Annotated in this window: 47 protein-coding genes (1 of these 47 running past the window's edge); 20 read left to right on the forward strand and 27 right to left on the reverse strand. The window is 63.4% G+C overall.

Translation table 11 applies throughout. The annotated features are described in order from the left end of the window. On the forward strand, positions 1 to 178 hold a 178-nt coding region (locus MKD38_RS23355; protein WP_305882533.1), incomplete at its 5' end, for an amino acid permease C-terminal domain-containing protein. A 74-nt stretch (positions 179 to 252) separates the two neighbouring features. On the opposite strand, the gene MKD38_RS23360 is transcribed toward MKD38_RS23355, so the two are convergent. Continuing rightward, positions 253 to 654 carry a cupin domain-containing protein gene (locus tag MKD38_RS23360; RefSeq protein WP_252680505.1) on the reverse strand — a complete coding sequence of 134 codons (402 nt, stop codon included), beginning with the start codon at positions 652 to 654 and terminating at the stop codon, positions 253 to 255. A gap of 275 nt (positions 655 to 929) precedes the next feature. Here MKD38_RS23360 and MKD38_RS23365 point away from each other — a divergent pair, with 275 nt between their 5' ends. Both MKD38_RS23365 and MKD38_RS23370 read left to right on the forward strand, forming a co-directional pair. Continuing rightward, the gene (locus tag MKD38_RS23365; RefSeq protein WP_252680507.1) at positions 930 to 1,415 is read left to right on the forward strand and encodes a DUF6130 family protein; all 486 of its coding nucleotides are present in this window, start codon (positions 930 to 932) and stop codon (positions 1,413 to 1,415) included. Between the two features lie 74 nt (positions 1,416 to 1,489). Next, positions 1,490 to 2,383 (forward strand): LysR family transcriptional regulator, encoded by an 894-nt coding sequence (locus MKD38_RS23370; RefSeq protein WP_252680509.1) that lies wholly within the window; start codon positions 1,490 to 1,492, stop codon positions 2,381 to 2,383. Between the two features lie 181 nt (positions 2,384 to 2,564). On the opposite strand, the gene MKD38_RS23375 is transcribed toward MKD38_RS23370, so the two are convergent. After that, positions 2,565 to 3,650, reverse strand: coding sequence for an alkene reductase (locus MKD38_RS23375; RefSeq protein ID WP_252680511.1), 1,086 nt, complete (start codon positions 3,648 to 3,650; stop codon positions 2,565 to 2,567). Between the two features lie 156 nt (positions 3,651 to 3,806). On the opposite strand from MKD38_RS23375, the gene MKD38_RS23380 reads away from it, so the two are divergent. Continuing rightward, entirely contained in the window at positions 3,807 to 4,388 is a 582-nt protein-coding gene (locus MKD38_RS23380; RefSeq protein ID WP_252680513.1) for a Rid family hydrolase, read from the forward strand. Positions 4,389 to 4,409: 21 nt separating this feature from the next. On the opposite strand, the gene MKD38_RS23385 is transcribed toward MKD38_RS23380, so the two are convergent. Genes MKD38_RS23385 through MKD38_RS23395 form a run of 3 tightly spaced genes read right to left on the reverse strand, consistent with a single transcriptional unit; the run spans position 4,410 to position 6,335 of the window. Continuing rightward, positions 4,410 to 5,396 (reverse strand): LysR family transcriptional regulator, encoded by a 987-nt coding sequence (locus MKD38_RS23385; RefSeq protein WP_252680515.1) that lies wholly within the window; start codon positions 5,394 to 5,396, stop codon positions 4,410 to 4,412. A gap of 56 nt (positions 5,397 to 5,452) precedes the next feature. Further along, positions 5,453 to 5,908, reverse strand: a complete 456-nt coding sequence (locus MKD38_RS23390; RefSeq protein ID WP_062799049.1) for a carboxymuconolactone decarboxylase family protein — start codon at positions 5,906 to 5,908, stop codon at positions 5,453 to 5,455. Between the two features lie 10 nt (positions 5,909 to 5,918). Then, complete coding sequence (locus tag MKD38_RS23395; RefSeq protein ID WP_252680517.1) at positions 5,919 to 6,335, reverse strand: cupin domain-containing protein; 417 nt, start codon at positions 6,333 to 6,335, stop codon at positions 5,919 to 5,921. A gap of 87 nt (positions 6,336 to 6,422) precedes the next feature. On the opposite strand from MKD38_RS23395, the gene pdxR reads away from it, so the two are divergent. Continuing rightward, the gene (pdxR, locus tag MKD38_RS23400) at positions 6,423 to 7,838 is read left to right on the forward strand and encodes a MocR-like pyridoxine biosynthesis transcription factor PdxR (protein ID WP_252680519.1); all 1,416 of its coding nucleotides are present in this window, start codon (positions 6,423 to 6,425) and stop codon (positions 7,836 to 7,838) included. Between the two features lie 46 nt (positions 7,839 to 7,884). Here the strand turns inward: pdxR and MKD38_RS23405 are convergent, their stop codons facing one another. From MKD38_RS23405 to MKD38_RS23420, 4 genes are all read right to left on the reverse strand, one after another. Further along, entirely contained in the window at positions 7,885 to 8,811 is a 927-nt protein-coding gene (locus MKD38_RS23405) for a 2-hydroxyacid dehydrogenase (RefSeq protein ID WP_252680521.1), read from the reverse strand. 9 nt (positions 8,812 to 8,820) lie between these two features. Further along, entirely contained in the window at positions 8,821 to 10,578 is a 1,758-nt protein-coding gene (locus tag MKD38_RS23410; RefSeq protein ID WP_252680523.1) for a dihydroxy-acid dehydratase, read from the reverse strand. 115 nt (positions 10,579 to 10,693) lie between these two features. Then, entirely contained in the window at positions 10,694 to 11,362 is a 669-nt protein-coding gene (locus MKD38_RS23415) for a haloacid dehalogenase type II (RefSeq protein WP_252680525.1), read from the reverse strand. 339 nt (positions 11,363 to 11,701) lie between these two features. Continuing rightward, a complete protein-coding gene (locus tag MKD38_RS23420; protein WP_252680527.1) occupies positions 11,702 to 12,694 on the reverse strand; it encodes a LysR family transcriptional regulator in 993 nt (330 codons plus the stop codon). 128 nt (positions 12,695 to 12,822) lie between these two features. Here MKD38_RS23420 and MKD38_RS23425 point away from each other — a divergent pair, with 128 nt between their 5' ends. Both MKD38_RS23425 and MKD38_RS23430 read left to right on the forward strand, forming a co-directional pair. After that, a complete protein-coding gene (locus MKD38_RS23425; protein WP_252680529.1) occupies positions 12,823 to 13,482 on the forward strand; it encodes an HAD family hydrolase in 660 nt (219 codons plus the stop codon). A gap of 37 nt (positions 13,483 to 13,519) precedes the next feature. Next, complete coding sequence (locus MKD38_RS23430; protein ID WP_252680531.1) at positions 13,520 to 14,815, forward strand: NAD(P)/FAD-dependent oxidoreductase; 1,296 nt, start codon at positions 13,520 to 13,522, stop codon at positions 14,813 to 14,815. Positions 14,816 to 15,078: 263 nt separating this feature from the next. On the opposite strand, the gene MKD38_RS23435 is transcribed toward MKD38_RS23430, so the two are convergent. The 3 genes from MKD38_RS23435 to MKD38_RS23445 form a co-directional block, all read right to left on the reverse strand. Then, entirely contained in the window at positions 15,079 to 16,404 is a 1,326-nt protein-coding gene (locus MKD38_RS23435; protein WP_252680533.1) for an NAD(P)/FAD-dependent oxidoreductase, read from the reverse strand. A gap of 104 nt (positions 16,405 to 16,508) precedes the next feature. Continuing rightward, the gene (locus MKD38_RS23440) at positions 16,509 to 17,972 is read right to left on the reverse strand and encodes an aldehyde dehydrogenase family protein (RefSeq protein WP_252680535.1); all 1,464 of its coding nucleotides are present in this window, start codon (positions 17,970 to 17,972) and stop codon (positions 16,509 to 16,511) included. Positions 17,973 to 18,388: 416 nt separating this feature from the next. After that, a complete protein-coding gene (locus tag MKD38_RS23445; protein WP_252680536.1) occupies positions 18,389 to 19,282 on the reverse strand; it encodes an HpcH/HpaI aldolase/citrate lyase family protein in 894 nt (297 codons plus the stop codon). A 232-nt stretch (positions 19,283 to 19,514) separates the two neighbouring features. Between MKD38_RS23445 and MKD38_RS23450 the strand changes: the two genes are divergently transcribed. Beyond that, entirely contained in the window at positions 19,515 to 19,943 is a 429-nt protein-coding gene (locus tag MKD38_RS23450) for an AraC family transcriptional regulator (protein ID WP_252680538.1), read from the forward strand. Here the strand turns inward: MKD38_RS23450 and MKD38_RS23455 are convergent. Beyond that, entirely contained in the window at positions 19,907 to 20,401 is a 495-nt protein-coding gene (locus MKD38_RS23455; RefSeq protein ID WP_111519868.1) for an Lrp/AsnC family transcriptional regulator, read from the reverse strand. The two genes, MKD38_RS23450 and MKD38_RS23455, sit on opposite strands and share 37 nt — an antisense overlap. A gap of 198 nt (positions 20,402 to 20,599) precedes the next feature. Continuing rightward, complete coding sequence (locus tag MKD38_RS23460; protein WP_371925735.1) at positions 20,600 to 21,568, reverse strand: GNAT family N-acetyltransferase; 969 nt, start codon at positions 21,566 to 21,568, stop codon at positions 20,600 to 20,602. Positions 21,569 to 22,049: 481 nt separating this feature from the next. Between MKD38_RS23460 and MKD38_RS23465 the strand changes: the two genes are divergently transcribed. From MKD38_RS23465 to gabT, 5 genes are all read left to right on the forward strand, one after another. Continuing rightward, positions 22,050 to 23,006: an ABC transporter permease gene (locus MKD38_RS23465; protein ID WP_252680540.1), complete on the forward strand. Its 957-nt coding sequence runs from the start codon at positions 22,050 to 22,052 to the stop codon at positions 23,004 to 23,006. Between the two features lie 30 nt (positions 23,007 to 23,036). Continuing rightward, complete coding sequence (locus tag MKD38_RS23470) at positions 23,037 to 23,921, forward strand: ABC transporter permease (protein ID WP_252680542.1); 885 nt, start codon at positions 23,037 to 23,039, stop codon at positions 23,919 to 23,921. Next, positions 23,921 to 25,573 carry an ABC transporter ATP-binding protein gene (locus MKD38_RS23475; protein ID WP_252680544.1) on the forward strand — a complete coding sequence of 551 codons (1,653 nt, stop codon included), beginning with the start codon at positions 23,921 to 23,923 and terminating at the stop codon, positions 25,571 to 25,573. Before MKD38_RS23470 ends, MKD38_RS23475 begins: the two co-directional genes overlap by 1 nt. 25 nt (positions 25,574 to 25,598) lie before the next feature. Continuing rightward, positions 25,599 to 27,077, forward strand: a complete 1,479-nt coding sequence (locus tag MKD38_RS23480; protein WP_252680545.1) for an NAD-dependent succinate-semialdehyde dehydrogenase — start codon at positions 25,599 to 25,601, stop codon at positions 27,075 to 27,077. A 352-nt stretch (positions 27,078 to 27,429) separates the two neighbouring features. Next, on the forward strand, positions 27,430 to 28,722 hold the full coding sequence (gene gabT / locus MKD38_RS23485; RefSeq protein ID WP_252680547.1) for a 4-aminobutyrate--2-oxoglutarate transaminase: 1,293 nt from the start codon (positions 27,430 to 27,432) through the stop codon (positions 28,720 to 28,722). A gap of 161 nt (positions 28,723 to 28,883) precedes the next feature. Here gabT and MKD38_RS23490 read toward each other — a convergent pair whose 3' ends face one another. Beyond that, the gene (locus tag MKD38_RS23490) at positions 28,884 to 30,503 is read right to left on the reverse strand and encodes an ABC transporter substrate-binding protein (RefSeq protein ID WP_252680690.1); all 1,620 of its coding nucleotides are present in this window, start codon (positions 30,501 to 30,503) and stop codon (positions 28,884 to 28,886) included. A gap of 646 nt (positions 30,504 to 31,149) precedes the next feature. Between MKD38_RS23490 and MKD38_RS23495 the strand changes: the two genes are divergently transcribed. Next, complete coding sequence (locus MKD38_RS23495; RefSeq protein ID WP_252680549.1) at positions 31,150 to 32,553, forward strand: aspartate aminotransferase family protein; 1,404 nt, start codon at positions 31,150 to 31,152, stop codon at positions 32,551 to 32,553. A gap of 247 nt (positions 32,554 to 32,800) precedes the next feature. On the opposite strand, the gene MKD38_RS23500 is transcribed toward MKD38_RS23495, so the two are convergent. Further along, positions 32,801 to 33,541, reverse strand: coding sequence for a cupin domain-containing protein (locus tag MKD38_RS23500; protein ID WP_252680551.1), 741 nt, complete (start codon positions 33,539 to 33,541; stop codon positions 32,801 to 32,803). Between the two features lie 551 nt (positions 33,542 to 34,092). Between MKD38_RS23500 and MKD38_RS23505 the strand changes: the two genes are divergently transcribed. Further along, complete coding sequence (locus tag MKD38_RS23505) at positions 34,093 to 34,950, forward strand: GNAT family N-acetyltransferase (protein ID WP_252680553.1); 858 nt, start codon at positions 34,093 to 34,095, stop codon at positions 34,948 to 34,950. 108 nt (positions 34,951 to 35,058) lie between these two features. On the opposite strand, the gene MKD38_RS23510 is transcribed toward MKD38_RS23505, so the two are convergent. From MKD38_RS23510 to MKD38_RS23550, 9 genes are all read right to left on the reverse strand, one after another. Continuing rightward, the gene (locus MKD38_RS23510) at positions 35,059 to 35,355 is read right to left on the reverse strand and encodes a hypothetical protein (RefSeq protein WP_252680555.1); all 297 of its coding nucleotides are present in this window, start codon (positions 35,353 to 35,355) and stop codon (positions 35,059 to 35,061) included. 127 nt (positions 35,356 to 35,482) lie between these two features. Next, entirely contained in the window at positions 35,483 to 37,465 is a 1,983-nt protein-coding gene (gene acs, locus MKD38_RS23515) for an acetate--CoA ligase (RefSeq protein WP_252680557.1), read from the reverse strand. Positions 37,466 to 37,643: 178 nt separating this feature from the next. Next, a complete protein-coding gene (locus MKD38_RS23520; protein ID WP_252680559.1) occupies positions 37,644 to 38,759 on the reverse strand; it encodes a porin in 1,116 nt (371 codons plus the stop codon). A gap of 256 nt (positions 38,760 to 39,015) precedes the next feature. Further along, positions 39,016 to 39,945 (reverse strand): 2-hydroxyacid dehydrogenase, encoded by a 930-nt coding sequence (locus tag MKD38_RS23525; protein WP_252680561.1) that lies wholly within the window; start codon positions 39,943 to 39,945, stop codon positions 39,016 to 39,018. 19 nt (positions 39,946 to 39,964) lie between these two features. Further along, positions 39,965 to 41,584: an ABC transporter substrate-binding protein gene (locus MKD38_RS23530; protein WP_252680563.1), complete on the reverse strand. Its 1,620-nt coding sequence runs from the start codon at positions 41,582 to 41,584 to the stop codon at positions 39,965 to 39,967. 70 nt (positions 41,585 to 41,654) lie between these two features. Continuing rightward, positions 41,655 to 42,944 carry an NAD(P)/FAD-dependent oxidoreductase gene (locus MKD38_RS23535; protein ID WP_252680565.1) on the reverse strand — a complete coding sequence of 430 codons (1,290 nt, stop codon included), beginning with the start codon at positions 42,942 to 42,944 and terminating at the stop codon, positions 41,655 to 41,657. A 31-nt stretch (positions 42,945 to 42,975) separates the two neighbouring features. Further along, positions 42,976 to 43,641, reverse strand: coding sequence for a haloacid dehalogenase type II (locus tag MKD38_RS23540; protein WP_111519853.1), 666 nt, complete (start codon positions 43,639 to 43,641; stop codon positions 42,976 to 42,978). A 313-nt stretch (positions 43,642 to 43,954) separates the two neighbouring features. Further along, the gene (locus MKD38_RS23545; protein WP_252680567.1) at positions 43,955 to 45,376 is read right to left on the reverse strand and encodes an aspartate ammonia-lyase; all 1,422 of its coding nucleotides are present in this window, start codon (positions 45,374 to 45,376) and stop codon (positions 43,955 to 43,957) included. A 41-nt stretch (positions 45,377 to 45,417) separates the two neighbouring features. Continuing rightward, positions 45,418 to 46,599 (reverse strand): amidohydrolase, encoded by a 1,182-nt coding sequence (locus tag MKD38_RS23550; protein WP_252680569.1) that lies wholly within the window; start codon positions 46,597 to 46,599, stop codon positions 45,418 to 45,420. A 105-nt stretch (positions 46,600 to 46,704) separates the two neighbouring features. Between MKD38_RS23550 and MKD38_RS23555 the strand changes: the two genes are divergently transcribed. The 5 genes from MKD38_RS23555 (at position 46,705) to MKD38_RS23575 (ending at position 52,503) form a co-directional block, all read left to right on the forward strand. Beyond that, positions 46,705 to 46,851, forward strand: a complete 147-nt coding sequence (locus MKD38_RS23555) for a hypothetical protein (RefSeq protein WP_181461250.1) — start codon at positions 46,705 to 46,707, stop codon at positions 46,849 to 46,851. Positions 46,852 to 46,980: 129 nt separating this feature from the next. Next, entirely contained in the window at positions 46,981 to 49,098 is a 2,118-nt protein-coding gene (locus MKD38_RS23560) for a TonB-dependent siderophore receptor (protein WP_252680571.1), read from the forward strand. Between the two features lie 211 nt (positions 49,099 to 49,309). Continuing rightward, positions 49,310 to 50,401: a tartrate dehydrogenase gene (locus MKD38_RS23565; RefSeq protein ID WP_252680573.1), complete on the forward strand. Its 1,092-nt coding sequence runs from the start codon at positions 49,310 to 49,312 to the stop codon at positions 50,399 to 50,401. An 80-nt stretch (positions 50,402 to 50,481) separates the two neighbouring features. Then, positions 50,482 to 51,474, forward strand: a complete 993-nt coding sequence (locus tag MKD38_RS23570) for an ornithine cyclodeaminase family protein (RefSeq protein WP_252680575.1) — start codon at positions 50,482 to 50,484, stop codon at positions 51,472 to 51,474. A gap of 39 nt (positions 51,475 to 51,513) precedes the next feature. Beyond that, entirely contained in the window at positions 51,514 to 52,503 is a 990-nt protein-coding gene (locus MKD38_RS23575) for a threonine/serine dehydratase family protein (RefSeq protein ID WP_252680577.1), read from the forward strand. A gap of 131 nt (positions 52,504 to 52,634) precedes the next feature. Here the strand turns inward: MKD38_RS23575 and MKD38_RS23580 are convergent, their stop codons facing one another. Together MKD38_RS23580 and MKD38_RS23585 are read right to left on the reverse strand one after the other, a co-directional pair. Beyond that, the gene (locus MKD38_RS23580; RefSeq protein WP_252680579.1) at positions 52,635 to 56,048 is read right to left on the reverse strand and encodes an adenylate/guanylate cyclase domain-containing protein; all 3,414 of its coding nucleotides are present in this window, start codon (positions 56,046 to 56,048) and stop codon (positions 52,635 to 52,637) included. Positions 56,049 to 56,134: 86 nt separating this feature from the next. Continuing rightward, a protein-coding gene (locus tag MKD38_RS23585) for an efflux RND transporter permease subunit (protein ID WP_252680581.1) crosses the window boundary here: on the reverse strand, positions 56,135 to 57,671 show its final stretch. 1,598 nt of this gene lie beyond the right edge of the window; the window shows 1,537 of its 3,135 coding nt (coding positions 1,599-3,135); its start codon lies beyond the right edge, outside the window; its stop codon occupies positions 56,135 to 56,137.

The raw sequence follows: 57,671 nt of genomic DNA on the forward strand, positions 1-57,671 counted from the left end.
CTTCCGCTGCCCGGGCGTGCCGGTGGTGCCGCTGCTGTCGATCGGCTTCTGCCTGTTCCTGATGGCCCACCTGCAGGCGCTGACCTGGGCCGCCTTCCTGGTGTGGCTGGCGCTGGGGCTGGTGATCTACTTCGCCTATGCGCGGCGCAATGCCGTGCTGCACAGCGCCGCCAGGTAGACGCCAATACGGAGGGTGAAACGACCCGTGGAACCACAAGTCCTCCACCCCCTCCCGGTCAGAGGCCGGGAACCCTATTTCGCAGGCACCACCAGCGGCGAACCCTTCGTGACGATATAGGTTGCCAATTCCGATGCCAGGCCGCTGCCAACATTCCGTGCTGAATGCGGCGTGCCTGCCGGGATGAACAGCGATTCCCCGGCCTTCAGCGTCACCGGCCGCTGATCGCCAAGCTGATACTCAAGGCTGCCCTGTAATACATGGGCAATCTCTTCACCCGGGTGCGCGTGCCTGGGCGCAAACGCGCCCGGTTCAAAATCCACGCGCACCTGAATGCCTTCCTTGCCCGCGACGCTGAGTTCATGGCTGACCAGGTCGGCCCGATGGATGCCCGGTGCTTGTGCGTGGGCGTTGTGGATCGTTGCGGCAAGGCAGGCGACGGTCATGGCGGCGGTTGCAAACTTCGCGAGATTCATTTGGGAGTGTCCTCCGTTCGGGTTGGGATATATGCAAGCAGCGGATATACGTTGCCTGAGCAGCATTGAACGATGCGGATGTATCCCGGCTGTAGCGAACCGCGGCACTTAATGTATTCGTTCGTATCAGCGGGTTGCGCCGCTACGTTGTCATACAAAACGCCCGACAGCCCGCCGCCGCGGCGTGTTCAGATGCAAGCCCTATCCTGAAATCGCACCTCACATCCGCCCGGATGTGCGTGTGGAGGCAACCCTCCGCATCAAAGGAAAACGCCGTGCACCCTATCCTCAAGTCCCTTTCAGCCGCTGGCATTGCAGCCGCATTCTGTGCGAGCGCCTCCGCGCAACCCGCACAAGACGCCAGCCGCCCGCCTGCCATCCTTCCCCTCGGCAGCGAGCCGGCACCGAAGCTGCTGCCCTACGCGGCGCTGCCCGAGCCGCTCGCGCGCGGCGTCGTCATCGTCCAGTTTCGCACCGAGAATTTCCGCGTCATGCCGGTATTCGGCAATGCCGCCGCCGGGATCTCGCCTCGCATCGGGCACCTGCACGTGACGGTTGACGATACTCCTGGCACCTGGGCCCATACGAGCGAGGATCCGATCATCGTGGTCGGGCTCACGCCGGGGCCACACAGGCTGCGCCTGGAGCTGGCCGATCCCGGCCACAAGATCCTCGCCACCGAGGTGGTCGCCATCACGGTGCCTGACGTGAAGGCCTCCGGATCGTCGCAGGCATCGCAGTCCGGATCCCACCGGCATTGAAGCACCCGCACAACGTTTTCATTTGCTGGACAAGGAAGGTAAGATTTGGCAACAAGCTCAACATTGGACCTACCGTGGATCTGGCGGCCCTGGCTGACTTCAATCTCGTTGCTGCGCAAGGAGGCTTCGGCAAGGCCAGCCGATACAGCGGCCGCCCCAAGGCGACGCTGTCCCGGCGCGTGATGGATCTGGAGGATAGCCTCGGTGTACGGCTGTTCGAGCGCGGCACCCGCTCGCTCAAGCTCACCGAGGCAGGCCGCGCGCTATACGAACGCACGCATCCGCTCGTGGCCGAAATCCTGGAAGCCGGGGACCTTGCCGCAACAGGCTTGTCGACTCCCAGAGGACGCCTGCGCATCAGCGCGCCGGTGCTGTTTTCCCACACCATGATCGGCAAGCTTGCCGCTGGCTTCGCCAGGGCCTACCCCGATGTGGTGCTGGAAATCAACGCCGAGGACCGGAATGTCGATTTGGTCGAAGAGAACTACGATGTGGCCATTCGGGTGAATCCACGGCCCAACGAAATGCTGGTGGGTCGCTGTTTTGCGCGTGACGAGATGCTGGTGGTCGCGCCCGCCTCCATGCCCGTTCCGCAGGGTCAGGACGGCGATGTCTTCGACGTGCCGGCCGTGGTGCTTGCCAGTGGCTTCGACAGCGGGCATTGGATCTTCACGCACGAAGGCCGCCAGATCACGCTCAATCCCCGGGAACGCCTGCGCATGTCCTCGCTTATTCCGGTTCGCGATGCGGTGCTGGCTGGTGCCGGTGTTGGCCTGCTACCGCGCTCGTTGCTGAGCTTACCTTGCGTAGACAGGGCAGCATTGAACATATGGGGTCCTGTCCCGGACCGCCCCATCGAGTTGTGGGTATTGCATTCATCCCGACGGCTCTCGAGTTCAAAAGTCAACGCCTTCATCGATTATCTGAGCAACGCGTTTCCTGAGCGCAAGCTGTTTGCGGCGGAATGATTCCGTCAATCCGTTGCCGCGACGGATCGAACCCGCCCTGTCACGTGGCCACGCGGATTGGCGAAGAAGAAAAAAGAGCCATCCCGCTGGATGGCTCAACGCTCCATAGGGAGCACCATTCTGGCGCCCGTATCCGGAACGGACGGGTCTCCGTTCTCTCTATCGACCAGATCGCCCGCGATCAGGCGACATTGGCCACAACGTTCGCCGTGGCCATCCTGGGATAGTCGGTGTAGCCCTCGGCCCCGCCGCCGTAGAACGTCACCTGGTCGGCCTCATTCATCGGTTCGCCGGCGCGAAGCCGGTCCACGGCATCAGGATTGGCAAGCGCCCATCGGCCAATCGGGGCCATGTCCGCCAGTCCTGCTTCAATATCTTTTCCGACGGAAGCGATCGGCCGGTTGATTCGATTGACAAGCAGTATTCCGCGCCACATGGCGCGAATGTCCTTCAGCAATGGCTCGTCACCGCCGTGCGCGAGATGCAGGTAGGCAAGGTCGAGCTTCGCCAGTTCGCCAACCAGATGGCGATATACGTCGCCATAATGCTCGCCCTCGTCGATGCCACCCAGGCGCGAGCCGGGCGACAGGCGGATGCCGGTACGATCGGCGCCGATCTCGGCCGATACCGCGGCCGCTACTTCCATCGCAAACCGGATCCGGTTCGGGATCGAACCGCCATAGTTGTCCATGCGCGTGTTGGCGTTGGGAGCGAGGAACTGCTGGATCAGGTAGCCGTTGGCGCCGTGGATTTCCACGCCGTCGGCTCCCGCAGCTACCGCCATTGCGGCAGCACGTCGAAAGTCGGAAACGGTGGCCAGCAACTCCATTTGCGTCAAGGCACGCGGCACCGGAACCGGCAGCATGCCCGAGGGAGTGTAGAGCTCGACGTTCGGCGCAATTGCCGATGGCGCAACGGCCTGCCGGCCGTGCGGTGTATTGGCCGGATGCGACATGCGGCCTGCATGCATAAGCTGGATGAACAGGTGGCCGCCTTTGGCGTGCACGGCATCGGCTACCTTGCGCCAGCCGGCAACATGCGCTTCGGTATGGATGCCAGGGGAATTGGGAAACCCTTGCCCGTCCTCCGATGGCTGCGTGCCCTCGGTAATCAGCAGTCCAAGCGAGGCCCGTTGCCCATAGTATTCGGCAGCCAGCGGTCCGGGCGTGCCATCGGCTAGCGCGCGACTCCGTGTAAGCGGAGACATCGCGAGTCGATGCTTCAGGGTCATGCGCCCTACGCGGACCGGATCCCAGATGGTGGTCATTGATTGCTCCAGAAGGATGAATGGAAGAGCGCCGGACGCTTGGTGTGAACGTTAGACCGTTCCGGATACGCGCGGTAGACCACAAAAACCAGACACCTCATCCCATATCTGGATCACTCATCCTTCGACAGCCGGATATCCGGCGCAGGAGATCGGATGGCATTTTTGCGCGTTGAAAACGCACAAATGCCGCGCATCGGATCGCCTCGCAATGCTAGTCTGGGTGCTGGATCGTCGCTCCCTGGCGGTCCTTCGCCCAAGGAGCAGATCATGGTTGGCAATGCGCGTTCCATCGACAAGAAGGCGACCTACTGGGGTGTCCCGTGGGAAGAGGCGTACGGCTATGCGCAGGCGGTGCAGGTGGGCAACGATATCTATGTTTCCGGCCAGCTCAGCCACGACAGCAGCGGCAACCTGGTGGCACCGGCATCCCTCGACGCAAGCGGCCGGCCGCGCGATTTTTCCATGATGGAAGCCCAGATGCGCGCCACCTACGAAAACCTGTCGGGCATTCTTGCGCGCTTCGGCGCCACACTCGACAACGTGGTCGAAGAAACGCTGTATGTGCTGGACGTGGATGCGGCATTCGCTGCCGCCGGCTCGGTGCGCAAGGAGGCGTACGGTACCGAACGGCCGCAGTGCGCAAGCAATCTGATCGGCGTTTCCAGACTGGCCATGGCACCGCAATTGATCGAGATCGCCTGCAAGGCAGTGCTGAGGCCGGCGACGGCAGCCTGACCGCGGTGGCGGGGCTTCGGTCTACGCGTCGCGGATAGGCTCCCGGCCCTCGATCAATGGCTTGCGCTGGGCGACAGCGGCCGCGCAGAAGCTCATGAATGCCTGGACGCGCCGGGACCTTCGGATATCCGGATGGGTGAGCAGCCAGAGTTCATCCCGCAGTTCGGGCACGACCGGGCCGACGCGCACCAGCCCGGGCATGATATCTCCCAGCATGCACGGCAGAAAGCCCAGGCCGAGCCCGGCTGCGATGGCCGCGCTGACCGCTGCGACGGAGTCGGAACGGTAGGAAATTTTGCCGGCGGCGACGCGACGCTCGACGTACTGCGATGCCTTGAGACCGGACAATTGGCCTGCATAAGACACCCACGCGCGATCGTAGAGGCCCTCGGCCGCGGGCATGTTGCGGCCGAACTGCGTCGCACAGCCGTACGGCGCCCACGCGATGGTCGCCAGCTTGCGACCGACCAGGCTTTCCGACGGGCGCCGGGTCGCCCTGAATGCAATATCGGATTCGTCGCGGGCAAGGTTCAAGGCGCCGTTGCCGACCAGCACCTCGACTGCCACCGCGGCATTGCGCGCCTTGAAGGCCGCGATGATGGGTGTGAGGAAGTACAGCAACAGAGAATCGCTGGTCGTGATCCGCAATGTCCCCAGCGGTCCGTGCAGGCCGCGCGAGACCCGTCTGGCGACGCTGACGACATCGAGCTCGACGCGCTCGCACAGCGCCCGCAACTCCAATCCTTCGGCCGTGAGCCTGTAGCCGGCACGCCGCCGGTCGAACAGCGTCACGCCCAGCGCCGCTTCGGCCTGCGCTACCCTGCGCGACACCGTGGAGACGTTGATGCCGAGCCTGGTGGCGGCGATGGCACGACTGCCGCTTTCGCTGAGCGCCTTGATGATGCGCAGGTCGTCCCAGGACAGGCGCCGGGCGGCGTCGCCCGACGCCTGCCCTGCGCGCTCGTGCGCGTCATGGCCCGGCACGTGATCTGGGGATGTCGATTGCACGTTGGTGGCTCCCGCGATGGCATCGAGATCCGCCCGCTGTTCGAGCCCCAGCCGCTTCAGGCTGCGGCAGCGAGGGCGGACTCGGGGGCACGGCGGAAGCTGATGGCGAGCCGATTATAGGCATTCATCAGCCCGATGGCCATGGTGAGGTCGGCGAGTTCCTTTTCGCTGAACACCGCCGCAGCCCGTTGGAAGTCTTCGTCGGGCACATGGGTGTCGGCGACGCGGGTGACGGATTCCGTCCACGCCAGCGCCGCCTGCTCGCGCTCGCTGAACAACGGCCCCGCTTCCTGCCAGGCCTGCACCAGCGCGAGCTTTGCCGGCGTGACGCCCTTCTTGATCAGGTCGCGGGTATGCATGTCGAGGCAATACGCACAGCCATTGATCTGGCTTACGCGCAGATAGACCAGTTCGACCAGCACGTCTTCCAGTCCTGATTGCATGACATAGCCGTATACGCCGCCAAATGCCTTGACGCCGCCCGCCGATACCTTGGTGTAGTCCAGTCTCATTTTCGAACTCCTAGTTGTCGTTGATCGTCAGTTCCTTGTCGGCCGTATCGACCACGAACACGGCCAGCAGCTTTGCCGGCCTGGTCTTGCTCGCATTGCGGCTCACCGGATGGCGGGAGCCCGGATTCTCGAAGAAGCTCTCACCCGCCTTGTAGACACGTTCCGGCTCGTCGTTCACCTTGCTGGCGATGCTGCCCGAAACGACGTAGGCATAGATGAAAGAGGACCTGGCATGGGTGTGCGGCGGCGAAGCACCGCCGGGCGGATAGACAACCTCGACAGCAATGAGCGACTTGCCCGGGATATTGGGAATCTCCCCCGAGAAATTGGGCTTCACCGTGTCGCCAGCGCCGTGCGCCGCTGCGACCCCCGCAAAGGCCATGCCCGTTGCCGCCAGCAGGGAGAGAAGAATGCGTTGCAGTTTCATGTTTGGCTCCTTGGAGGCTAGAATCATGCACCCCACCTGGTTCACAAAAAAGAACCAAAAACGCAATTTTTGAATGCACCAGAGGCGATGACCAGCATGCTGAACCTGAAGCTGGACCGGGCGTCCGGAACCTCACTGGCGGAACAGATACGGCTGGGTATCACCGGTGCGATCGAGAGCGGCGTACTGGTTCCAGGCGCCAGGTTGCCGTCGTGGATCGACCTCGCTGCCCAGCTTGGCGTGGCGCGAGGCACTGTCAAGACTGCCTACGAGCGGCTGACCGATGCGCAACTGGTGGTTTCATCGCGCGCCGGCGGCACCCGCGTTTCCGACCATGCCGCGACCGCAAGGCCCCACGCGGAACAGGCGCGTTCGGTCGAGACCGATCTGCGCTCGGCGCTGTACCAGCATTTCCTGCCGGGTCCCGCGGTGTTCCAGATGGGCGTGCCGGCATCGGACTGCTTCCCTGCCCCGTTGTTCGCACGGCTGCGATCGCGTGCGGCACGTGACGAGGTGGAGGCGCCGGCGACTTACCCGGATCCGCGCGGCGAACACGAACTCCGCAGAGAGATCGCGGCGCACCTGGCATTGTCCCGGGCCATGGAATGCCAGCCGTCGCAGGTCTTCATTACCGCCGGCTTTACCGGCGCGCTCGGTGTCACGCTGCGGGTAATCCAGGCCGAAGGCCGGCAAGCCTGGGTCGAGAACCCGGGATTTCTTCCCAGTCGCAGAGCCATGGCACTGTCCCGGCTCACGACCGTTCCCGTCCCGGTCGATGAAGACGGCATCGACGTCGGCTACGGCCAGGCGCATGCGCCGGATGCCGCGGTGGCGCTGGTCACGGCGGGTCAGCAGGCGCCGCTGGGCCCCACACTATCACTCGGTCGCCGCGTGCAACTCCTCGAATGGGCCAGTCGCACGGGTGCCTGGATCATCGAGGACGATTACCTTGGCGAACTCCAGCTCAGGCGCCGGGCGGCTCCCGCACTGGCATCGAAGGATCGGGCCGGACGGGTCATCCATATCGGGTCGTTCAGCAAGACGCTCAGTCCGACGCTGCGGCTCGGCTTCGTGGTCGTGCCGCCTGGCCTGGTATCGCGCTTCGAAGAAGTCGTTGCCTGCCTCGCTTCCGCGCCAGGGCCGGCGGTGCAAATGGCGACCGCCGAGTTTATGCGGGATGGGCATTATCTGCGGCACCTGCGCCGCATGAAGCGCATTTACGCAGCCCGCAGCGATGCGCTTCTGGCTGCGCTCAACGCCAGGGAATTCCAGGCCTATGCGGCAGGCCTCGCCGTAGTGGTGAGACTGCCGGACGGCGCCGACGACCAGAGGATCGCCCGGGAGGCCTATGCCTACGGGCTGGCGCCCGCACCGTTATCGGGCTGGTTCTGCTCTGCCTCCACGCAACGGTCTGGCCTGCTTCTTGGTGTCGCGACGGCAATTGAACACCAGGTTCCCGCTGCCTGCGACCGCTTGCAGCAACTGATCCGCAAATTCTCGTAGTTGACGGCCCCCGCATTCGTCCTGACCTATGCAAGGGCCGCTAACCTCAATAGCCGCGACAGCGGTCGATAACGTCAGCGAGCGGCTCACCCCGCTGATGTCGACGAACGTTCTCCAGCAGGATCGGCGCAGCCGATTCGGGCTGGGTCATGCTCGCCACATGGGGTGTCAGAAATACCCGCGGATGGGTCCAGAAAGGATGCTCCGCAGGCAGAGGCTCAGGCTCGGTCACGTCGAGAATCGCGCGCGATAGCCGACCCGAATCCAACGCCTCGAGCAGATCCGCATCGACCAGATGCGGACCGCGCCCGACATTGATCAGCGCCGCACCGGCAGGCAGCAGCGAAAACAGTTCGCGGTTCAGGATGCCCCTGGTGGCCGGGGTGAGCGGCAACAGGCAGATCAGCACGTCGCACCCCGCGAGAAAGGGTTGCAGCTGATCCGGGCCGGCGAAGCTCTCCACGCCCTCGATCTCACGCACGGAGCGGTTCCATCCGCGCAGGTTGAAGCCGTAGCTCGCCAGCCGCTCCAGCACGGCACACCCCAACGCGCCCATGCCCATCACGCCGATGGCGCGGGCCGAGGCAGGCGGTACCTCCAGCGGCTCCCAGATGCGCGCCGCCTTCGCCGCCATGTAGTCGAAGAAGTCGCGATGCAGCGCCAGAACGGCCAGGCTGACATATTCGACCATGCCGTTGATGATCCCCGGCTCGACCATCCTGACAATGGGAATGTGCTCGGGCAGTGCGGAAAAATCGACATGGTCGACACCGGCTCCGGAGGAGAAGAACACCTTCAGCCGAGGCAGCCTGGCGATGAACTCCGCCGGTGCCTGCCAGGCGATCAGGTATTCAACCTCGGCGAGGTCGCCGGCATCGGGCCAGACGCGAAAGTCGAGGTCGGGTGCGTGCTCGGCGAAGTAGCGCGCCCAGGCTGCAGCGCGAGCGGCATCTGATCGATAAAGAATACTCATACCAGGGTCCTACCAGCCTCCTACCCAGCCATCGAACAGCCCCTCGGGAAGGGTGTCCTCGTTGGCGCCACGGAGAAAATCGAAGTCGCAGCCCAGATGAGCCTGCTCGATGTGTTGGTTATATAGATTGCGGTAGCCACGCACGTGCCGGGACGGCGGCGCCTGCCATGCCTGGCGCCGACGTTCGAGTTCATCCGGTTCGACGCAGAGTTCCAGTCGCCGCGCGGCGACGTCGAGCTCGATGATGTCGCCGTCACGCACCAGAGCCAGCGGACCACCGATCGCAGCCTCGGGAGAAACATGCAGCACGGCGGCACCATAGGCGGTACCGCTCATTCGCGCATCGGAGATCCGGAGCATGTCGCGCACGCCGCGCTCCATCAGATGGCGCGGCAGGGGCAGCATGCCCCACTCCGGCATCGCCGCGCCCACGGGACCGGCATTGCGCAGAATGAGCACGCTGTTCTCGTCGATGCCGAGTTCAGGGTTATCGATCTGGTCGGCGATCGTCTGCACGTCTTCGAACACCACCGCCGGGCCGCGATGGCGGAACAGCTTGGGATTCGCCGCACAGGTCTTCATCACCGCACCGTCCGGCGCCAGGTTGCCTTTGACCACGACCATCGTCTCGCCAGGCTTGACCGGTTTGTCCAGCGGGCGGATCACATCGCTATCGAAGACTTCCGCCGTCTCGAGAATCGCGCCGACCGTGCGGCCGTCGACGGTGCGCGCATCGAGATGCAGCAAGGGCCCGAGGGTCTTGAGCAGCGCCGGTACGCCCCCCGCGGCCATCAGTCGCTCAGTCAGGTGCTCACCGGCGGGCTGGACGTTGGCGATCAGAGGCACGCGCCTGGCGATCTCGTCGAAGCGCTCCAGAGTCAGCGGTACGCCGACGCGGCCGGCGAGCGCCAGCAGGTGGATGATGACGTTGGTCGACCCACCCACCGCGCACAGCAGGGTAATGGCATTGTCAAAGGCTCTCGCATCGAGAACCTCGCTCGGGCGGGGGCTGCCATCGGCGGCCATGCGCACGCTACGACGCCCCACCTCGCGGGCGAGCTGATGCCGACGCCGGTCGACCGCCGGCACCAGGCTGCTACCGGGCAGCGACACACCGAGGGCCTCGCAGATGACCGCCATCGAAGAAGCGGTACCCATTTCTGCACAGTGCCCGGCCGTCCCCATCACGCTTCGCTCGAACGCGGCGAAATCGCCTTCCGAGAGTTCTCCTGCACGCAGTTGGTCGACCAGACGCCAGACACCGGTAGCGTTCGCCAGATTTCCGCCACTCGCCGAGCGGGGCGTGGCCGGGCCGCTGGCAAGGAATATGAACGGAACGCCGGCGCTGGCAGCCCCCATCAGCAGTGCCGGCTGCGTCTTGTCGCATCCGCCGAGCAGCACCACCGCATCGAAGGGATAGCCGCGAATGGTCTCCTCGGCTTCCATCGCCAGCAGGTTGCGAAACGGGAAGGAGGTCGGCTTGATGATGTTCTCGCTGATCGACATCAACGGCACCTCGAACGGGATACCGCCTGCCTCGAGAATCCCGACTCTTGCCTCTTCGGCAAGGGTGCGCAGATTGAGATTGCACGGGTTGATATCGGACCAGGTGTTGAGAATGCCCACGACGGGGCGCTCCATCAGGTCTTCGCGGCTCCAGCCGGCGGCCGACAAGGTCGAACGATGCACGAAGCCAGGCAGATCATTCTTGCGAAACCAGCGCGCGCTGCGTAGCGGCCGACCATTCTTTGATTCGTTATCGCTCATGCGATCACCTTGTGGACCACTGTTCGGGAAAATTCGATAAGGCAGAGTTACCGCATGCCGGGGATACGGCATAACGGCGCACCGCCTCTTGCCGAGGCGGTGCGACGAGTGCTGGTCAGAGGCCGACCAGACCGGCCAGGCCGCCGATATCGGCGATCTGGCGGTAGTTGTAGCAAGCGTTACCCGGCTGTTCATGACCGCGGGCGACGAAGGCCTTGTTCTTGATCTTCATGTCTTCGGCCGGCATCAGGTCGTAGCGGAAGCTCGAAGAAACGTGCAGCACGTCTTCCGGACCGCAACCGAGGTTGTCGAGCATGTATTCGAAGGCCTGCAGGCGCGGCTTGTAGGCCTGGGCCTGTTGGGCGGTGAATACCTTGTGGAAGGGCACGCCCAGCTTGTCGACGTTGGACATGATCTGCGCGTCCATCGCGTTAGAGAAGATCACCAGCGGGATCTTGTCGGCGATCTTCGCCAGGCCGGCCGTCACGTCGGGATGCGGGCCCCAGGTCGGCACGGCGTTGTAGTAAAGCCGTCCTTCGTCGCGATATTCCACGCCCCAGCGCTTGCACAGGCGGGAGATGGCGGTATCGAGGATCTCGTCATAAGGACGCCAGTCACCCATCACCTGATCCAGGCGATAAGCAGTGAAATCCGTGACGAACTGGTCCATCTGCTCAGGGGCAACGCGATCGGCGAACAGTTCGCGGGTCAGCGGACCCATCTGGAAGTTGGTCAGCGTGCCGTAGCAGTCGAAGGTGATGTATTTAGGGCGCATGAAGCTCATTTGGGCAGTCCTGAAAGTCCGTTGATAAATGCGGTGATACGTCGCAGCACCACGACTTCATTACAGCACGGTGAAAACAGCATATGACGTTGAAAGTTCGAGCCACTCGATACAAAAGACGATTCTTCGAGCCCCCCTTGGCAGACTCTGCGGAACGCCCTCCCAATAAGCTCGATCGCCCTGGCCCAGGCTGGCTGCGCCGCGATTTATCAGGAGGAGGCGGCGCGATCCCAACGTGAAAGCGCTCTTGCCAATGGACTCGCCAATGGACTCGTTGACGGTGCGCTGCCACGGGCTTCTCGCCTTTCATCCGAGCGGAGGGGCCGGGATTGTGCCGGCCTATTTCTGAGCGCTCCCCCTCAGCTTTGCTCGCCGACGTTCGGACTGATGCAGCCGCTTGAGAATGCCATCGAACGATTCAAGCTGCCGATGGATCTCCTCCGGCCCATTCTCGACCAGGAACGCGCGGAATGCCGACGCGACCGGCGGCAGGCGGACCGCCGGCAGGTGCGCCACATACCAGTCGCGCTCCACCGGATTTCCTGCCAGCGGCAACACGCCGATCAGTCCCGCTTCAAACTCCAGCGTGCAGGCATGCAGCGACAGGAACGCGATGCCAAGCCCTGCGGAGACCATGCGTTTGATTGCGGCATTGCTGGACAGCTCGGATCCATGCGGCAAGCGCAGTCCCGCCTCGCGGAACAAGCGCTCGACGGTATCGCGTGTGCCTGAGCCGCGTTCGCGGATCAGCAGGTTTTCCGCCAGCAGATCGTGCAACGTGTTGTGCCGCCGTAACATCAATGGGTGGTCGGGCGCGGCGATGAAGGCCATCGGATGCTTGGCAAAGGCCACCGCATTCGTCCTGAGCTCGGAAGGCGGGCGGCCGATGATGGCCAGATCGATCTCATGCATGCCCAGCATGCGCACGATCTCTTCGCGGTTGCCGACCCGCAGCACGATCTTCACATCCGGATTGCATTGGGTGAACGCCACCAGCATCTGCGGAAGCAAATACTCGGCGGTGGTGATCGCGCCGACGCGAAGCGTGCCGGCAATGCCGCCGCGCAAGGCAGCCACGTCCTCCACCGCATCGCGCCATAGCTTGAGAATCTGGCTGGCATAGCCCGCCATCACTTCCCCGGCGGGCGTCATCAGCAAGCCGCGGCCAGAACGCTGCACCAGCGGCGTGCCTGTGGCCTCTTCGAGCAGTCGCAATTGCAGCGATACCGTGGGCTGGGTCAGGTGCAGCTCCTCGGCGGCGCGGGATACGCCGCCAAGGCGCGCCACCGCGTCGATCGCATTGAGCTGTCGGAAGGTAGTGGTCTTATTCATATAAAAAAACCTATCGGTCGGCTTTGTTTATCAATTATTCAATATGAGTTTTCCCGCGTACAGTGCAAACGTCAAGACCTGATCCCCCTACCCTTTTCGCGTTCCGCCAAACCATCCAGGAGTCCACCATGTCGATCGAATTGCTGATTGTTTCCGCCGACCATGTACTGTTCCAGACCAAGGCGCAACATGCAGCCGGCTTGGCAGCGGCCACCGAGGCCCGGGCGGAAGCGGCGCCTGCCGGCGCAATTGGCGCAGACTTCAGCGCGGCGTATCAGGAGGCGTTCGTGCAGGCAGGCACGGGGGCGAAACTATCCGTGCGCCGGCAAACCGAGCAGCTGATGCGCGAAGCCGAGCAAGCCGGAGCCAGGCTTGCCATCGTGACGATGATGTCGTCCCGCATGCTGAGCGCCCTGCTCGACCGCTATGACCAGCCGGCCCGTACCGATCGCTTTACCGTGACCGCCACGGCGGATTCGCTGGGCCGCGGCGAGGGTCCCGCTGACCTGCTGCGGCTGGTGCTCCATGCCGTCGACGTGCCTGCCGACCGCGCGTTGCTCATCGCTGCAAATGCCGGCGAGGCCTGCGCCGCGGCCGCGCTTGGCATGCCGCTGATGCGGCTGCACCACGGCATGGCCAGCCGGCAGGACGATGGAGCAATCTTCCTTTCCGACGCGCCCGCGGCGTCGTGGCCATCGTTCGACGACATCGAGATGCGCTTCACGCAAGGCGCACTGGGCCAGCCGTCGCGCTACACGCGCCTGGGGACATTGACCGCCCCGGCATGAGCCGGCGTGGCACCACCAACGCATAGAGAGGGATGGAATGAAGACGATCGTCATTATCGGCGGCGGAACCGCCGGCCTTCAGCTGGCGGCCCGGCTGGGCAAGCAACTGGGCAAGCGCGGACTGGCCAACATTGTCCTGGTGGACCGCTATCGGACACACCTGTGGAAGCCCCTGCTGCACGAAGTCGCCACGGGAAAGCTCGAACCGTACATCCACCATACGTCCTTCGCCCTCCAGGCGCGCCGCTACGGTTTCCGCTTCGTGCAAGGCGAGTTCACCTCGCTGGATCGCGACAACCGCACGCTCGAGATCACGGCATCCGGAAGCGATGGCGACATGCAAGCGACAACGCTGGCCTACGACACCCTGGTGTTGGCGATCGGCGGGACCACACAGTATTTTGGTGTCCCGGGGGCGAGCGAGCACGCGCTGGCGCTGGACAGCGTGGCGGGTGCTGAGCATGCGCGGACCCGGATCGTAGACGCGCTGCGCCGCGTGTCGTCGCAGGCCACAGCGGCCGACCGACCGGCGCGGGCCAGCGTCGCCATCGTCGGTGCGGGAGCGACCGGAGTGCAACTGGCTGCCCAGGTGAGGCAGATGTCGCGTGTGCTGAGCCAGTATGGCGTCCATTCCCTCGATCCGGACCACGGCACCGATGTACGGCTTGTCGAAGCTTCCGGAAACATCCTGCCGGGCATGGATCGTCGCCTCGCCGACAGGACCACCGCCGAGCTGCAGGCGCAGGGTATCGAGATCCTGCTGAACACGCGCGTCACCGAGGTCCGCTCCGACTGCCTGCATATCGCGGGCGCGGCCTCCATTGCCGCGGACGTGACAGTATGGACCGCCGGCGTCACCGTAGCGCCTGTGCTGTCGAACATCGGCCTGCAGGTCACCCGCAACGGGCGCGTTCGGGTGCGAGATACGCTCCAGAGCCTGGAGGACGAGCATATTTATGCCCTGGGTGATTGCGCGAGCTTCCGCCCGGCTGGGGAACAAGCAGAGCTTCCCACGCGAGCACAGGTCGCGCATCAGCAGGCCATTTACCTGGCCAGGGCCTTGCCACGCGTGCTCGCCGGCAAGTCCGTAGCCGGGTTCACGTTTCGCGATCGGGGTTCGGTCATCTCGTTGGCGGACGACATGGCGCTGTGCCATCTGCTCGCGCCCGGCGCCGGCGACGGCTGGCAGGTACAGGGCGTGCTGGCAACGCTGGTGCACCGCGTCATCTACCGACGTCACGTGCTGTCGGTGCAGGGTTTTGCGCGAACCGCCGCGATGGCACTGTCCCAGCGTCTGGAGCGGCTGCTGGGGGCGGGTTATCGGCTCGATTGAGGTGCACGTGCCAATGCAGGCGCGCAGCGGTTGCTGCGCGCGATTCTCGCTCCAGTGAATCGATTACCTTACTGCCGAACACGTAACGCGTCATGGCTACTAGCGCTGCGCTCGTTCGCCAACCCGGGGGGTGAACCGATTGGCCAGGCGCAGCGCCATGGTCATCCGCATGCCTGCCACGCAGGCATTGAGGAATGGCTGAGCGAACCTCAGCCGCGCCAGTTCACTGTCCTGGCCTTGGAGTCGAAACACCGAGTGCACCGTCAGAAGTCGGCCACTTTGCCCCAGGCCGAGTGCTTGAAGCGCGCCGGGTTGTACGGGGCAGGATCGAAGATCGGCTTGTCACCGGTCACCAGGTCGGCGATCAAGTGGCCTGCGCCAGGGCCGATGCCGAACCCATGCCCGGAGAAGCCCGCCGCCAGGATGAAACCGGGGATTTCCGGCACTTCGCCGATCCCGGGCACACCGTCAGGCGTGTTGTCCACAAACCCGGCCCAGGCATTGGCGATGCCGGTCTGTCCCAGTGCAGGCATCAGTTCGACCGCACGACGATAGGTTTGCCTGACAGCCCCTGCGTCGGCCTTGGGGTCGAGTATCCGCATCCGCTCCATGGGGGTCGGTGCATCCAGTCGCCACCGCGCGAGTGTTTCGTGGCCTGCGCGGATACCCTCCATTCCGCCTGGAAACACGTTACGCCAGCGCTTGGCAAACATGGGCAGGAACTGCGGCGCGAAGCGCATCAGTTGCGCCGTCGGGTCCACGCGTCCGCGCCCGCTGATGGCAAGGTTGTAGCTGCCATCGCTGCGGCGGGTGATGGACACGCGCGCGGTGTGCAGCGCGTCAGGCAGATGCGCGGCCACGCCGGACACCCGCACGATGGACTGGCGAACGGTAGCCTGGGGAAAGCGAATGCCCAGTTGGCGGCAGAACGAAGACGCCCACGCGCCGCCGGCGTACACCGCGACGCGGGTTTTGATGGTTCCGGCTTCGGTGACGACGCCGCTGACGCGGCCGCCCTCGAGCTCGATGCCCCGCGCGGCGCAATTCTGCAGCACGGTGCCGCCGAGCTTCATGAGCGCGGCAGCCACCGACGGAGCCGCCTTGGCTGGATCGGCGGTACCGTCGCTGGGCGAGAACACGCCACCCTTCCATGCGCGGCCGGTATCCCGACCCCGTTCGCTGGCCTCACTGCCGCTCAACATGTGGGTTGTCACGCCGGCAGTTCTGGCGAAGTCTCGCCATCTGGCCCAGCGTGCAATCTCGTCTTCGTCGTTGCTGAGGTAAAGCAAACCACACCTGTGGAAGCCCGTGTCCTCGCCAGTGTCCTGGGCGAACCGTTCCCACAGTTCGAGGCTTTTGGAAGCCATCGGCAATTCACGCGCGTCACGGTTCTGCTGGCGGCACCAGCCCCAGTTGCGGCTCGATTGTTCGGCGCCGATGCGGCCCTTTTCCACTACGGTAACCGAAAGGCCGCGCCGGGCCAGGTAGTACGCAGCAAAAACGCCGATGATGCCACCGCCGATCACCACGACGTCGGCATGGGTCGGCAGGGATGAGGTACTCTCGATGAGACGCAAGGGCTGGGACATGGATGGATCTCCTCGCATTATTTGTCCTGCACGTTTTGTAGTTGAACCCGGCGACACGCTCTGCGCTCCGCCGTCCGGCAACATCATGGCGGCCTGCATGCTGGTTATTCCTCGCCGTGCTCAAGGATGGCCTTCGTTTCGAGATACTCTTCCAGGCCTTCCAATCCGAATTCGCGACCATTCCCCGAGTGCTTATACCCGCCGAAGGGAGCGTGTGCATTCCATGCCGGATAGTTGATATGCACCTGGCCGGCGCGGATCCGCGCAGCCACGGCTCGCGCCGCGTCGAGATCCCGCCCCTGTACATGGGCGCCCAGACCGAAAATGGTGTCGTTGGCAATCGCCACGGCCTCGTCGACGCTGTCGTAGCCAATGATCGAAAGCACCGGCCCGAAGATTTCTTCCTGAGCGATGCGCATTTTTGGATGCACGTCCGAGAAGATCGTTGGCCGTACGTAGAACCCGCGCTCCAGGCCGGGCGGCCGACCGGGGCCGCCGCAGACGAGGCGCGCGCCTTCGGCAATGCCGGCGCCGATCATTTCCTGCACGCGCTTGAACTGCGCGCGGTTCGCCACCGGGCCGTGCGTGGTTTGTACTGAGCGCGGGTCGCCGACCACAAGGCGGGCAACCGCCTCGCAAGCGATCTGCTCGACTTCGGCCAGGCGCTCGCGCGGCACGATCATGCGCGTCGGTGCGCTGCAGGATTGGCCTACGTTGCGGAAGGCCGCCGCCACCCCCCCCGGCACGGCTCGCGCGAGTTCCGCATCCGGGAGGATGACGTTGGGAGACTTGCCACCCAATTCCTGCGCTACCCGCTTGACCGTGACGGCCGCCGCCTGCGCGACGAGAACACCTGCCCGGGTTGAGCCCGTGATCGAAATCATGTCCACGTCCGGATGCTCCGCCAGCGCGGCACCGACCTCCGGTCCTTCCCCGTTCACGAGGTTGAACACGCCCGCAGGAGTGCCCGCGTCCTGCATCACCTGCGCGAACAGCAAGGCGCTGAAGGGCGACAGCTCGCTCGGCTTCAGCACGACGGTGCATCCGGCTGCCAGCGCAGGGCCTACCTTCGCGGTGATCTGATATAGCGGCCAGTTCCATGGCGTGATCAGGCCACACACGCCGATGGCTTCACGCGCGATCGTGATGCCGTCTCGATGCGAGACAAAGGGATAACGGCTCATGACGTCGCGGGCCACCCGGATGTGCGCTGCCCCGGCCGGCACCTGCGCACTGCGCGCCACGCTGATGGCAGCGCCCATCTCCAGCGAGATTGCCTCGGCGAAGACCTCGGACCGCTCGAGTATGAGCTGGTGCACACGATCGAGGAGAGCCGTCCGGCTCTGTACGGAGCTGACGGACCACCCGGCAAAGGCGGCTCTGGCAGCGGCAACGGCAGCGGCGACGTCTTGCCTGTTGCCCAAGGCGATCTCTGCAACCACATCTTCGGTCGACGGGTCGGTGACGGCCGCCCGGGCTTGCCCTGCAGGGCGAACCCACGCGCCGTCGATGAAGATACGATCCAGATGACCCGCGCTGGTCAGGCGCTCGATGATGGCGTGTTTCATCAGAGCCGTCCTTTGCACAAGCCCTTCCGATGCATGGAATGATCCAGGTCGGGGGACGTGCACGCGACTGGGAAAGCGATCCAGTACGTATTGAGTTTCATGGCAGTGGCGCGTCTATGTCTCGCTGAGGTAGCGAATGAGTGAACTTTCCGGTCACTGTCATTGCAACATAGAGTCGCCATGCGCTTGTCGCGAAACGCACCGCCGATCATCACGAAGCTGCTGTTTTATGACACGCCGCCAGCATGCCGTGCCGAGCGGGTGAATGGCGTGCAGGATGCGCATCTTCTGGCCGCCCGCATCGAGTTAGTCAAGCCTCACCCTGTTCCGGGCGATGCCGGTCGATACGCTTCCTCGTTCATCGGCTTGATCTCGGCCACGCGATACGAATGCCGGCAAGGCCAAGTCGCGGCAAATCAGTCTGCTCCCTCCGCTCGACAAAGAATGCGATGGGCCAAACGCAGATGCGGGCGGTCAATCATCGCATTGCCAAGCCTGGCAACGCCGGAGGCTCCGACTCTGGAAAATGCTTCGATGACTTGTCTCGCCCACTGTATTTCTTCCGCATGAGGCATGAAAGCTTCATTGATCGCGGCAATATGGGACGGATGGGCTGCCGCCTTGGCGGCAAAGCCATCGCGCCGGGCAAGGGCCGCCTCGTGACCGATCTCGAAGTTGTGCGACAGGTTTGTACTGACCGCATCGATGGCATCTATACCGGCCTGCGCTGCGGCTAACAGACACATCGTTCGTGCCACCGAGAATGGCGAGGTAAGCTCCCTTCCCTGATGGGACGAGCGAATGCCCAGATCGGCCGCCAGGTCCTCGACGCCCCACATCAAGGCGCGCAGACGCATCGGCGCATTTCGGTACGAAGACAGGCCAAACACACCTTCCGATGATTCCGTGGCCATGGCGACAATGCCCGTCTCCCATGCACCTTTGAGCAACACATGCTCGAGCGCGGCAAGAAAATCGCAGAGACGATGGACATCTTCGACCCCCCGGCACTTTGGCAGCACGATCGCATCGGGTTGATACGGCAACACGGCAGCCAGATCGTGAAGAATATGCCCGGATGCCAGCCCATTGACCCGCACCAGCACTTGGGCGTCTATCGAAAGACGATGCTCGGCAAGAAAGCCTGCCAGCTTCAGGCGGGCCTCGTCTTTCCCATGCTCCGGGACAGCATCTTCCAGATCAAACACCAGGCCATCGGCACCGGCCTTGAGTGAGGCGGTGAGTTTTCTTTCACTATCAGCCGGCACGAATAGCAAGGAACGCAAATGTTGTGACATGATTTTTTGCATAGGGTCTAGCTTTCAATTCCTTTGGCGTTCCGGAACGGCGCCCTTCCGCCATCGGAATCATCCCCGCTGGCAGACTCCGCGCACGCCGGCCAGACTCGCCGGTACCGCAGTTTCTGCGTTTCCGGCAATACAGTTCGCAATTTGCTCTTGGCGCTGGCGTCAAAATCAGCGTCTTGCGCGGCGACGGTGCTCTTATGCTGGATGGCACGATCCTTACCTTGCCTCCTGCCTGATGCACGCCGACGCCTTTTTTTTAGACGAACACGCTCATCCCCGTCTCGACGCTGCGCTAAAGTACATCCATCGTCACCTGGGCGAACCGTTGCGGCTGCCTTTGCTGGCACAGCTATCCCGGTTGAGTGTCGGACGCTTCGTCACCGTATTTCGGCTGACGCTGGGGGTAACCCCGCATCGCTACATCTACCTGAAGCGCATTCATCGCGCGCAGTGTCTGCTTGGGCAGGGCCACGCTCCGGCATTGGCGGCGCACGAGTGCGGATTCTATGATCAGAGCCACTTGACGCGCTGCCTGAAAAGCCAGTGCGGCATGACACCTCGGCAGTTTCAAACGGCGATGAAAACCGCATCTGCCGGCGCCGCTCATACTTCCCGAATCCCGGTATCTCAGGTTGCCAGCGGGAACAACCGTTCGATCGGATAGTGAGTCTTGATGAACGGGGACTTGATGACGATAAAGCTGAAGTACTTTTCAATGCCGATATTGCGCTCCAGCAGGCTTTCCATCAGCTCCTGGTAATGGTTGACACCGCGGGTGATGAACTTGAGCAAGTAGTCATAGCCACCGCTGACAAGATGGCATTCGACGATCTCGTCGATCGCATACACTGCCTTTTCAAAGCGCGCGAAGTCTTCGCGATGGTGGTCCTCCAGGGTAATCTCGGTGAACACCGTAAGAATGTCGCCAAGCTTGTCCATGCGGATTTGCGCGCTATATCCGCCGATATAGCCGGCCTGCTCCAGGCGCTTGACCCGTATCAGGCAAGGACTGGCGGAGAGCCCGACGGCGTCGGCAAGGTCCACATTGGTCATGCGTCCGTTCTTTTGCAACTGGGCGAGGATGCGGAGGTCAAGCCGGTCAAGTTTGATAGGGGCGGACATGATCTTTCAAGGCAGGATGACTGAGTCACATTGTCTTCATATGCCCCGCTCAGGGCAACCGGGGCGCACCCGGAGAGCGCCGAGCGAGATTTTTCCCGGCGGCAACGTCGCGGGTCGCCAAGCCATTGGCTATACGTCAAGCGCAGTGTTTGCGTGGCGCAAAAAAGTGATCGCCTGGATACTTCTTCGTTCGCCACATTACCCGATAGCCTTATCGGCGAGCGCGAATGAAAGCAGCGGATCGGCGGGAGCAAGAGGGGTGCCCCGGCGCAGAACGGTTGCATCCGCGACGCGCGCCAGGCCTAGCCCGGGAAGCCAGTCCTCGAGTTCCCCATGAGCTTGTACGTCCAGACGCAGCATGCGCCCGGTAACCAGTCCCGCCAGGTGCGCAATCATTGCCTTGGCCGCCGTGGGGCAAGGGGCGACCACGGGGCCGATGGTCGCACCGCGACCGAAGCGCCGCAGGATCGCAAAGCCTCTTGGGCCGTCGGGATGGTCGAGCACCACGGTGGCGATGGCATGGCGCAGCCAGGTCTGGATCAATCTCTCGCGGACCGCGCCTCCTGCGCGCTCGTCCATCCCGACCAGCAGTTGCATGTCATTGCGACCGCCCGGGCGCAGACGACTGCCTTCAGGCAGCGCCATCAAGGGTGGCTGTAATGCCTTGCCCTCGTACTGGCGAATTTCGCCGATCCGTTCGAAGCCCATGCTTCCGTAGAAGCGGTGAATGGTGCCGGCGGCGTGAAGCAGCACGGTGCGTCGATCCAGACCCGCAGACAATGCTTCCAGCAACTTGCGTCCGATGCCGCGCTCGCGGAAATCGGGGTTCACGACGACGAGGCCAACCGTAGCAGCACGCTCGCCCCAGAGCCAGCGCATGCCTACGCCCACCACGGTGCCGTCGACTTCGGCTACGCGCCCCTCGCCCATGGAGAACAGCGTCTTCCAGTCGCTGGGACGATGCGGCCACCGCTCCCCTTCAGAAAGAGAAAGCGCGACAGGCAAGTCTGCCAGGACCATCGGTCGAATCACGGGTAGCAGTTCGGTGGCATGCAGAGGATGCTTGGCGGAGTTCATTGCGGTATGGGTGTCGCCGGACGAATTGGTAGCGTAGATCATGCGATGAACCACCAGTTCCGGATAGGAAAAAGTTGCTGCGTCGACCATGCACCAATGACGCACCGCTGCTAGGGTATTCCCGAAGAATGCTGCGGTGCACATGCCCATCGGAAGTGCACGTGGCACGCAATGCCAAACCGCCCGCAGGAAACCGCAGCTTTGACTGCCAGCACGCGGAATACCCCACAAAGCCTTTGGTCGCACATGCTTCAATGTCAGGGAGATGCAACGTAGCGCGCAAGCAAGCCGACCCGACACCTTATAGGCAGCGCGGCCGCTGTCGAGCCCCACGATGAAGCCTGCATTGCAGCGGCCCCATCGCATTTGGCGCCATGTCTGGCAAGACACCGTTCACGGAACTTTGAGCAACCAGAGCCCGCATTGAGCGATGTCTGCGCCGGGCCGCGGCCCCGGGGCACGAGGTATCACGCACGAGCTTGAAGCCGGTGCGCGGTACCGCCAGATCCGGCTGCACAGTCCGCGGCACCGTCGCTTGCAGCAATAAATATCAACCATGAAAGGAGACACCGTGAACCTGTTCATCCTGCGCCTGCTGGCGCGGCGCGTCGGACTGGCGCTGATCTCATTGCTGGCCGTCTCGGCCATCGTCTTCGCGATCACCGCGGTATTACCCGGCGATGCCGCCCAGGAGCAACTCGGCCAGGACGCCACGCCTGAAGCGCTGGCGGCGCTGCGCACACAGATGGGGCTCGACGCGCCAGCGCCCGTCCGCTACGCCCAATGGCTGGGCGGCATGGTCACCGGCAATGCCGGCGAGTCCCTCGTCACGCGCATGCCCGTTTCGGAAGCCATCGGCAGCCGTCTGCCGAATTCGCTGCTGCTGGCAGGGCTGACCGCACTGATCTCGGTCCCGGTGGCGCTGGGTCTTGGCATCCTGGCGGCGGTCTACCGCGGCACCTGGTTCGACCGCAGCGTCAGCCTGGGCGCCGTGGCCGTGGTGTCCGTGCCGGAATTCCTGATCGCCACTCTCGCGGTCTTGCTGTTCGCGGTGCAGCTTCGCTGGCTGCCTGCCCTCGCTTATATCGGCAACAACGAACCCTGGGACAAGGTGCTGCGTTCCCTGGCCATGCCGGTGCTGACCCTCTGCTGCGTGATCGTTGCGCAAATGCTGCGCATGACGCGGGCCGCCGTGATCGATCAGCTCAATGCGCCGTACATCGAAATGGTGCGGCTCAAAGGCGCCTCCCCCACCCGCATGGTGCTGTTCCATGCGCTGCCGAACGCCATTGGTCCGATCGCCAATGCGGTTGCCCTGAGCCTTTCCTACCTGCTTGGCGGCGTCATCATCGTCGAGACCATTTTCAACTATCCGGGCATCGCCAAGCTGATGGTGGACAGCGTTGCCCAGCGCGACATGCCTGTTGTCCAGGTTTGCGCCATGATTTTCTGCGCCGCGTTTCTGACTCTCGTCACGCTTGCCGATGTATGCGGCATCGTCGCTAACCCGCGTCTGCGTCATCGTTGATGCCCTGAACGCATGCTGGAGCCGCTACTCATGTCCATCACTTCCAATACGCAAGCCACCGCCGCAGCGAGCGCCGTCGGCAAGAGCTGTCGACGTTTGCGCCTGCCCCGCATGGGCTTCACCGCCTGGATCGGCTGCCTGATTCTGCTTGGCTGGCTGCTTGCCGCCGTGCTTGGGCCGATCCTGATCAGCGCCGACGGCTCGCCCACTGGCGAGATCCAGGTCTTCGGGCCGATCAGCGCGCAGCACTGGCTGGGTACCGATTACCTGGGCCGGGATATGCTGACCCGGGTGATCCTGGGGGCGCGCTATACCGTCTGCGTGGCGCTGGTATCCACGCTGTGCGCTAGCGGCATCGGCATTACGCTGGCATTGCTGGCAACAGTCAGCGGCCGCTGGATCGATGCCTGCATGAGCCGCGGCCTCGATACGCTCACGGCGATTCCAAGCAAGATGTTCGCGCTGATCATGGTCGCGGCGTTTGGCTCGTCGGTCTGGATGCTTGCCGTCACGGCAGCGATCATCTACGTTCCGGGCGCCTATCGCATTGCCCGTTCGCTGGCGGTAAACATCAATGCCATGGATTACGTGACCGTCGCCCGCACCCGCGGTGAAGGCACGGCCTACATCATGCGCCAGGAGATTCTGCCCAACATCATCGGCCCGATGCTGGCCGACCTGGGTCTGCGCTTCGTCTACGTCGTGCTGCTGCTCGCCAGCCTGAGCTTCCTTGGCCTGGGCATCCAGCCTCCCGATGCCGATTGGGGTTCGCTGGTACGCGAGAACATCGGCGCGCTGTCCGACGGCAGCATGGCCGTGGTGGCGCCGGCTCTGGCCATTGCCAGCCTGACCCTTGCGGTCAACCTCGTCATCGACAACCTGCCGGGTCGCTCGGCACGCAATGGAGTCAAGTAATGGGCACGTCTGTAAAGGTCAGCAACCTCCGCATTACCGCCGGGCCCGCGACGCTGGTCGACCGCGTCGACTTTGAAATCGAGCCTGGCAAGGTGCTCGCCCTGATCGGCGAGTCCGGCTCCGGCAAGACTACCACCGCGCTGGCTCTGATGGGCTACGCACGCCACGGCTGCGAGATTTCCGGCGACATCCGGGTCGGACACCATGACGTGCTGCGCCTGCCGGCGGGCGATCAACGCCGGTTGCGCGGGCGCGAGATCACCTACATTGCGCAAAGTGCGGCAGCGTCGTTCAACCCCTCGCGCACCATCATGGACCAGGTAGTCGAGCCGGCGTTGATCCATCGCCTCATGGACCGCGCCGCTGCCGAAGAGAAAGCCGTGGCGCTGTTCCGGGAACTGGCACTGCCGGATCCGGAATCCATCGGTGAGCGTTATCCGCACCAGGTATCCGGCGGCCAGCTGCAGCGGCTGATGGCCGCGATGGCGCTGATCACCGATCCAGACCTTGTGATCCTCGACGAGCCGACCACTGCGCTGGACGTCACCACGCAGGTGGAAGTGCTGCGGGTATTCCGCCGCGCCGTGCAGGAACGCCGTACCACCGCGGTCTATGTCAGCCACGACCTCGCCGTGGTGGCCCAGGTCGCGGACCATATCCTGGTGCTCCGCGACGGCAAGATGCGCGAACTGGGCGACACCGACCAGATCCTGTACCAGCCGGCGGACGACTACACCCGTTGCCTGCTCGCGGCCGCCAAGCCCGCCGAGCGCCCCGGGGCACCCGTTGATCCGGACAAGAGTCCCCTGCTTCTCGAGGTCCGCGACCTGTCGGCCGGCTATGGCGAGCTGGACTCGCACGGCCAACCCGCCTCGAAGATCCTTGAGGGCGTGGATCTGAAGCTGTACCGTGGACAAGCAATCGGCGTCATCGGCGAGTCCGGCTCCGGCAAGACCACGCTCGCGCGTGCCGTTGCCGGGCTGGTCGCCCCATGCCATGGCAGCATCGTGTTCAACGGCCATCCGCTGAAGCCGACCGTCGCGCAGCGCAGCCGCGAAGAGCTGCGGCGTATCCAGATCGTGTTCCAGATGGCCGATACCGCGCTCAATCCGGCTCGCACGATCGAGGATATCCTCGCGCGTCCGTTGCAGTTCTTCCATGGACTGCGTGGCGAAGCCCAACGCGCCCGCATTCGTCAGCTGCTTGATCTGGTGCGCCTGCCGTCCGGCGTGGCCCAACGCCTGCCGGGCGGCCTGTCGGGCGGGCAAAAGCAGCGGGTGAACCTGGCGCGCGCCCTGGCGGCCGACCCCGAACTGATCCTTTGCGATGAGATTACCTCCGCACTGGACACCGTGGTCGGTGCGGCGATCCTTGACCTGATGGCAGAACTGCGCAAGGAGCTGGGCGTCTCGTATCTGTTCATCAGCCACGACCTGCATACCGTGCGCGCCATCTGCGACGAGATCGTGGTGATGCAGCACGGCCGCAAGGTCACGCAGGTCGCGCACGACGACTACGAACGCGGACCGCATCATCCGTATTTCACGCTGCTCGCCCGCTCCGTACCGGAGCTGCGCCGCGGCTGGATCGACGAAGTCGACCTGCATATCGAAGGCGCGCGCGCGGCACAAGGCGTGCGCAGTGCCGCTTGACTCTTCCTCACGGAGATTTCTTTTCATGCCTTTGTCCCTGAACCAACACTTGCTCCCGGGCCGCAACTTTGTCGGCGGCGAATGGTGCAGTGCGGCCGATGACCGCACCGTGGCCGTGGTGGACCCCGCCACCGAAGAAGCCTTCGCGACCGCGCCGGATAGCGGCGCTGCCGACGCGCTGCGCGCCGTCGACGCCGCCCACGCCGCATTCCCCGCATGGCGCAAGACCCCGGCCAAACAGCGCGCGCAGATCATCAAGCGCTGGAACGATCTTGTGGTCAGCCACCAGGAAGACCTTGGCCGGCTGATCTCCAGCGAGCAAGGCAAGCCGCTGGCGGAAGCCAAGGGCGAGGTTCTGTACGCGGCCAGCTATATCGAATGGTTCGCGGAAGAAGCCACGCGCGCGGATGGCGACGTGATCGCGGCGCCGGTGCAGGGGCGCCGCATGCTGGCGCTGCGCGAGCCGGTTGGCGTCATCGCCGCGATCACGCCGTGGAATTTCCCTGCAGCAATGATCGCGCGCAAGATCGCCCCTGCGCTGGCTGCCGGCTGCACGGTCGTCTGCAAGCCGGCGGAAGATACCCCGCTGACCTCCCTCGCCCTGGTAAAGCTTGCCCAGGAGGCAGGCGTGCCGCCGGGCGTATTGAACATCGTCACGGCCTCGCGCGATCGGGCTGCCGAAGTCGTCGATGTGTGGCTGGATGATGCACGCGTGCGCAAGATTACCTTTACCGGCTCGACGCCGGTCGGCAAGCACCTGGCACGCCGTTCCGCCGGTACGCTGAAAAAGCTGTCGCTGGAGCTTGGCGGCAACGCGCCGTTCATTGTGTTCGACGATGCGGATCTGGACGCTGCCGTCGACGGTCTGATGGCCGCCAAGTTCCGCAATGGTGGACAGACCTGCGTGTCCCCTAACCGGATCTATGTCCAGGACAAGGTCCACGATGCCTTTGTCGACAAACTTGCCGCCCGCGTCGGTGCGCTGGTCGTTGGTCCCGCGACCGACCCGGCGGCGCAGATCGGCCCGATGATCAACGCGCGCGCGGTGGACAAGATCGAACGCCATGTGCAGGACGCGCTCAGCCGCGGGGCCCGCGTGGTGGTCGGCGGCCAGCGCGTTCGCAACGCGCAGTGCACCGGCCCGAATTACTACGCGCCGACCGTGCTTGTGAATGCGGATGCTTCCATGCAATGCTCTTGCGAGGAAACCTTCGGTCCCGTGGCGCCCGTGACCCGCTTCGATACCGAGGCCGATGTGGTCGAGGCGGCCAATGCCACGCCGTTCGGGCTCGCCGCGTATTTCTACTCGAACGACGTACGGCGGATCTGGCGCCTGGCAGATGCACTGGAAACCGGCATTGTCGGCGTCAACGAAGGAGCGCTGGCCGCCGAAGCCGCGCCGTTCGGCGGCGTCAAGGATTCCGGATACGGGCGCGAAGGCTCGCGCCACGGCCTCGACGAGTACATGCATATCAAATACGTGTGCCAGGGCCAGCTGGACTGAGCCTCTGAACCCGCGAAGATCTTCCTTGTCAGCGCGCCAGAGCGGCCGGCCTTGCCGGCCGCTCTGCATTTTGGCGGAGGGCGCGGGTCGACGAAGATTTCAGGCCATCGAAGGAACTGCTGTTCCCCTCCTGACAACAGGATTCGCTGCCGATACGGGCCGCACAATCCGTCAAAGCAACTCCGGCATCGTCCCTATACTCGTCTCGTGGTTGACAGCCAGCCAGCGGGCAATGACAGGGCCGCGCGGCGGCCAAAGACCGTGCCCGTGCAGAAATTCTCACCGGCTCCGATTCCCTTCACAATTCACCGCGGCCCCGGCTTCGCGGAACCTGAAAAAGAGGTGTAGTGCAATGACCCAGTCCAACCAGGACCTTATCGCGTTCCGTACGCAACATGTGCCGCACGGCATCGTCACCGCCCATCCGATTTTCGCGGACCGGGCCGAAGGCTCTTACCTCTGGGATGTGGAAGGCCGCCGCTATATCGACTTTGTGGGTGGCATTGGCGTGCAGAACATCGGCCACAACCACCCCAGGATTGTCGAGGCGGTGCGCAAGCAATTGGAGCGCGTTACCCATGCGGCGTTCCAGGTCGTTGGCTATGACTGTTATGTCGAACTGGCTGCGCGGCTGAACCAGCTCGTCGGCGGGGCAGCGCAATACAAGACGCTATTCGCGACCACAGGCGCGGAGGCCGTCGAGAACGCGATCAAGATCGCACGCGCTTATCGCAACGTACCGGGCGTCATCGCGTTCCGTGGCGGATTCCATGGCCGCACCTTGCTCGGCACCACCCTGACCGGCATCAGCGCGCCCTACAAGCAGAACTTCGGGCCGCTCGCCGGCGAGGTGTACCACACGCCTTACCCGGATGCGTTCCGCGGCTTTTCCAGCGCGGATGCGATTCGCGCCCTTGAAGACCTGTTCGCCACGCAGATCGCGCCCGACCGCGTTGCCGCCATCATTCTCGAACCCGTGCAAGGCGACGGGGGTTTCATCCCTGCGGGAAGCGAGTTCCTGCGGGCACTGCGCACGCTGACGGAGAAGCATGGCATCGTGCTGATCCTCGATGAGATCCAGGCCGGCTTCGGCCGCACCGGCAAGACGTTCGGCTTCCAGCATGCGGGCATCCAGCCGGATCTGGTCACGGTTGCGAAAAGCCTGGCTGGTGGCTTGCCGCTGTCCGGCGTGGTCGGCCGCGCCGAGATCATGGATGCACCGGCGCCGGGGGGCCTGGGTGGCACCTATGGTGGCAATCCGCTCGCTTGCGCCGCCGCGCTGGCCGTGCTCGACGTATTCGAGGAGGAACAGCTTCTCGCCAAGGCGCACGGACTTGGCGAAACGCTGCGTGCAGGCCTGGAGCAGCTCGCCCGGGAGTTCCCCGCCATCGGCACGGTGCGCGGCCTGGGCCCGATGCTGGCGCTGGAATTCGTCAAGAACGGCGATCGGTTCCAGCCTGACGCGGCCTTCGCGCAGGCGGTTATCGACCGCTGCCGCGAAGGTGGCCTGCTTGTGATCAAATGCGGCGTGCATCGAAATACGGTGCGCCTGCTGGCACCGCTGAACACCAGCCTGGAAACCGCTCAGGAGGCCCTGGAGATCCTGCGCACGGCCATTGCGCTGGCCACCAAGGCTGAGCAATAGCAAGGACACCGGCGCCGGGAACGGCGCCCGGCACATAGCAGTTTCGCTTTGGCACCGGATTCGGACGCGACGCCGGGGTCCAGTCGATGGGCGCGCAAGAAAGCCCCACGGCTCCCTACAGCGTAGGGAGCCTTTGCTTCATCTGCCGCTACAGCGGCCGGTCAGGCATCGAGCCACACGTGCTCGGCAAACATATAGCCCATCAGACCGCCCAGCGGGATGGGCGAAAGCCCCTTGAGCTTGGTCGTATGCGCGTCGATGCTTGCCAGGAACAACGGGATGCCGATGCCAGCCTCCTGGTGAATCATCGTCTGCATGTCGGCATACATCTGACTGCGCTTGCCGTTATCGGTTTCGGCTCGCGCGGCCAGCAGCAACTGGTCGAACTTTGGATTCTTCCAGCGGGACTCGTTCCATGGAGCGTCGGACTTGAAGAACTGCGTGAGGATGGTATCGGCGCTGGGCCGCGGGTTCACGTTGCCGAACCCTACGGGACTATTGAGCCAGTGATTGGACCAATACCCGTCTGCCGGCATGCGCTTGACTTCGAGCTCCAGACCCGCGCGCTGCGCTGCCTGTTGCAACACCAGCGCCATCTCGACCGAATACAGGGCGGCCGGCGATGTCACTACCGGCACCTTGCCGGTCACGCCCGACTTGCGCAGGTGGAACTTCGCCTTCTCGGGATCGAACGGCCGCTGCGGCAGATCCTTGAAATAGAAGCGGTTGGTGGGGTCGATGGGCTGGTCGTTGGCGACCACTGCATTACCCAGCGCGATGGACTGCCGCATCTGCTGGCGGTCCAGCAAGTACTTCATACCGAGGATAAAGTCAGGGTTCGTGCCGGGGCCCACGTCCTTGCGCATGATCAGGTCGGAGTACTGGCCGGATTGCGTCGTCATGATGGCATAGCCGGGAGTCCCCTTGATCCTCGCCACGGCGCGTGGGTTGATCATCGCGACCAGGTCCATGCCGCCTGACAGCAGTGCGTTGACGCGCGCACTCTCGTCGGTAATGCCGACGAGCTCGATCTCGTCGAGGTAGGGCTTCCCGGGCTTCCAGTATGCGTCGTTGCGAACCACCAGCGTGCGCACGCCGGGCTTGAAGTCCTTGATCTTGTAAGGCCCGGTGCCGATGCCGGCGCTGAAGTCGGTGGTGCCGTCCTTGACGATGTGGAAGTGGAACGTCCCGAGGATGACCGGCAGGTCGGCATTGGGGCTGTTCAGCACCACCGTGACCTCGTTCGGGCCGGTGGCCTTCACGCTTTCGATCTGCTCGGCCAGCACCTTGGCCTTGGAGGCCGTGGCCGGATCCTTGTGGCGCATGATCGAGTACACCACGTCGGCCGGCGCGAGCGCCTTGCCGTCGTGGAAGGTCACGCCCTTGCGCAGCGTAAAGACCCAGGTTTTGGCATCGGTGGTGTTGAACGTCTCTGCCAGCGCCGCCCGCGGCGTCAGGCTCCGGTCCAGCGAGGTCAGTCCGTTGTATACCATGTTGCAGCGCACATAGTCGTTCTGGTTCGACTGCTTGGCCGGATCGAGCGTATCGGAGGCGGAGGCCGTGCCCACCGCCACGCGGATGCGTCCGCCTCGCTTGGGCGTCTGCGCATGCGCGCCGACCGCCGCACCGGCCAGGCCGCCGGCCAGCGTGACCTGCATGCCCCCCGCCACCAGCATCTTCAGGACATCGCGCCGGGTGGCGCCGTGTTTGAGCGCTTCCATCATGCGAAGGCTTTCGCTGGGGCCGACAAAGTTTTCCAACTGGTTACGGCTATCACTCATCGTCTGCTCCTTTGGTGCCGGGGCACGAGGACTGTGCCCAGGGCGGAATGCTGTTGACCCTCGGGCTTGGCCCGCAATCTTTAACTTTACGAAGCCGCCGACTGCAAGGATCGGCTTCAGGTGCTTCATGCTAGTCAACCCCCACAAGCATTTGTTTCCGTTGGGGGCTGCGCGACCGCATCGAATTGCAAAGCTGGCACCTCCGGCAGACGAATCTTTCAAACTACGGACAAACCCCAGCCCGTTTCAGCAGCCTGGCATCAGGTCATTTGGCATCATGCGCTGTGCGACGCGCTCTTTCCAGTCCTGCCTGCGCTGCCTTGCCCCCTTCCCCCTTCCCGCACGGCGAGTCGGCCGTCTCCATGCCCCTACCGCCAATGCAAGCCGGCCACCGCCGCCCCGATGCAGCCTGCGCCACTCCGTCTCCCGCTGTGGCACAGCCGCCAGCGCAGCCAGTCAATACGGCACCGCGTCGTTCAGGCGCTTGACGGATCCCGCACCAAACAATCTGCTGTCTCGCCCCGTATAAGAGCAGGGTTCTTCGTGGCGCCCCAACAATGCAGCACCATACCGCGCGCCGCCGCCGCTAAGCTTGGTCCAAGCCAGTCGGCTGCGCTACGCACGAATGGATGCGAAGGACACTGCGATGACCCTGATCAATGACCTGCCCCAACTCGCTTCGCTTGACGCCGCGGACCGCGCGCATCTGATCCATCCCGTCTCGCCGTGGCGCGTGCACGAGCAGCGCGGTCCCACGGTACTGGCTTCCGGCCGAGGTGCCTGGCTGACGGATGCCGACGGCAATGAAGTCCTCGACGCGTTCGCCGGTCTTTGGTGCGTCAATATCGGCTATGGACAGGAAAGCGTGGTGCAGGCCGCCGCCGTGCAGATGCGCCGCCTGCCCTATGCGACCGGTTACTTTCACTTCAGCAGCGAGCCTGCCATCCGCCTCGCCGAGAAGCTTGTGCAGCTTACGCCCGGCTCATTGAACCACGTCTATCTCACCCTGGGCGGCTCCGAAGCGGTTGATACGGCCGTGCGCTTCATTACGCAATATTTCAATGCCACCGGGCGGCCAACCAAGAAGCATTGCATCGCACTGGAGCGCGGCTATCACGGCTCTTCATCGACCGGCGCCGGACTGACCGCCCTGCCGGCTTTCCACCGCGGCTTCGACCTGCCCCTGCGCACGCAGCACTACATCCCCTCTCCCAATCCCTATCGCGCCAGCAATCCCGACGATGCCCAGGGCATCATCGCCGCCTCGGTGGCAGCGCTGCGCAACAAGGTCGCGGAGCTGGGCGCGGACAATGTGGCCGCCTTCTTCTGCGAACCCGTGCAGGGCTCGGGTGGCGTGATTGTGCCGCCCAGGGGCTGGCTCAAGGCCATGCGCGAGGCGGCGCGCGAGCTGGACATCCTTTTTGTCGTCGACGAAGTGATTACGGGCTTCGGGCGCACCGGCCCCATGTTCGCCTGCGAGGCTGAAGAGGTCGTGCCCGACATCATGACGCTTGCGAAGGGCCTCACCGCCGGCTACGTGCCCATGGGCGCGACGATGATATCCGAGCAACTGTACGCCGGCATTGCCGACGGCGCTCCCGATGGGTCGCCAGTTGGCCATGGCGCGACATACTCCGCTCATCCGGTCAGCGCCGCGGTGGCCCTGGAGGTGCTGCGCCTGTACGAGGAAGGCGGCATCCTGGCCAATGGCCAGCGGGGCGCGGTGCCGTTTGCCGCGGGCCTGGATGCGTTGCGCAGCCATCCGCTGGTGGGTGACTCGCGCCATCGCGGACTGCTCGGCGCGTTGGAACTCGTAAGCGACAAGGACAGCAAGCGCGGCTTCGACCCTTCGCTGCGCCTGGCCGAGCGGATCGCGGCGGCAGCCTACCGCAACGGCATTGTGTTCCGCGCCTTCGCCGACAATATCCTGGGCTTTGCCCCCGCACTGACCTATACCGAAGCCGAGTTCGAGCTGATGTTCGCACGCGTGAAAAAGACGCTGGATGACGTGCTTGCAGCGCCTGACGTGCGCGCCGCGCTTGCAAGCTGATTGCGAACCGGCAGCGTCGACAAAGCGATTTCCCGCGCCCTTGTTTCGGTACCACTGTTTGCCAGAGCTATTGTTTCCGATCTGTCGCTGAGACGCTCTTTCGACGTGCGACAGCGCCCCGGCGCTGTGCCGCGAAGCATCGCGTAGCGCCGCTTTAAAAAAAGACCCACAGGCATCGCAGCCTGTGGGCAAACGCCTCCCAGTGGAGCAGGGACCGCTGAAGAAAAATGTGACTGGAAATCGATTGCTAGGACGGACGGAAGATGGCATAGACCTTCGCCACATGCTCCCGGCTTTCCCAACTGCATTGCGCATGCTGTTCGACCAGGAAAATATCGCCCTCTGAAAATGTGCCGCTGCGGCCAGTCTCGTCCTGGAACGTCACACTGCCGGACAACAGGTGCATCAGTTCGTAATGGATATACGGCATGACGCGGCGGTGGTACGGCGTCGAATCCCAGGTGCCGCAGACGAACTGCCCGTCCTCCGAGCGATAGTCGGTATGGTTGCGGCAAACCGGCGCCGGCGTAAGCATAAACTCGGCCGGTGGCGTGCCGGATGGTTGCAGTTCCGGCGCCTGCGCGATCGGCACCAGTGCGCGCGAGCCAACCACGCTGTGGTTGTAGCGCATGAAGATGATGGTGACAGGCGCTTCGGCACGCCACGCGAACCACGCATCGCGCAGGATGACGGCACTATTGCCGGCACCGAGGACGACCGTCTGGCCCATCCGCGTCAACGTCAGGCTGCCCTCGCTGACGATGATGAACTCGTCCGCCGGCAGGGCGTCAACGGCTCCCGCACCAGCATCGAGCGCGATCTTCCCTACCGTGACGGGCCCCGGCGGCAAGTCGAGAAGCCGACGGCTGGACAGGAATGCATCTTCGCCATCCTGCGTGGTGACCGGGATGCCCCGTGCATGGTCCCGCGCAAACTCGCGCAGATCGACAAAAGTGGCCGGGGTGGCGCGCTGTTGCAAACTCGACATGACTTGTTCCCGCGATCAATGAGATTGCGCCGCATGACCTGTCCGCGCAGGGTCTCAGAATGAAGAAATTGGTGGACCGGCACGGTCAGAGCACCATGAAAGTGGCGTCGCTCGTCCCTGCATCCCGAGGAGGATTAGACCACTACCGGATTTCCGGCGTATCGTGTTTGGCCAGGGCGTAAGGAAAGAATCTATGGCATTCGCCACGCGCGGCGGCATATGTTGCTGCAAGCCTCGCATGCGCCGATTACCGGGGTGCCGACCGCGCGCGACTCGCCGATGCGCCTGCCGGCGGCAAGCCAACGGTACGCCCATGGGCTTAGCAATTCATGCGGTCTGCCTGCGGGTTGACCGCATAAGAACCCCGTTACGCCACGGCAGCCAGATGATCGTGCGGAATCTCTGCCAGGCCGCAATGCGGCCCCATAGCTATGGCAAGATTACCTCAGTCGCCAGACCCGCCCGACGCGGGCGATGCCAGGCAAATGCGGCCAATGGCAGCGCGTAGCAAGTCACGGCGGCCGGTTCAATGTGCCAGAAAGGAAGACATCATGCCAAGCCAAGCTACCGTTATTCCAGTGACCTATCGCGCGATGGACGAAAAGGACCTGCCTGCAGCCCATGCGCTGTCGCAGACCATGCGCTGGCCACATCGCCTGGAGGACTGGAGCTTTGTCCTGGGCCTTGGCACCGGCTTCGTCGCCGAAGAGGCCGGTGCGGTGATCGGCACCGGGCTGTGCTGGAAACAAGGACAGCAGGCGTCGCTCGGGATGATTATCGTGTCCCCGGAGCACCAGGGTAAGGGCATTGGCAAAGCATTGATGAAACTGGTGCTGGCAGCCCTGGGAGAGCGTTGCACGCTGCTGATCGCAACGCCTGCCGGCCAGCCTCTGTACGAGCAGCTCGGCTTTATCGCGACCGGCACGATCCACCAGCACCAGGGAACGTTGAACGCCCTCGTCAATGCCCCGTCCTTTCCAGGCGAAGCCTTGCGCCCGTACCTCCCCGGCGATACCGAGGCCATCATTGCGCTGGCAAACCGCGCCACCGGCATGTCTCGCGACGAGGTCATCGGGGCATTGCTTGCCGCTGGCGAGACGGTCGTGCTTGAGCGCCATGGCAAGGTCGCGGGATTCTCCATCATGCGCCGCTTCGGACGCGGCCATGCGATCGGGCCGGTGGTAGCGTCCGACACGGATCACGCGAAAGCCCTGATCGCGTATTGGTGCGGAGCGTACGCCGGCGCCTTCGTGCGCATTGACGTCACCGGCACGAGCGGCCTGCAAGATTGGCTGGCGCAGGCAGGACTACTTCAGGTCGACACGGTGGTGGCCATGGCACGCCACGGTGTACCGCGGGCGGACAGCACGCTGCAACAATTTGCAATCATTAGCCAGGCGCTCTGCTAGGTCAGCACACCAGCAGCGATCCGGAGATTTTCTTCATGCGATTTCTCATACCGCGACCGCCGACTTGCGCGGCGGTCGCTGGTGAATCTTGCGCCAGTCCATGCGCGCTTATGCCGCCTCGGCATTGAACTCGGATACGAACGCCGGCGCTGCTTCCATGCGATAGCGCTCATCCTGGCTGACGTAGTACATCGCGGAGTGCCCGCGGCGCGCAAACGTCACGCAGCAGGCATGCTCGAAGCGCCCGAAGCGCGTGACGCCGATCCTGGGCAGGTCCCTCCACTCCCATACACGCTGTTCCTCGATGCAATCCAGCACCCGGTGTTGTGTCCGGGGATGCATGGATGAATTGAGCATCATGCTGATATAGCCGAATTCCCCCAGCGACGGGTAACGTCGCTGCATTGCTGCCCATCGTCTTTTCGGGGACATTGGCGCAACATTGCCGCCTCCAATATCCCGCCCGAGGTGGTCGCCCTTCTCCGCGTTCATTTTCCTTCCGCTCTTTGTTGCAGGTTCGTGCCGGCCTGATTTACTGTGCGTCCCTGAGTTGAGCCAGGATCGCGGGATCCTCCAGGGTGGAGAGATCCTGCGTGATCTGCTCCCCCTTCGCGATTCCACGCAACAATCGTCGCATCACCTTGCCCGAGCGGGTCTTGGGCAGGTTGTCGGCGAAGCGGATCTCCTTTGGCTTGGCGATCGGGCTGATCTCGCGCGCAACCCACTCGCGCAATGCCTGCGCGACCTGCGCGGCTTCTTTACCCTGCGGGCGGGTGCGCTTCAGGACCACGAATGCACAGACCGCTTCGCCGGTGGTGTCATCCGGCTTGCCCACCACCGCGGCCTCGGCCACGTCGCAGTGGGCCGCCAGCACCGATTCGATCTCCATGGTGCCCATGCGATGGCCCGAAACATTCAACACATCATCGATGCGGCCGGTAATCGTGAAGTAGCCGGTCTTGTCACTGCGCACCGCCCCGTCGCCGGCCAGGTACAGCTTGCCGCCCAACTCCGCCGGGAAGTAGCTTCTCCAGAACCGGTCTGCATCCCCCCAGACGGTTCGGATCATCGAGGGCCATGGCCGCTTGATGACCAGAATGCCGCCTTGCCCGTGTGGCAATTCCTTGCCGGTCTCATCCACCACCGCGGCCATGATTCCTGGCAGCGGCAACGCGCATGAGCCGGGTTGCAATGGCATGGCGCCCGGCATCGGGCTGATCATGTGTCCGCCCGTTTCGGTTTGCCAGAAGGTGTCGACGATCGGACAGTTGCCATTGCCGACGTTGCGGTGGTACCAGCGCCAGCTGTCCGGATCAATGGGCTCGCCCACCGAGCCGAGCAGGCGCAGACTGGACAAATCGTATCGCCCGGGATGTACGGCCGGATCCTTGTCGCTGGCCTTGATCAGCGAACGGATTGCCGTCGGCGCCGTATAGAAGATCGTGGCCCGATGTTTGCGCACCATGTCCCAGAAGCGGCCGGCGTTGGGATAGGTTGGCACCCCTTCGAACACGATCTGGGTGGCTCCGACGGCGAGCGGGCCGTAGGCGATGTAGGTATGGCCGGTGACCCACCCGATGTCTGCCGTACACCAGAAGATGTCGTCAGGCTTGATGTCGAAGGTCCACTTCATCGTCAACGCCGCCCACAGCAGGTAGCCGCCGGATGCATGCTGAACCCCTTTGGGCTTCCCGGTGGAGCCGGAGGTATACAAGATGAACAGCGGGTGTTCGGCCCCGACCCATTCCGGCTCGCAGGTTGCGGGCTGGGCCGCCATCAATGCATCGAGCCAGAGGTCGCGCCACGCCACCAGCGGAATTGGTGCGCCAGTACGCCGGTGAACGATAACGTGCCTGACCGTTTCGCAACCGCCCGGTGCGAGCGCTTCATCCACGACGGACTTCAGCGGCAGCGACTTGCCGCCGCGCCTCTGCTCGTCGGCGGTGATCACGGCCACCGCGCCGGCATCGATGATCCGCTCCCGCAACGACTTCGCGGAGAATCCGGCGAAGACGACCGAATGCACCGCTCCGATGCGCGCGCATGCCTGCATCGCGGCAATGCCCTCGATGGACATTGGCATGTAGATGACGACCCGATCCCCTTTGCCGATGCCCATGGCCCGCAAAGCGTTGGCCAGCTGGCACACCTTCGCGTGCAATTGCGCATACGTGATTCGCGTGACCAGTCCATCGTCGGCCTCAAACACGATCGCCGTCTTATCCGCGTTGCCCAGCTGCAGGTTGCGGTCCAGGCAGTTGTAGGACACATTGAGCTGCCCGTCCTCGAACCAGCGGTAGAACGGCGCACGATCCTCGTTAAGTGTCCTGGTGAAAGGCCGGTGCCAACTGATGCAAGCGCGCGCATGCCGGGCCCAGAAGCCTTCGTAGTCTGCCTCCGCGGCCGCGCAGAGGGCCTGATAGGCCGCCATGCCCGCAATGTTTGCTTGATCCATGAACTGGGCAGGCGGGTGGATGAGCTCGATTTCCTGTTGCAGCGGAGCAAGGTCGGACATTGGCAATTCCTGTGGACGATTGGAGCATGGGTGCTGGGTCCGGGCGCGGCGTCAATCTGCCATACACGGTACGGCACTTCGACCCGGAACCAGCCACCGCCTGCGCGGTGAACGCGCGGCGGCTTGCGCGGCAGCGCGGGACCGGGGTTCCTTCCCGGTCCGGGCCGTCGCGGCAGGGTCAGAACTTATGGCGAATGCCGACCACCGCACCAAACTGGTTGGCGCCCGGGCGCACAGCTTCGCTGCTGGCGCCCAGCTGGTCGTTGAACCCGTTCACGCCGAGATTCGACTTGCCTCGGTTCAACGCGTACGAAACCGTGCTGTAGACGTCGGTTCGCTTGGACAGTGCATAGTCGACCAGGGCGACGAATTGCCAGGGATTGCCGGCATTCGACTCGCGCAGGTTCTGGTAGTAGGCCGAGCCGGCCACCGACAGTGCCGGTGTAATCTGGTAGGCAGCGCCAAGCCAGGCGAGGTTCGACACCGTGTTGGCCAGTGCAACGCCCGGCAGGACGGCACCGTTGAACGCGTGCGCGTACCGATAGCCGGCATAGAATTTGGCCGAACCCAGCGAATAGGTCGCCGCCGCTGCCGCGCGCCGGATCAGGCTGTTGGTCGTCAGTGCGGTGGCTGCCGAACGGTTCGTCTGGTCATAGATGGCACCGAAGGCGAACGGCCCGGCGGCATAACTTGCCGAGGCCGAATACGAACGTCCGTTGGTGAAATTCCCCGCGATTTCCTGGTTGCTGCTGTTGAAGCTATACAGGCCACTCAGGCTTAGCCCGCCGAACTTGCCCATGTACTTGACCGAGTTGTCGGCGCGCGCGCCGCCCAGGTACGGGTCCTGTGCGCCAACTGAGTAGCGGCTGGCAATGGCCATCGGGTCGTAGGTCACGCCAAAGTCATAGAAAGGCGTGGTATGCCTGCCGAAGGTCAGCTGGCCCCATTCGTGCTGCAGGCCGACATAGGCGCCGCGGCCAAACAAGCGCCCGCCCTGCCCCATGGTGCCGGTATCGAGGTTGAATCCGCTTTCCAGCAGGAAAATGCTCTTCAGCCCTCCGCCCAGGTCTTCGACGCCACGCAAGCCCCAGCGCGAGCCAGACTGGTTGCCCGACTGCAATGCCCAGAGATTGTGAGCGGCCGCGCCAGCGGCGACGGTGCCCGTAGACGCTACCGCATGATTCAGGTATTCGAACCCCACATCAGCGACGCCATAAAGCGTAACGCTCGATTGAGCGTAGGCAACGGGACCCAGCAGCCATGCCGCTGCCATCGCCAACATCCGGTATTTCATGAAATAACTCCTCCGATTTATTAGATTAACCCGTGGCATGAGATGCACGGGGCGAAGCGAAATCTGCATCGATATTCTTTAAACAAAAAATCGCATTCCTGCCGGCCACAGCAATGCCACGGATTTCGCCGTTCAGGCGTCCGTCTGTTCTTCCTTACCTAGGATCTGCTGGAAGCAGGCGCGCTTCGCTTTATCGGGGAAGTCGCTGCTGGATAGTTTCTGCAAACATATTCGGGTCGAAGCGCTTCACTGGCGCTCAGTATCCTTTCTGACGGTCGACAACGCCGATCACAGGCTCACTGTTTTCAAGGCGGCGCAGATTGTCCAGCACCGTCCTGGCCGCGGTATCGGGCCGGGTCATGCTGGCAATATGGGGGGTAAGCCATACCCGGGGGTGCCGCCACAATGGGTGATCCGCGGGCAGCGGCTCCGGATGCGTGACATCGAGAATGGCATCGCCAAGCTGTCCCGACTCCAGCGCGGCCAGCAGGTCGGCGTGGTCGAGTTGCTGACCCCTGCCAACATGCACCAGTCCGGCACCACGCGGCAATGTGTCGAACATACAGGCGCCCAGCATGCCGCGCGTCTCGTCTGTCAGCGGCAACAGGCATACGAGGATATCGGTACGTGCAAGGAATGCGTCGAGTTCCTCCTGGCCGGCGTAGCACGTCACACCGTCGAGGCTGCGGCGCGAGCGTGACCATCCCGCGCAATCGAAGCCGAACAAGCCCAGGCGGGCCAGCACCGCCTGCGCCAGCGAACCCAGTCCCAGCACCCCGACGCGCCGCTCTTGCGCGGGGTGCGCCGGGATAGGCCTCCAGTCTGCTTGCGCCTGTTGCCGCCGATATGCCGGCATGTCGCGGTGGAGCGCGAGCACCGAAAACACCGCGTACTCGACCATTCCCTCCACGATACCTGGCTCGATCATTCTCACCAGCGGCAAATGTTCCGGGATCGCCTTCAGATTGAACTGGTCAACGCCTGCGCCCGTTGAAAACACCACTTGCAGGTTAGGAAAGCGCTGTCCGATATCTTCGGGCGGCTCCCAGGCGGCAAGGTAGCGCACCTGCTCGGGATCGCCGACATCGGGCCAGATGCGGAAATCGAGGTCGGGCCGCTCGCGCGCGAAGACCTTGCGCCAGTCCTGACCCCGCACCGGATCTGCCTTGTAAAGGAATGTGCTCATATAGGATGTCTCGTCCGGATCAGGCATCGATCCACACGTTCTCGGCGAACATATAGCCCATCAGACCGCCCAGCGGGATCGGCGAAAGCCCCTTGAGCCTGGTCGTATGGGCGTCGATGCTCGACAGGAACAACGGGATGCCGATGCCAGCATCCTCGTGAACCATGGTCTGCATGTCGGCATACATCTGCTTGCGCTTTGCGAAATCGGTCTCACCGCGCGCCGCTACCAGCAACTGGTCGAATTTCGGGTTCTTCCAGCGCGACTCGTTCCACGGTGCATCCGATTTGAAGAACTGCGTGAAGATGGTGTCGGCGCTGGGCCGCGGATTCACGTTGCCAAAGCCCACATGGCTATTGAGCCAGTGGTTCGACCAGTAGCCATCGGCCGGCATGCGCTTGATGTCGAGCTCCAGGCCGACACGCTGCGCGGCTTGCTGCATCACCAGCGCGGTTTCGACCGAATACAGCGCTGCGGGGGACGTCACCACTTGTACCTTGCCAGACACGCCGGCCTTGCGCAGGTGGAACTTCGCCTTCTCCGGATCGAATGGCCGCTGCGGCAGATCCTTGAAGTAGAAGCGGTTGGTGGGGTCGATGGGCTGGTCGTTGCCAACCACCGCATTACCGAGCGCGATGGTTTGCCGCATCTGCTGGCGGTCCAGCAAGTACTTCATTGCCAGAATGAAGTCGGGGTTCGTGCCAGGGCCCACGTCCTTGCGCATGATCAGGTCGGAGTACTGGCCGGATTGCGTCGTCATGATGGCGTAGCCGGGGGTCCCCTTCACCCTCGACACGGAACGCGGGTTGACCATCGCCACCAGGTCCATGCCGCCGGACAACAGCGCATTGAGCCGCGCGCTGTCGTCGGCAATGCCGACGAGTTCAATCTCGTCGAGGTGGGGCTTGCCCGGCTTCCAGTACGCGTCATTGCGCACCACCAGCGTGCGCACGCCGGGCTTGAATTCCTTGATCTTGTAGGGACCGGTGCCGATGCCGGCGCTGAAGTCGGTGGTGCCCTCCTTGACGATGTGGAAGTGGAACGTACCCAGGATGACCGGCAGGTCGGCATTGGGACTGTTCAGCACCACCGTGACCTCGTTCGGGCCGGTGGCCTTCACGCTTTCGATCTGCTCGGCCAGCACCTTGGCCTTGGACGCTGTGGCCGGATCCCTGTGGCGCATGATCGAGTACACCACGTCGGCCGGCGCGAGCGCCTTGCCGTCGTGGAAGGTCACGCCCTTGCGCAGCGTGAAGACCCAGGTCTTGGCATCGGTGGAGTTGAACGTCTCCGCCAGCGCCGCCCGCGGCGTCAGGCTTCGGTCCAGCGAAGTCAGTCCGTTGTACACCATGTTGCAGCGCACATAGTCGCTCTGGTTTGACTGCTTGGCCGGATCGAGGGTATCGGACGCGGCTGCCGTGCCCACCGCCACGCGGATGCGCCCGCCGCGCTTGGGCGTCTGCGCATGCGCGCCGACCGCAGCGCCGGCCAGGCCGCCGGCCAACGTGGCCTGCATGCCCCCCGCCACCAGCATCTTCAGGACATCGCGCCGGGTGGCGCCGCGTTTGAGCGCTTCCATCATGCGAAGGCTTTCACCGGGACCGACAAGATTTTCCAACTGGTTACGGCTATCGCTCATGGTTGTACTCCTGTGTATCGATTAGGAAAGGCATGCAAGTCGCGTTGAATGAAGGATCGGCCGGTGTGTCTTACGCCAGCCGATCTTTGAGCTGGTAGTACAGGCCAACGGCGGGCAGGAACCAGGGCGGGCCGAAGTGGCCGGGAATCGCGGGCCATTCGCGCTCACGCCATGGGTTGGCGCTCGCATCGCCGGCCATCACAGCAGCCATGCGCTCACCCATGTAGACGGACATTTGCGTGCCGTGGCCGCTGTAACCCATCGAGTAGAAAAGACCGTCACGTTCGCCAGCATGTGGCAGGCGGTCCTGTGTCATGTCGACCAGCCCGCCCCAGCAATAGTCCAGGCGGACACGGGCCAGCTGAGGAAAGATCTCGGCCAGGCCGGCACGCAGGATTTCGCCGCTGGCGGCGTCCTGCTGCGGACTGGAGATGGCAAAGCGCGCCCTGCCGCCGAACACCAGCCGATGGTCGGGCGTGAGACGGAAATAATGGTGGATATTCGCCACCGTGGTGTAGGTGCGGCGCCTGGCAAGCAGTGCAGCCGCGCGCTCCGCCCCCAGCGGCTCTGTCGTCACGATAAAGCTGCCGATCGGCACGATGCGCCGGCGCAGCCAGCCAAAACTGCCGTAGCCGCCGTGGCGGCTCGCGCCGGTGGCGAGCAGCACCTGCCGGGCCAGCACCGTGCCGCGCGTGGTGTGCAGGCGGTGTACCTGTCCATGCGTGCGCTCGACGCGCTGTACACACGTACCGGTATGAATCTGTGCGCCATGACGCTGCGCCGCCACGGCCAGACCTTGGGCGAATCGGCCCATATGCATCTGTCCGCTGCGCTTGTACAGCAGGCCGCCGTGGAAGCGTTCGCTTTGGACCTCGGCGCGCACGCGGTGCGCGTCGAGGATTTCCACATCGGTATCCACGCCATCGGCGATAAGCCGGTCCGCGCTGCGTTGCAGCGCCTCCATCTGATAAGGACGGGTCGCGAGCTTCAGCTTGCCGTTGCGCTCGAAGTCGCAGGCGATGTCCTCGTCGCGGATGATGCGCGCCACCGTGTCGACCGCATCGTCGTAGGCGTGGTACCAGTCACGGGCCCGCTGCGCGCCAACCCTGGCAGCAACGTCGACGTAATCCACCGCAAGGCCATTGTTGACATGTCCGCCGTTGCGCCCGGAAGCCTCCGGCGCAACGGCGGGCCCCGCCTCGAGCACCACGACGCTCGCGCCACGCCTGGCCAGCGCCAGCGCCGCCGACAGCCCGGTGAAACCGCCGCCGACGATGGCGACATCGACCTGGGACGGCAGATCGTACGCATCCAGAGCCAGCGGTGGCACTGAATCTTTCCAATAGGAATCGAGCTTCATAGTGATGTACGGGAGGGACCGCTGAGGGTTTTCAGAGACCGACGACGCCAGGCAGGCCACCGATGTCCTGGATCTCGGTGTAGCGGTAAGCCGCGTTGCCCGGGCCGTGGCCGCGATTCACGAACACCTTGTTGACGATGCCGATGTCATCGGCCGACATCAGGTCGTAGCGCAGGCTCGACGATACGTGCAGCACGTCTTCAGGATTGCAGCCCAGCGAGTCCAGCATGTACTCGAAGGCCTTCAGCCGCGGCTTGTAGGCTTGCGCCTGCTGCGCGGTGTAGACGCGGTGGAACGGCGCGCCCAGCTTCGCCACGTTCTTCTGAATCTGGTCGTCCGAGGCGTTCGACAGGATCACCAGCGGAATCTCCTTGGCCACCTTGGCCAGGCCCGCCGGCACATCTTCGTGCGGGCCCCAGGTGGGAACCGCGTCGTAGTACGCCTGACCATCGTTGTCCAGGTACTGGATCTTCCACTTCTTGCACAGGCGGCGCACGGCGTTCTTCAGCACCACCTCATACGGCTGCCAGTCGCCCAGCACCTCGTCGAAGCGATAGGCGCTGAAGTCGGCGATGAATTGCTCCATATGCTCGGGCGAAATCCGGTCGGCGAACAGCTCGCGCGTCATCTCGCCCATGCGGAATCGCGTGAGCGTGCCATAGCAGTCGAAAGTCACGTACTTGGGTCGGAAGGTCATGGTTTCTGATCCTCAGCATGATGGGCGCCTGGGGTCGGCACCGTGGTGGATTCATGGCTTCCATGCTAGACGCGGAGCGCCAGAATTTGTCCCTGTTGCGGTGTGCGCCACCGCAGCGAATTGCAAAGCTGGCACCCCAGGCGAACGAATCTTCCAATCTCCGGAGAAACCCTGAGACCCAGGCTGGCACCGCGACATCGAAAGACGCCTGGCATGGCACTCCGGCCGCGCTGATCGCGCCGAGGCGGCTCCAGAGCTGCGGCATGGATGCGTCCTGGCGGAACCGGCGAATTGCGGCTCCGCATGGCCTTGCTTAGCTCGTCAATGGGCTACGGGGAGCCACCATATTCTCCGGCCGCAGAATCTCAGCCAGCAGCGCATTGCTGAGGAGCTGTTCCGACTGGACCAGCTCTACCACGGTTCGACCGGTTTCCTGCGCGAGGCGTGCGATCCGCGTAGCGTTCTCATATCCGATATACGGATTCAGCGCTGTCACGATACCGATCGAACGGTGGACCAGCGCCGAGCATTGGTCCGGGTTCGCACTGATCCCTTCGATGCATTCGCGGTCCAGCATGCGCACGGCGCGGGACAGCAGCCGGATGGAGTCATAGAGCTTGTAGGCGATGAGCGGCTCCATCGCGTTGAGCTGCAATTGACCCGCTTCGGCTGCGAGGGTCAGCGCGGCATCGTTGCCGGCGATCTCATAGGCGACCTGGTTCATCGCTTCCGGAATGACCGGATTGACCTTGCCCGGCATGATCGAACTGCCGGGCTGGCGCGCAGGCAGGTTGATTTCCGCAATGCCGGTCCGAGGGCCGCTGGAAAGCAGGCGCAGGTCATTGCTGATTTTCGACAGACGCAGCGCCGTCCTCTTGACGAGTCCCGATAGCAGCACGAAGTCGCCCATGTCCGAAGTCGCGGCAATCAGGTTGGGCGCGGCGCGGACGGGAAACCCGGACAGCGCCGCCAGTTCTTCGATGGCAATGGCCTGATAGCGCGGGTCCGCGTTGATGCCGGTGCCGATCGCAGTGCCGCCCAGATTGACGGCGCACAGCGTCGCAGGAATGAGCGTACGCATCTGCTCGAGGTCGGCCGACACGGTATCGGCCATCGCCTGGAACTCCTGACCGAGCGTCATGGGGACCGCGTCCTGGAGCTGGGTACGTCCCATCTTCAGGATGCCGCCAAACTGCTGCGCCTTGTTGGCCAGGGTTGCCGCAAGGTGGCACAGGCTCTCCAGCAGCGGCAGATGGGCCAACAGCAATCCGACCCGGATCGCGGTCGGATAAGCATCATTGGTCGATTGCGACAAGTTGACATCGTTGTTTGGATGAAGCCGGCCGTAACTCCCCTTCTGCTCGCCCAGGTGTTCCAGTGCGCGGTTGGCCAGCACCTCGTTGGCGTTCATGTTCGTCGACGTTCCGGCGCCACCCTGGATCATGTCAACGACAAAGGCGTCATGGAAAGCTCCGTCGATGACTTCGGCGCAAGCTTTTGTAATGGCGCCATGCCTGGCGCTGTCCAGCAAGCCGAGCCGATGGTTGGCATTGGCGGCCGCATGCTTGACGATAGCCAGCGCCTTGATGAAGTCCGGGTACTCCCCGATGCAACGGCCGGAAAGATAGAAATTCTCCCTGGCGCGCAGTGTTTGCACGCCGTAGTACAAGGTGTGATCGAGCTCTCGCACACCGAGTAGGTCCTTCTCCTGGCGAGTGGCCGCTGCAGTGGTCATGATGAGTCTGAAGTGGGGGGTGATAAGAATGGTTAGCCGCGTCAGGCGGGCGCCAGCGCGCGCCGGGCAACTTCGCAGAACCAGCGCACGCCGAGGGGCAGCGCGTCGTCGTTGAAGTCGTAGCAAGGGTGGTGCAAGGGGCGCTCGCCATCGGGCCCGGGTTCCGCCCGTCCCTGTCCCAGCCACAGGTAGGCGCCGGGCCTTTGCTGCAGCATGAAGGCGAAGTCCTCGGAGGTGAAGGCAGCCCGGGGAGCCATGCGCACTTCCAGGCCGATGGCACGTGCCGCGTCAGCGGCCACCGCCGCTTCCTCTGGGCTGTTCACCGTGGCCGGGTAATAGCGGTCGTAATGCACTTCGACCTCGGTGCCGCTCGCCGTCGCCACGCCGTGCGCCATCGCACGCAGCGCGGTCTCGATCCGGCTCTGGGCCTCCATATCGAAGCTTCGCACCGTGCCGGTGATCTGCACTTCGGCCGGTAACACGTTATGGCTGTGCCCACCTTCGATACGCGTGACGGACAACACCGCGGATTCGGCGGGATCAATGCGACGCGCCACGATCGTATGCAATTGCGACACGAGCTGGCTGGCAGCCAGGATGGCGTCTGCGGTGTGATGCGGCTGCGCCGCATGACCGCCTCGCCCGCGCAGCACGATATCGAATCGATCCGCCGCCGCCATGATGGCGCCAGGCAGCGTCTGTGCGTGACCGAGCGGCAAGTCTGGCCAGTTGTGCAGCGCATAAACGCTATCGCAAGGAAAGCGCTCGAACAGGCCCTCCTCGATCATGCGGCGGGCCCCGCCCTTGCCCTCCTCTGCCGGCTGGAAAATGAAATGCACCGTGCCATCGATGCCGCTGCGCGCAAGCTGACGCGCGGCGCCCACCAGCATGCTGGTATGGCCGTCGTGGCCACAGCCGTGATGCTTGCCGGGCACGTGGCTGACATAAGGTGGGCGGCCCAGTTCCACCATCGGCAATGCATCCATATCCGCGCGCAGGCCCACGCTGCGCTTGCCATTGCCGGCGCGCAGCGTGCCGACCACGCCCGTGCCGCCGATGCCCTCGTGCACCGTGAGACCCAGCATGCGCAACGACTGCGCCACGATGCCAGCCGTGCGGTGCTCTTCATAGCCAAGTTCAGGATTGGCGTGCAGGTCCCGGCGCAGCGCAATCAGGTCCGGTAGCAAGTCCGCCACCGGCTCCGCGATCTGGTTCCACCTCACGAGCCGGCCCCCGTTCCATTGAAAGGCTGTCTCTGACGAGGCATTGAATGGTTGAACAGGACATCGAGATCCCAAAGATCCATCGCTGTGCTCCCGTGCTATTGGATGTCAAAAGTGAAAGCCGCAGCAGCGCCAGAGGAACTGCATCGCCGCCAGCTTAAAAGCAGTCTCGCTAACGATGGTGCCGATCGCAGCGGGCCGTACCGCATTGAATTGCGTTTTGCCCGTCCGCGTGAACAGATTGTTCCGTGACCTGAGCGGCTTGCGCCGGTAACACGCAATCTGGCAAGCCTCATGATTCCCGGGCAGCGAGTAAGTGAATGAGAATCTATCTCATCCACGCGGCTACATTGCTGGCCCTGAGTCACTCATGCCACGCACATGCCATCATTTCGCTCAAGCGCCAGGCGCATCGCACACCATGCCTGTCACGCCAGCCTGCTGCTGTTCCCGCTATCGGATGCGGCGCTTGCCGAACCGCCGGGGCTTGCGGCAGACCTGCCCGAAGTCCGTGTCAGCGCCACTGCCGGCGGCAGCGGATATGTTGCTGTCGAAGCCGCTGGCGCCACGCGTACTGACACGCCGTTGCGTGAAGTCCCGCAATCCGTGCGCGTGGTTACCTCGGAGCTCATTGATGACCTGGGTGCGACGCGGCTTGCCGACACCGTCGACTATGTCAGCGGAGTCGCGCGCCTCAATGACTTTGGCGGGACCTGGGACAACTATGCCATCCGCGGCTTCAGCAGCACGGAGATGGGATATCTCGTCAACGGCTTTCCCGGCGCGCGTGGGTACAACCCGATGCGCGACGCCGCCACGGTCGAGCGCTTCGAATTCCTCAAAGGCCCCGCGGCGGCGCTTTATGGCAGCAGCGAACCGGGCGGCACCATCAATATGGTCACGAAGAAGCCAAGGTTCACGGCGGCGACTGCGGCGGAAGTGAGTGTCGGGACGTTCGGCTTCCGGCGCGCCACCATCGATACCACCGGCCCCCTGGGCAAGACGCTGGCCTATCGCCTTAATGTCATGGCGGAAGACAGCGCCAGCCGCAGCCCCCTGATCGACGGCCACAAATACCTCGTGGCGCCGGCACTGACGTGGGCACCGGACGACCGTACGCTGCTGCAATACGAGGGAGAATTCATGCGCTTGCGTACGCCGCTCGACCGGGGCGTGGTCAATGTGGACGGCCGACTCACGCTTCCCCGCGACCGCTACCTGCAGGAGCCCAGCGACCCAAACCTCCATCTTTCCAGCGATACGCATCAGCTGACATTCGAGCGGCAGCTTTCCGCGGGCTGGCGCACGCGCATCGGGGCGAGCTACAAGGAATCCGGCTTCGAGGGATACGCCGCGGAGTTTGGCAGTCTGCTCGCCGATGGGCGTACGCTCACGCGTCGCAACAGTTGGCGGACATTGCCCTCGCGCGACACGTCGGCCCGCGCAGAGGTGGAGGGAAACTTCCATACGGCCGGGCTGGGCCACCGCATGCTTGTCGGCATCGAAGCGTCGCGCCTGTTCATGGGCATGGATATCGCCTACTCCAGCCTCGCAGCCAACGCGTATGCGATCGACATCTATGAGCCGGTATACGGGCAAGCGAAGCCGGCGGTCTTGCCAGGCATATCGACGCGCGAGAACCAGCGCAATCTCGGCGCCTATCTGCAGGACGAGGTGTCGATTGACGAGCGCTGGAAGCTGCTTGCCGGCGTCCGGTTCGACAACTACCAGCAGTCAGTGGATAACCTTATTACCGCGGCATCGACCCGCCAGAGCCAGAGTGCCGTGTCGCCCCGGATCGGCTTGACGTGGCTCCCGACCCCGCAGCTTTCCGCATACTTATCCTTTGGCAAATCCTTCCGCCCGAACAGCGGCGTGGATGAGGCCGGCAACGCCTTTGATCCGCAGTACGCCCGCTCGGTAGAGGCAGGGCTGAAGTGGCAGTCCCGGGACGAGCGGCTAGGGGCAACGCTTGCGCTCTTCGACATCCGCAAGCACAACGTCCTGACACGCAGCCCTGCCAATCCCAACTTCAACATCGCCACGGGCCAGGCCGCGAGCCGCGGGCTCGAGCTCGACGCATTCGGCAACCTGGACCAGCACTGGCGCATCAGCGGCAGTTTTTCGCTGGTGAACGCCAGCGTCACCGAGGACAATACCATCGCCCCCGGCACCCGCCTGACCAATATCCCCAGGATCAGCGCGAGCCTGCTCGCCATCCGGGAAGATGCCATGCCGAAGTTCGGCGGCCGCTATGGCATCGGCACTGGCCTTGTCTACGTCGGCAATCGATCCGGAAATGCCACCGACACGTACTCGCTGCCGGCCTACGCCACGGTGAAGCTTGTCACGTACTGGCAGATTGATCGCCGCACGCGCCTTTTCCTCGACATTCACAACGTGTTCGACAAAACCTACTATCCCGCGTCGTGGGGCAACCTTGCCGTAGTGCCGGGGCTGGGGCGCCAGTTTGTCGGCGGACTACGGCATCGGTTCTGACTGCGCAGCGATGGCGTTCGTGTGACCACATGCCGGCCGGCATCCAACCCCACGCACAGCGTGCCGAACACGGCGATGAATACGGGATTTCCTTCTGTCGCGCACCCGGCATACGCAACATGCCGTCGAAATCCGGCCACTACAATTTGGGACACTACTCGCGGCCCTGGTAGCGACCATGGCGCAGCCTCGTTACTTCACAGGAATCGTCATGACGACCCAGACTTTCAATATCGCCGTGATCCCGGGCGATGGCATTGGCAAGGAGGTGATGCCAGAAGGCTTGCGCGTACTCCGTGCCGCCGCAAGCCGCTTCGGCATCGCCCTGAACTTCACCCATGTCGAGTGGGCAAGCTGTGATTACTACGCAGCCACCGGAAAGATGCTGCCGGATGACTGGAAAGCGCAACTGGCGGGCATGGATGCCATCTACTTCGGCGCAGTGGGCTGGCCCGATATCGTGCCGGACCATGTCTCGTTGTGGGGCTCGCTGCTGAAGTTCCGCCGCGAGTTCGACCAGTACATCAACCTGCGCCCCGCCCGCCTGTTCGAAGGCGTGCCGTGCCCACTGGCCGGCAGAAAGCCGGGCGATATCGACACGATCATCGTGCGCGAGAATACCGAGGGCGAATACTCGTCGGTCGGCGGCGTGATGTACGAAGGCACCGAACGCGAAGTCGTCATGCAGCAGTCGATTTTTTCGCGCCACGGCACCGACCGCGCGCTGCGCTTCGCATTCGACCTGGCGCGGCAGCGGCAGCGCAAGCGCGTTACCGTGGCGACCAAGAGCAACGGCATTGCCATCAGCATGCCATGGTGGGACCACCGGGCCTCCGCCATCGCGGACGAATATCCGGATGTCGGCTGGGAAAAGCAGCACATCGACATTCTGTGCGCCCGCTTCGTGTTGCAGCCGCAGCGCTTCGATGTGGTGGTGGCGTCCAACCTGTTTGGCGACATCCTGTCCGACCTGGGCCCGGCCTGCACCGGTACGCTGGGACTCGCGCCTTCGGCCAACCTGAATCCCGAGCGCACCTTCCCTTCGCTGTTTGAGCCGGTGCATGGCTCAGCCCCCGATATCTATGGCAAGAACATTGCCAACCCGATCGGCATGATCTGGTCAGGCGCCATGATGCTCGACTTCCTCGATACCGACAACGACGCCGGAAGAAAGGCGCACGATGCGATTCTTGCCGCCATCCAGCACGTACTGATTCACGGTCCTCGCACGGCGGACCTGGGCGGCAACGCTTCGACCACCGAGATGGGCGAAGCCATCGCCAGCATCGTGGAAGCGGAATAACAGCGGCGCATGGTTACCGGAAATGATCCGGTGTTCGCTAATGCGCCTGGCACGCTCGACAATGCATGGAGATGACGCCAATGAAGACGTTACTGCTTAACAAGGAGCAAGTAAGCAGCCTGATCTGCATGAGTGAAGTCATAGGTACGGTGGAAGAGGCATACCGGGCCTTTAACAGTAAGCAGGTGGATCAACCAGGTTATATCGGCATCCATCTTCCGCCACCGCGCGGCGAAATTGATTTCAAGCCGGGTTACTGCAAAGCCAATGAAATGATCTCGATGAAGGCATCTTCGGGAGGGTTCATTGATAACCCCGAGTCTCACGGGGTCCCCAACGGAATGGGGACCATCCTGCTGTTCGATGCGCAGAGCTGTGCCTTGATCTGCGTTATGGATGGCAGCCTGATCACCGGCCTCAGAACCGGCGCCTCTGGTGCTGTTTCGGTGAAAGCACTGGCAAGAAAGGACGCGAAAAAAATCACGTCCATCGGCACCGGGAATCAGGCCCGGATGCAGATCCGGGCGATCAAAGAGATCATGAAAATTGAAGTGATCCATGCCTGGGACAGCAACGCCGACACGCTTGCCAAATATAAAGCTGATATCGAAAGCGAGTTTGGCATTCCTGTAGTGATGGCCAGCTCCAAAAAAGAAGCGGTTGCACAGGCGGATATTCTGATCACCACGACCCGCGGGAAAGGGCCGTTGGTGGAAGCTGATTGGGTAAAGCCGGGCACCCACATTGTTGCAATTGGCACAGACCAGCAAGGCAAGCAGGAACTGGACCCGGAAATATTCAGGAACGCAAAAATCGTAAATGACTCAATTGACCAATGCACCGAAAAAGGCGAGACCTGGCACCCTTTGAACAGGAATATCATAAGCCAGGAGGACATCCACGGTGAAATTGGCGAGATCCTGCTTGGCATAAAACCAGGCAGAGAAAACGAAGACGAGATCACGATTTTCGACTCCACCGGCATGGCCATACAGGACAATACTACCGCGACAAGAATCTATCGCAATGCTGTGGAAGGCAAGGTCGGAACTTTCTTTGAATTTATTGAATAACCGTCAAAGCGCCGACGGCCGGAAAAAGTGAGAAATCACATGCTTAGCTATCCGACTATTCAGGACATTCGAGCCGCGCAGGAACGGCTGAAGCCCCACATCCGACGTACTCCGTTACTGCGTGCGGAAAAGATGGAGCCAGCTTTGGGTTGCCAGCTATACCTGAAGCCGGAGATGCTGCAAATTACCGGGGCATTTAAAATCCGTGGCGCCCTGAATAAGTCGCTATCGCTTGCAAGCGCTGAAATAGCTAATGGCATCATTGCCACCTCCTCGGGCAATCACGCTCAGGGACTTGCGTATGCCGCGAGGATGCTTGGCGTCAAGGCCATACTGGTTCTTCCAGTTACCACACCAAAGATCAAAATTGCCAATACCCAATCCCTGGGCGCCGAAGTCATTCTTTACGATGGCGATACCGCTGCCCGATGGAAACGGGTGAATGAAATCGCCGAGGAACACAGCTATGCAGTGGTCCATGCTTTTGAAGACCCCTTGGTAATGGCTGGCCAGGGTACCATCGGTTGTGAAATACTGGAGGATCTGGAGGAGATCGACACGGTCATTGTTCCCATGGGTGGCGGCGGCCTCATTTCAGGGATCGCCACCGCCATCAAAGAAACCGCCCCTTCGGTGCGCGTCATCGGCGTAGAGCCTGCCCTGACACCAAAGTATTTTTACAGCCGCAAGAATAAAGAGCGCACCTCGCTCCCCTTGAAACATACCATCGCCGACGGACTGAGGATAAGTGTGCCCGGCCAGAATCCATATCCTATTATTGAAAAATATGTGGACGAGATCGTTCTGGTTGAAGACGAACATATCGTTGCTGGCATGCGCATGCTTGCCAATGATGCAAAATTAATTGCCGAGCCCGCCGCCTCGATTGGTATCGGCGCCTTGCTCGCCGGCAACATCAAGGTTAAACCACACGAGAAAGTGTGCGCGGTCCTGACTGGCGGAAACTGGGACTTATGCGACCTGGCTGAGATATACAAAGTTACCGACGGAAATAATGCCATCCGTTGATCGCAGACTTGGTCTCTTCGCCGCGGGGGATCTCGGCCTCCCCCGCCTGGCACGCTGGGCAAGCGCCGGATAGCCGTCGTCCAGCCATTTCCTGACCGCGGCCGGAAGCTGATCGCAAGCGCCGCGAGTGCTCAGGACAGCTGCTCGTGCAGTTGCCCTGCCCGATGCGCATCAACGGGATCCATGCCTTCGGCGCAAAGGCCGGACAAGCGCGCAAGCAACCGCCGCGCCTCATCGTCCTTGCCCTGGCGATGCCATAGCCCGGCCAGGCTTATCGCACAGCGAAGCTCGATGGAACTGGCACCTTCGCCACGGGCCAGTTCCATCGCCGAGCTAAAACAAGCCTCGGCTTCGCGGTCTCTTGCGGACGACGAACCATCCTGCCGATCCGCCGTCTGCAGCAGGACCTCGCCTTTGAGCCGGAGCAGCGCGGGCTCGTCAAAGCGTTCCCCGGTGTGCCGTGCCAGGGCCAGCGCGTCGTCTAACACGCGCATCGCATCCTCGCCTTGCGCGGAGCGTCGATACGCATCCGCCAGCAATCCCAGCAGCGAGGGCCGCCCCAATACCGCGCCAGTGGCCTCCAGGTCCTCGAAGCCGCGGCGCATCAGGTCAATCCCCGCTTCTGCCGTGCCCGTTGCAGCCAGTGCCCACCCGCGCAATATTGATCCCCAGCTCCGGTACAGCTGGAACCCATGCTCTTCCGACAGTGCGATCGCCGCCTCCGCGCATTCCAGCACACGTTGCGCATCACCACGCCGCTGGTGCAGCTCGGCCGCGAAGATCAGGCTCAGGGCCAGGCCGAACGGATCGGCGGCCCGACGTGCCAGCGCCAGCGCCTCCTCGCTTCGGGTCACGGCTTGCTGCGACAGGCCGAGGTACCAGAGCACCCAGCTCAGCGAGCTGCGCATGTGGACCGCCGGGTTGCGCGCGTAGCGCAGCAGGTGGCCATAGGCGTGCTGGTCGGGACGGTGCAGCGCCAACGCTTGCTCCAGGTGCATACGGGCCATTCGGATATCGCCGCACCGGAACCGCGTAACGCCCAGCACGCGCTGCGCCTCTGCGCGCTGTTCCGAGTCACCGCTGTCTTCGGCGAGCTGGTGCAGGCCGTCAGCCAGGGATTGTGCCGTCAACAGCTTGCCGCGCAACAGATAGAAGGACCAGAGCCCCAATTGGGCGGAAAAACGCTGCGGCGTCTGCGTGCCTTGCTCGCACAAGGTCAGCGCCCGCGTGTAGATCGTCTCGACTTCCGGTGCCCCATGGCCCCGTGCCGTGATGCATGCAATGCCGAGGTTCAGCAGCAGGCCCAGTTCGTCACGTGCGCGCTCGGGGTTGTCCGGCAGTGTTTTAAGCAAGTCGAGCGCCGCATTGAGATGGCGAATCGCCTCGCGCTGCGCGGAATGCTGCGCCGCATGCTGCCCGGCAAGACCCAGGTACTCGATCGCCTTGCGGGTATTGCCACTTCGGCTGTAGTGGTGTGCCAGTTCGCTGCAGTAATCCATCAAGCTGCCAGGGAACAGCGTTTCCAGGGCTTGGGCTGTGCGCTCGTGCAGCGCGCTGCGCCTGTCAGTCAACAGCGAGCTGGCGGCGACCTCCTGCGTCAAGGCGTGCTTGAACACATACTCCACCTCCGGAAAGGCGGGGCGCTCGTAAATGAAATCTCCGGCCTGGAGATCGACGAGCATCGCATGGAGAGCACTGTCCGCCATTCCCGTGACCTGCCGGACCAGGCTCACGGAAAATTCCTTGCCGATGATCGCGAGCGTCTGCAGCAATTCCTTTTGAACCGGGGGCAGGCGGTCGATGCGTGCGGCCAGCACGCCTTGCACGGTGGTCGGCATATGTAGTGACACCACGCGATCGTCCAGCCGGAAGTTACCCCGTTCTCCGTGCAGGACGTTCTCCTCGATAAGCGTTGTGACGACCTCCTCCATGAAGAAGGGATTGCCTTCTGTCTTGGACAGGATTTCGCGCTTCAGCGACTCGAGCGAAGCATCGTCACCCAACATCGCGCTGAGGAAGCCTTGCGCATCGGCCTGCCCCAGGGGCGCAAGCTCCAGCCTGACGTGGCATGGCACGCCCCCGTCATGCACGTATTCAGGGCGATAGTTGACGAGCAACAGCATGCTTGCCCGGGGCACCTGATCAGCCAGGATACGGAGAAAGGCCTCTGATTCACTGTCAAGCCATTGAAGATCGTCGAACAGCACCATCAGCGGCTGGATCTCGCTCTCGCGCACAAGCAACCGCACCAGCGCATCGAAGGTTCTCTGGCGCCGCACCGAAGCCTCCATCAGGGGAAGCGTCGACGCCGGATCCTTGATGCCGAGCAGATAGAGCAGATAGGGAAGGACTTCGTCCGGCGCACAGCCGATCGCCATCAGCCTGGCGGTGACCTTATCGCGAATCTGCCGGTCGTCATCCTGCGACGCGACATCGAAATACGCCCTGATCAGATCGATCAATGGCAGATAGGGAAACGCCTTGCCATGCGAAACCGAGAAGGTTTCGAGCACCTTGCAGCCTGGTTGCGCACGCGTTCGGAATTCGTGGAAGAGACGCGACTTGCCGACGCCAGCCTCGCCTGCCACGCCAAGGACGCGTCCCTGACCACGCCTTGCCGAGTGCAGCGCCTCCTGCATACACTGCAATTCGTCCTGGCGGCCGACAAAACGCGACAACCCGCGATGCGACGCCACTTGCAGCCGCGTGCGCAACGCACCGGGGCCGACAACTTCGTAAACGGCAAGCGGTTGCTGAATACCCTTTACCGATGCCGTCCCGAGCGCGCGAAACTCAAAGTAGCCCTCCGTCAGCCGATGGGTCGCTTCGCTGACAGCGATCGATGAGGGCATTGCAACGCCTTCCATCCGGGATGCGATATGGATGGTATGGCCCACCGGATCGTAGTCCGTGCGCAGGTCATCCTTTCGAATCGCCCGCACCACCACTTCGCCGGTATGGACGCCTACCCGGACGCGCAACGGCAAGCCCGTTGACTGAGGCAGCCGTCCGTTATGACGGTGTATCGCATCCTGCATCCGGAGCGCGGCGTAGAGCGCCCGCAAGGGGTGGTCCTCATGCGCGATGGGCGCGCCAAACAGCGCCAGGATGCCATCGCCAAGCGATTTGGCGACGTATCCCTCATAGTGGTGAACCGCCTCCATCATCATGGACACAACGGGGTCGATCAATCCGCGCGCATCCTCTGGATCCAGATCCTGGATGAGTGCCGTCGAGCCAGCGATGTCTGCAAATAGCGCGGTAATGGTCTTGCGTTCGCCAGCGGTTTGCCCCCTGGCTTCCATCGCCGCCTGTTCGGCCAGGATGCGCTCGGCCAGATGTGCCGGCGTATAGAACACGGGCGCCGTCTCAAGGTGCTGGCCGGCGGGAAGGTCGGGCAGCAGCACGCCGCAATGGCCGCAGAATCTCGCCGCAGCCCCCGACTCATGGCCACATTGCGGGCAGATTCGCGCAAGGCTGTGCCCACACGCCTCGCAGAATCGCCCGCCTGCGGGGTTATCGAATCCGCACTTGATGCAGCGCATATGCCCTCTGACCGCTCGGCCCGATAACACTCATTAGAAACCACACGGGAGGCGTCTCGCAAGTTGCGAGGTTGAAAGGGACGACTTCAGGCTTCGTAATACCCTGGCACCAATTGCCCGGAAGCCTCCTCGCCATCACGCTGATCCCGCCGGGTATCCGCCACATTGCCGGGCCGGATCCTGAACCAGATCGCGTACATCGCCGGCAGGAACACCAGCGTCAGGATCGTCCCGGCGAAGGTTCCGCCGATCAGCGTGTAGGCCAGCGCCCCCCAGAACACCGAATGGGTCAGCGGAATGAAGGCCAGGATCGCGGCCAGCGCGGTCAGGATTACCGGCCGCGCACGCTGGACCGTGGCTTCCACCACGGCACTGAACGGGTCCAACCCTTCCGTTTTGTTGTGCTGGATCTGCCCGATCAGGATCAGCGTGTTGCGCATCAGGATGCCCGACAGCGCGATCAGTCCGACCAGCGCGTTGATACCGAACGGCTGGCCGAACAGGATCAGGGTCGGCACCACGCCGATCAGGCCGAGCGGGCTGGTCAGGAACACCATCACCATCGCCGGGATGGACCGCACCTGGAAGATCAGGATCAGCAGCGTCACCGCCAGCATGACCGGGAACAGCGGCAGCATGGCTTGCGTGGCCTTGCCCGATTCTTCAATGGAGCCTGCCTGTTCGATGCGGTATCCGCCCGGCAGCTTGTCGATGAGGGGCTGCAGCTGCTTGCCGATGGCAGTCGACACGTCCGGCGGTTGCAGGCCATCGGCGATATCGCCGCGCACCGTGATGGTAGGCATGCGGTCGCGCCGGCGGATGATGGGCTCTTCCATGCGCACCTCGATCTGGCCCACCTGGGACAGCGGGATGCGCTGCCCGTTGGCGCCGGCCAGCGTGAAGTCGCCAAGCCTGGCGGGATCGAGCCGGCTCTCGCCCGCCGAGCGCGCGGTCACCTGCACGGTGCGGATGTCCTCGCGCACGGCCGTCACCGGAATGCCGTTGAGCAGGAATTGCAGTTGCTGCGCCACGGCGCTGGAGGTCAGCCCGACCGCCTGCAAGCGATCCTGCTGCAAGGTGAAATGCAGCGTCGGCACCCGCTCCCCCCAATCGGTGTTAACCGTGCGCATCATCGGGCTCGCGTCCATGACGTGCCGGACCTCGGCCGCGATCTGGCGCAGCGTCTGGGCGTCCGGCCCCGTCACGCGGTAGGCAACCGGGAACGGCGAGTACGGACCGAACACGAGCTGCGTGACCCGGACACGGGCCTCGGGGGCGAGGCCATCGGCGATGGCCTGGCGCAGGCGCAGCTTCAGCGCATCGCGCTCTTGCTGGCTATCGGTACGGATCACGATCTTGGCGAACGACGGATCCGGCAGTTCCGGCCCCATCGCCAGGTAGAAGCGTGGCGCGCCCTGGCCAATGTAGGACGTGACGATGCCGGCTTCGCTCTGTTTCGCGAGCCAGGCTTCGACCTTGGCCGTCGCGGCGCTGGTCTGGTTGATCGACGTGCCATAGGGCATCTGCACTTCGACCAGCACTTCGGGGCGATCCGAAATCGGGAAGAACTGCTTCTTGACCACCGCCATGCCGAGGATGGCCAACGCAAACAGTCCCACCACC

It is taken from the genome of Cupriavidus sp. WGlv3, from assembly GCF_023952475.1.
Taxonomy (GTDB): domain Bacteria; phylum Pseudomonadota; class Gammaproteobacteria; order Burkholderiales; family Burkholderiaceae; genus Cupriavidus; species Cupriavidus phytorum.

Coding starts and splice junctions, on each gene's coding strand:
- MKD38_RS23360 (WP_252680505.1), bottom strand. CDS start 654: ATGAATCTCGCGAAGTTTGCAACCGCCGCCATGACCGTCGCCTGCCTT.
- MKD38_RS23375 (WP_252680511.1), bottom strand. CDS start 3,650: ATGACCACCATCTGGGATCCGGTCCGCGTAGGGCGCATGACCCTGAAG.
- MKD38_RS23380 (WP_252680513.1), top strand. CDS start 3,807: ATGGCATTTTTGCGCGTTGAAAACGCACAAATGCCGCGCATCGGATCG.
- MKD38_RS23390 (WP_062799049.1), bottom strand. CDS start 5,908: ATGAGACTGGACTACACCAAGGTATCGGCGGGCGGCGTCAAGGCATTT.
- MKD38_RS23395 (WP_252680517.1), bottom strand. CDS start 6,335: ATGAAACTGCAACGCATTCTTCTCTCCCTGCTGGCGGCAACGGGCATG.
- pdxR (WP_252680519.1), top strand. CDS start 6,423: ATGACCAGCATGCTGAACCTGAAGCTGGACCGGGCGTCCGGAACCTCA.
- MKD38_RS23405 (WP_252680521.1), bottom strand. CDS start 8,811: ATGAGTATTCTTTATCGATCAGATGCCGCTCGCGCTGCAGCCTGGGCG.
- MKD38_RS23410 (WP_252680523.1), bottom strand. CDS start 10,578: ATGAGCGATAACGAATCAAAGAATGGTCGGCCGCTACGCAGCGCGCGC.
- MKD38_RS23415 (WP_252680525.1), bottom strand. CDS start 11,362: ATGAGCTTCATGCGCCCTAAATACATCACCTTCGACTGCTACGGCACG.
- MKD38_RS23420 (WP_252680527.1), bottom strand. CDS start 12,694: ATGAATAAGACCACTACCTTCCGACAGCTCAATGCGATCGACGCGGTG.
- MKD38_RS23425 (WP_252680529.1), top strand. CDS start 12,823: ATGTCGATCGAATTGCTGATTGTTTCCGCCGACCATGTACTGTTCCAG.
- MKD38_RS23430 (WP_252680531.1), top strand. CDS start 13,520: ATGAAGACGATCGTCATTATCGGCGGCGGAACCGCCGGCCTTCAGCTG.
- MKD38_RS23435 (WP_252680533.1), bottom strand. CDS start 16,404: ATGTCCCAGCCCTTGCGTCTCATCGAGAGTACCTCATCCCTGCCGACC.
- MKD38_RS23440 (WP_252680535.1), bottom strand. CDS start 17,972: ATGAAACACGCCATCATCGAGCGCCTGACCAGCGCGGGTCATCTGGAT.
- MKD38_RS23445 (WP_252680536.1), bottom strand. CDS start 19,282: ATGCAAAAAATCATGTCACAACATTTGCGTTCCTTGCTATTCGTGCCG.
- MKD38_RS23450 (WP_252680538.1), top strand. CDS start 19,515: ATGCACGCCGACGCCTTTTTTTTAGACGAACACGCTCATCCCCGTCTC.
- MKD38_RS23455 (WP_111519868.1), bottom strand. CDS start 20,401: ATGTCCGCCCCTATCAAACTTGACCGGCTTGACCTCCGCATCCTCGCC.
- MKD38_RS23460 (WP_371925735.1), bottom strand. CDS start 21,568: ATGGTCGACGCAGCAACTTTTTCCTATCCGGAACTGGTGGTTCATCGC.
- MKD38_RS23470 (WP_252680542.1), top strand. CDS start 23,037: ATGTCCATCACTTCCAATACGCAAGCCACCGCCGCAGCGAGCGCCGTC.
- MKD38_RS23475 (WP_252680544.1), top strand. CDS start 23,921: ATGGGCACGTCTGTAAAGGTCAGCAACCTCCGCATTACCGCCGGGCCC.
- MKD38_RS23480 (WP_252680545.1), top strand. CDS start 25,599: ATGCCTTTGTCCCTGAACCAACACTTGCTCCCGGGCCGCAACTTTGTC.
- gabT (WP_252680547.1), top strand. CDS start 27,430: ATGACCCAGTCCAACCAGGACCTTATCGCGTTCCGTACGCAACATGTG.
- MKD38_RS23490 (WP_252680690.1), bottom strand. CDS start 30,503: ATGAGTGATAGCCGTAACCAGTTGGAAAACTTTGTCGGCCCCAGCGAA.
- MKD38_RS23495 (WP_252680549.1), top strand. CDS start 31,150: ATGACCCTGATCAATGACCTGCCCCAACTCGCTTCGCTTGACGCCGCG.
- MKD38_RS23500 (WP_252680551.1), bottom strand. CDS start 33,541: ATGTCGAGTTTGCAACAGCGCGCCACCCCGGCCACTTTTGTCGATCTG.
- MKD38_RS23505 (WP_252680553.1), top strand. CDS start 34,093: ATGCCAAGCCAAGCTACCGTTATTCCAGTGACCTATCGCGCGATGGAC.
- MKD38_RS23510 (WP_252680555.1), bottom strand. CDS start 35,355: ATGCAGCGACGTTACCCGTCGCTGGGGGAATTCGGCTATATCAGCATG.
- acs (WP_252680557.1), bottom strand. CDS start 37,465: ATGTCCGACCTTGCTCCGCTGCAACAGGAAATCGAGCTCATCCACCCG.
- MKD38_RS23520 (WP_252680559.1), bottom strand. CDS start 38,759: ATGAAATACCGGATGTTGGCGATGGCAGCGGCATGGCTGCTGGGTCCC.
- MKD38_RS23525 (WP_252680561.1), bottom strand. CDS start 39,945: ATGAGCACATTCCTTTACAAGGCAGATCCGGTGCGGGGTCAGGACTGG.
- MKD38_RS23530 (WP_252680563.1), bottom strand. CDS start 41,584: ATGAGCGATAGCCGTAACCAGTTGGAAAATCTTGTCGGTCCCGGTGAA.
- MKD38_RS23535 (WP_252680565.1), bottom strand. CDS start 42,944: ATGAAGCTCGATTCCTATTGGAAAGATTCAGTGCCACCGCTGGCTCTG.
- MKD38_RS23540 (WP_111519853.1), bottom strand. CDS start 43,641: ATGACCTTCCGACCCAAGTACGTGACTTTCGACTGCTATGGCACGCTC.
- MKD38_RS23545 (WP_252680567.1), bottom strand. CDS start 45,376: ATGACCACTGCAGCGGCCACTCGCCAGGAGAAGGACCTACTCGGTGTG.
- MKD38_RS23555 (WP_181461250.1), top strand. CDS start 46,705: ATGTCAAAAGTGAAAGCCGCAGCAGCGCCAGAGGAACTGCATCGCCGC.
- MKD38_RS23560 (WP_252680571.1), top strand. CDS start 46,981: ATGCCATCATTTCGCTCAAGCGCCAGGCGCATCGCACACCATGCCTGT.
- MKD38_RS23565 (WP_252680573.1), top strand. CDS start 49,310: ATGACGACCCAGACTTTCAATATCGCCGTGATCCCGGGCGATGGCATT.
- MKD38_RS23570 (WP_252680575.1), top strand. CDS start 50,482: ATGAAGACGTTACTGCTTAACAAGGAGCAAGTAAGCAGCCTGATCTGC.
- MKD38_RS23575 (WP_252680577.1), top strand. CDS start 51,514: ATGCTTAGCTATCCGACTATTCAGGACATTCGAGCCGCGCAGGAACGG.
- MKD38_RS23580 (WP_252680579.1), bottom strand. CDS start 56,048: ATGCGCTGCATCAAGTGCGGATTCGATAACCCCGCAGGCGGGCGATTC.